The sequence below is a fragment of the Haladaptatus sp. DYF46 genome, from assembly GCF_021083305.1.
Classification (GTDB): Archaea; Halobacteriota; Halobacteria; order Halobacteriales; family Haladaptataceae; genus Haladaptatus.
This window is the reverse complement of the sequence record NZ_JAJFAY010000011.1, coordinates 1-57,671: the sequence shown is the minus strand read 5'-3', so window position 1 is coordinate 57,671 and position 57,671 is coordinate 1. Positions and strand designations below refer to the sequence as shown.

47 protein-coding genes, 2 pseudogenes and 1 CRISPR repeat array (1 of these 50 running past the window's edge) are annotated in these 57,671 nt (G+C 49.8%); of the genes and pseudogenes, 24 read left to right on the top strand and 25 right to left on the bottom strand.

The features are described from left to right. Positions 1–2,171, bottom strand: partial view of a CRISPR-associated endonuclease Cas3'' gene (locus tag LJF34_RS26860; protein WP_231189456.1) — the 5' portion only. 565 nt of this gene lie to the left of the window's left edge; the window shows 2,171 of its 2,736 coding nt (coding positions 1–2,171); its start codon is at positions 2,169–2,171; the stop codon falls past the left edge of the window. A gap of 752 nt (positions 2,172–2,923) precedes the next feature. On the opposite strand from LJF34_RS26860, the gene cas6 reads away from it, so the two are divergent. The 4 genes from cas6 to cas5b are packed head-to-tail and all read left to right on the top strand — an operon-like array spanning position 2,924 to position 7,836. Next, positions 2,924–3,703 (top strand): CRISPR-associated endoribonuclease Cas6, encoded by a 780-nt coding sequence (cas6, locus tag LJF34_RS26855; protein WP_231189454.1) that lies wholly within the window; start codon positions 2,924–2,926, stop codon positions 3,701–3,703. Beyond that, complete coding sequence (locus LJF34_RS26850) at positions 3,693–5,951, top strand: TM1802 family CRISPR-associated protein (RefSeq protein ID WP_231189453.1); 2,259 nt, start codon at positions 3,693–3,695, stop codon at positions 5,949–5,951. Before cas6 ends, LJF34_RS26850 begins: the two co-directional genes overlap by 11 nt. Positions 5,952–5,981: 30 nt before the next feature. Next, positions 5,982–7,019, top strand: a complete 1,038-nt coding sequence (gene cas7b / locus LJF34_RS26845; protein WP_231189450.1) for a type I-B CRISPR-associated protein Cas7/Csh2 — start codon at positions 5,982–5,984, stop codon at positions 7,017–7,019. Between the two features lie 28 nt (positions 7,020–7,047). Then, on the top strand, positions 7,048–7,836 hold the full coding sequence (gene cas5b / locus LJF34_RS26840) for a type I-B CRISPR-associated protein Cas5b (protein ID WP_231189441.1): 789 nt from the start codon (positions 7,048–7,050) through the stop codon (positions 7,834–7,836). Positions 7,837–8,142: 306 nt separating this feature from the next. Continuing rightward, a CRISPR array of direct repeats spans positions 8,143–9,296; the repeat unit is 30 nt; unit sequence GTTACAGACGAACCGTGGTAGGGTTGAAGC. Positions 9,297–10,263: 967 nt separating this feature from the next. On the opposite strand, the gene LJF34_RS26830 is transcribed toward cas5b, so the two are convergent. From LJF34_RS26830 to LJF34_RS26820, 3 genes are all read right to left on the bottom strand, one after another. Beyond that, positions 10,264–10,641 carry a hypothetical protein gene (locus LJF34_RS26830; protein ID WP_231189435.1) on the bottom strand — a complete coding sequence of 126 codons (378 nt, stop codon included), beginning with the start codon at positions 10,639–10,641 and terminating at the stop codon, positions 10,264–10,266. Then, positions 10,638–11,456 carry a ParA family protein gene (locus tag LJF34_RS26825; protein ID WP_231189433.1) on the bottom strand — a complete coding sequence of 273 codons (819 nt, stop codon included), beginning with the start codon at positions 11,454–11,456 and terminating at the stop codon, positions 10,638–10,640. Before LJF34_RS26825 ends, LJF34_RS26830 begins: the two co-directional genes overlap by 4 nt. A gap of 451 nt (positions 11,457–11,907) precedes the next feature. Next, a complete protein-coding gene (locus LJF34_RS26820) occupies positions 11,908–13,152 on the bottom strand; it encodes an orc1/cdc6 family replication initiation protein (protein ID WP_231189430.1) in 1,245 nt (414 codons plus the stop codon). Between the two features lie 1,382 nt (positions 13,153–14,534). Here LJF34_RS26820 and LJF34_RS26815 point away from each other — a divergent pair. The 3 genes and pseudogenes from LJF34_RS26815 (at position 14,535) to LJF34_RS26805 (ending at position 15,887) form a co-directional block, all read left to right on the top strand. Continuing rightward, positions 14,535–14,771, top strand: a complete 237-nt coding sequence (locus tag LJF34_RS26815) for a hypothetical protein (RefSeq protein ID WP_231189427.1) — start codon at positions 14,535–14,537, stop codon at positions 14,769–14,771. Between the two features lie 191 nt (positions 14,772–14,962). After that, positions 14,963–15,385, top strand: a pseudogene (locus LJF34_RS26810) (DDE-type integrase/transposase/recombinase); the annotation flags it as partial. 274 nt (positions 15,386–15,659) lie between these two features. Next, the gene (locus LJF34_RS26805) at positions 15,660–15,887 is read left to right on the top strand and encodes a hypothetical protein (protein WP_231189424.1); all 228 of its coding nucleotides are present in this window, start codon (positions 15,660–15,662) and stop codon (positions 15,885–15,887) included. Positions 15,888–16,044: 157 nt separating this feature from the next. Here LJF34_RS26805 and LJF34_RS26800 read toward each other — a convergent pair whose 3' ends face one another. Further along, positions 16,045–24,432 (bottom strand): DUF11 domain-containing protein, encoded by an 8,388-nt coding sequence (locus LJF34_RS26800; RefSeq protein ID WP_231189422.1) that lies wholly within the window; start codon positions 24,430–24,432, stop codon positions 16,045–16,047. A 502-nt stretch (positions 24,433–24,934) separates the two neighbouring features. On the opposite strand from LJF34_RS26800, the pseudogene LJF34_RS26795 reads away from it, so the two are divergent. After that, a pseudogene (locus LJF34_RS26795) lies at positions 24,935–25,611 on the top strand (IS6 family transposase); the annotation flags it as partial. Between the two features lie 838 nt (positions 25,612–26,449). Here the strand turns inward: LJF34_RS26795 and LJF34_RS26790 are convergent. Then, positions 26,450–27,670 (bottom strand): AAA family ATPase, encoded by a 1,221-nt coding sequence (locus tag LJF34_RS26790; RefSeq protein ID WP_231189420.1) that lies wholly within the window; start codon positions 27,668–27,670, stop codon positions 26,450–26,452. Positions 27,671–28,941: 1,271 nt separating this feature from the next. Continuing rightward, the gene (locus LJF34_RS26785) at positions 28,942–29,151 is read right to left on the bottom strand and encodes a HalOD1 output domain-containing protein (RefSeq protein WP_231189418.1); all 210 of its coding nucleotides are present in this window, start codon (positions 29,149–29,151) and stop codon (positions 28,942–28,944) included. Positions 29,152–29,364: 213 nt separating this feature from the next. On the opposite strand from LJF34_RS26785, the gene LJF34_RS26780 reads away from it, so the two are divergent. Further along, complete coding sequence (locus tag LJF34_RS26780) at positions 29,365–29,694, top strand: HalOD1 output domain-containing protein (protein WP_231189416.1); 330 nt, start codon at positions 29,365–29,367, stop codon at positions 29,692–29,694. Positions 29,695–29,995: 301 nt separating this feature from the next. On the opposite strand, the gene LJF34_RS26775 is transcribed toward LJF34_RS26780, so the two are convergent. Further along, positions 29,996–30,676: an IS6 family transposase gene (locus LJF34_RS26775; protein ID WP_231189414.1), complete on the bottom strand. Its 681-nt coding sequence runs from the start codon at positions 30,674–30,676 to the stop codon at positions 29,996–29,998. Positions 30,677–30,792: 116 nt separating this feature from the next. Here LJF34_RS26775 and LJF34_RS26770 point away from each other — a divergent pair, with 116 nt between their 5' ends. Continuing rightward, positions 30,793–31,824, top strand: a complete 1,032-nt coding sequence (locus tag LJF34_RS26770) for an amidohydrolase family protein (RefSeq protein WP_231189411.1) — start codon at positions 30,793–30,795, stop codon at positions 31,822–31,824. 62 nt (positions 31,825–31,886) lie between these two features. Here the strand turns inward: LJF34_RS26770 and LJF34_RS26765 are convergent, their stop codons facing one another. Then, a complete protein-coding gene (locus tag LJF34_RS26765) occupies positions 31,887–32,333 on the bottom strand; it encodes a MaoC/PaaZ C-terminal domain-containing protein (protein ID WP_231189397.1) in 447 nt (148 codons plus the stop codon). A gap of 412 nt (positions 32,334–32,745) precedes the next feature. On the opposite strand from LJF34_RS26765, the gene LJF34_RS26760 reads away from it, so the two are divergent. The 4 genes from LJF34_RS26760 (at position 32,746) to LJF34_RS26745 (ending at position 36,044) form a co-directional block, all read left to right on the top strand. Then, positions 32,746–33,720, top strand: a complete 975-nt coding sequence (locus LJF34_RS26760; protein WP_342765913.1) for an MBL fold metallo-hydrolase — start codon at positions 32,746–32,748, stop codon at positions 33,718–33,720. A gap of 169 nt (positions 33,721–33,889) precedes the next feature. Further along, a complete protein-coding gene (locus LJF34_RS26755; RefSeq protein ID WP_231189376.1) occupies positions 33,890–34,594 on the top strand; it encodes a lamin tail domain-containing protein in 705 nt (234 codons plus the stop codon). Positions 34,595–34,750: 156 nt separating this feature from the next. Then, positions 34,751–35,032 carry a hypothetical protein gene (locus LJF34_RS26750; RefSeq protein ID WP_231189622.1) on the top strand — a complete coding sequence of 94 codons (282 nt, stop codon included), beginning with the start codon at positions 34,751–34,753 and terminating at the stop codon, positions 35,030–35,032. A gap of 733 nt (positions 35,033–35,765) precedes the next feature. Then, positions 35,766–36,044: a winged helix-turn-helix domain-containing protein gene (locus tag LJF34_RS26745; RefSeq protein WP_231189374.1), complete on the top strand. Its 279-nt coding sequence runs from the start codon at positions 35,766–35,768 to the stop codon at positions 36,042–36,044. 127 nt (positions 36,045–36,171) lie between these two features. Here LJF34_RS26745 and LJF34_RS26740 read toward each other — a convergent pair whose 3' ends face one another. Then, complete coding sequence (locus tag LJF34_RS26740) at positions 36,172–36,531, bottom strand: MarR family transcriptional regulator (RefSeq protein ID WP_231189620.1); 360 nt, start codon at positions 36,529–36,531, stop codon at positions 36,172–36,174. A gap of 386 nt (positions 36,532–36,917) precedes the next feature. On the opposite strand from LJF34_RS26740, the gene LJF34_RS26735 reads away from it, so the two are divergent. Both LJF34_RS26735 and LJF34_RS26730 read left to right on the top strand, forming a co-directional pair. Beyond that, the gene (locus LJF34_RS26735) at positions 36,918–37,475 is read left to right on the top strand and encodes an NAD(P)/FAD-dependent oxidoreductase (RefSeq protein WP_231189372.1); all 558 of its coding nucleotides are present in this window, start codon (positions 36,918–36,920) and stop codon (positions 37,473–37,475) included. Between the two features lie 909 nt (positions 37,476–38,384). Next, positions 38,385–39,023, top strand: a complete 639-nt coding sequence (locus LJF34_RS26730) for a hypothetical protein (protein WP_231189370.1) — start codon at positions 38,385–38,387, stop codon at positions 39,021–39,023. Between the two features lie 104 nt (positions 39,024–39,127). On the opposite strand, the gene LJF34_RS26725 is transcribed toward LJF34_RS26730, so the two are convergent. Further along, positions 39,128–39,934 carry a DUF5821 family protein gene (locus LJF34_RS26725; protein WP_231189368.1) on the bottom strand — a complete coding sequence of 269 codons (807 nt, stop codon included), beginning with the start codon at positions 39,932–39,934 and terminating at the stop codon, positions 39,128–39,130. Between the two features lie 1,629 nt (positions 39,935–41,563). Further along, complete coding sequence (locus tag LJF34_RS26720) at positions 41,564–41,923, bottom strand: hypothetical protein (RefSeq protein WP_231189366.1); 360 nt, start codon at positions 41,921–41,923, stop codon at positions 41,564–41,566. A gap of 1,044 nt (positions 41,924–42,967) precedes the next feature. On the opposite strand from LJF34_RS26720, the gene LJF34_RS26715 reads away from it, so the two are divergent. Further along, positions 42,968–43,345 carry a hypothetical protein gene (locus tag LJF34_RS26715; protein ID WP_231189364.1) on the top strand — a complete coding sequence of 126 codons (378 nt, stop codon included), beginning with the start codon at positions 42,968–42,970 and terminating at the stop codon, positions 43,343–43,345. Between the two features lie 115 nt (positions 43,346–43,460). Here the strand turns inward: LJF34_RS26715 and LJF34_RS26710 are convergent, their stop codons facing one another. Next, the gene (locus LJF34_RS26710; RefSeq protein ID WP_231189361.1) at positions 43,461–43,790 is read right to left on the bottom strand and encodes a HalOD1 output domain-containing protein; all 330 of its coding nucleotides are present in this window, start codon (positions 43,788–43,790) and stop codon (positions 43,461–43,463) included. A gap of 501 nt (positions 43,791–44,291) precedes the next feature. Continuing rightward, a complete protein-coding gene (locus tag LJF34_RS26705) occupies positions 44,292–45,089 on the bottom strand; it encodes a glucosaminidase domain-containing protein (RefSeq protein WP_231189359.1) in 798 nt (265 codons plus the stop codon). A gap of 274 nt (positions 45,090–45,363) precedes the next feature. Between LJF34_RS26705 and LJF34_RS26700 the strand changes: the two genes are divergently transcribed. After that, positions 45,364–45,606: a helix-turn-helix domain-containing protein gene (locus tag LJF34_RS26700; RefSeq protein WP_231189618.1), complete on the top strand. Its 243-nt coding sequence runs from the start codon at positions 45,364–45,366 to the stop codon at positions 45,604–45,606. An 88-nt stretch (positions 45,607–45,694) separates the two neighbouring features. On the opposite strand, the gene LJF34_RS26695 is transcribed toward LJF34_RS26700, so the two are convergent. Next, positions 45,695–46,072, bottom strand: coding sequence for a hypothetical protein (locus LJF34_RS26695; protein ID WP_231189357.1), 378 nt, complete (start codon positions 46,070–46,072; stop codon positions 45,695–45,697). Between the two features lie 284 nt (positions 46,073–46,356). On the opposite strand from LJF34_RS26695, the gene LJF34_RS26690 reads away from it, so the two are divergent. Together LJF34_RS26690 and LJF34_RS26685 are read left to right on the top strand one after the other, a co-directional pair. Further along, positions 46,357–46,608 carry an AbrB/MazE/SpoVT family DNA-binding domain-containing protein gene (locus tag LJF34_RS26690; RefSeq protein WP_231189355.1) on the top strand — a complete coding sequence of 84 codons (252 nt, stop codon included), beginning with the start codon at positions 46,357–46,359 and terminating at the stop codon, positions 46,606–46,608. Then, positions 46,609–47,043, top strand: a complete 435-nt coding sequence (locus LJF34_RS26685; RefSeq protein ID WP_231189352.1) for a PIN domain-containing protein — start codon at positions 46,609–46,611, stop codon at positions 47,041–47,043. It begins immediately after the preceding gene. A gap of 286 nt (positions 47,044–47,329) precedes the next feature. Here the strand turns inward: LJF34_RS26685 and LJF34_RS26680 are convergent, their stop codons facing one another. The 5 genes from LJF34_RS26680 to LJF34_RS26660 are packed head-to-tail and all read right to left on the bottom strand — an operon-like array spanning position 47,330 to position 49,835. After that, complete coding sequence (locus LJF34_RS26680) at positions 47,330–48,196, bottom strand: hypothetical protein (protein ID WP_231189349.1); 867 nt, start codon at positions 48,194–48,196, stop codon at positions 47,330–47,332. After that, positions 48,189–48,581, bottom strand: a complete 393-nt coding sequence (locus tag LJF34_RS26675; protein ID WP_231189346.1) for a hypothetical protein — start codon at positions 48,579–48,581, stop codon at positions 48,189–48,191. Before LJF34_RS26675 ends, LJF34_RS26680 begins: the two co-directional genes overlap by 8 nt. Next, the gene (locus LJF34_RS26670) at positions 48,578–48,910 is read right to left on the bottom strand and encodes a hypothetical protein (RefSeq protein ID WP_231189345.1); all 333 of its coding nucleotides are present in this window, start codon (positions 48,908–48,910) and stop codon (positions 48,578–48,580) included. Before LJF34_RS26670 ends, LJF34_RS26675 begins: the two co-directional genes overlap by 4 nt. Beyond that, the gene (locus LJF34_RS26665; RefSeq protein ID WP_231189344.1) at positions 48,907–49,287 is read right to left on the bottom strand and encodes a hypothetical protein; all 381 of its coding nucleotides are present in this window, start codon (positions 49,285–49,287) and stop codon (positions 48,907–48,909) included. The genes LJF34_RS26670 and LJF34_RS26665 overlap by 4 nt, the downstream gene beginning before the upstream one ends. Before the next feature lie 56 nt (positions 49,288–49,343). Beyond that, complete coding sequence (locus tag LJF34_RS26660) at positions 49,344–49,835, bottom strand: hypothetical protein (protein ID WP_231189343.1); 492 nt, start codon at positions 49,833–49,835, stop codon at positions 49,344–49,346. A 240-nt stretch (positions 49,836–50,075) separates the two neighbouring features. Here LJF34_RS26660 and LJF34_RS26655 point away from each other — a divergent pair, with 240 nt between their 5' ends. After that, positions 50,076–50,306, top strand: a complete 231-nt coding sequence (locus LJF34_RS26655) for a hypothetical protein (protein WP_231189342.1) — start codon at positions 50,076–50,078, stop codon at positions 50,304–50,306. A 280-nt stretch (positions 50,307–50,586) separates the two neighbouring features. On the opposite strand, the gene LJF34_RS26650 is transcribed toward LJF34_RS26655, so the two are convergent. Then, the gene (locus tag LJF34_RS26650) at positions 50,587–51,393 is read right to left on the bottom strand and encodes an SDR family NAD(P)-dependent oxidoreductase (RefSeq protein ID WP_231189341.1); all 807 of its coding nucleotides are present in this window, start codon (positions 51,391–51,393) and stop codon (positions 50,587–50,589) included. A 361-nt stretch (positions 51,394–51,754) separates the two neighbouring features. Here LJF34_RS26650 and LJF34_RS26645 point away from each other — a divergent pair, with 361 nt between their 5' ends. Then, the gene (locus tag LJF34_RS26645) at positions 51,755–51,907 is read left to right on the top strand and encodes a hypothetical protein (RefSeq protein ID WP_231189340.1); all 153 of its coding nucleotides are present in this window, start codon (positions 51,755–51,757) and stop codon (positions 51,905–51,907) included. 775 nt (positions 51,908–52,682) lie between these two features. Further along, positions 52,683–53,951, top strand: coding sequence for a HalOD1 output domain-containing protein (locus LJF34_RS26640; RefSeq protein WP_231189339.1), 1,269 nt, complete (start codon positions 52,683–52,685; stop codon positions 53,949–53,951). A 56-nt stretch (positions 53,952–54,007) separates the two neighbouring features. Here the strand turns inward: LJF34_RS26640 and LJF34_RS26635 are convergent, their stop codons facing one another. The 3 genes from LJF34_RS26635 to LJF34_RS26625 form a co-directional block, all read right to left on the bottom strand. Then, the gene (locus LJF34_RS26635) at positions 54,008–54,853 is read right to left on the bottom strand and encodes a mechanosensitive ion channel family protein (RefSeq protein ID WP_231189338.1); all 846 of its coding nucleotides are present in this window, start codon (positions 54,851–54,853) and stop codon (positions 54,008–54,010) included. A gap of 81 nt (positions 54,854–54,934) precedes the next feature. Then, entirely contained in the window at positions 54,935–55,981 is a 1,047-nt protein-coding gene (locus tag LJF34_RS26630) for a YihY/virulence factor BrkB family protein (protein WP_231189335.1), read from the bottom strand. A 67-nt stretch (positions 55,982–56,048) separates the two neighbouring features. Next, positions 56,049–56,276 carry an amphi-Trp domain-containing protein gene (locus LJF34_RS26625; protein ID WP_231189334.1) on the bottom strand — a complete coding sequence of 76 codons (228 nt, stop codon included), beginning with the start codon at positions 56,274–56,276 and terminating at the stop codon, positions 56,049–56,051. Positions 56,277–57,271: 995 nt separating this feature from the next. Here LJF34_RS26625 and LJF34_RS26620 point away from each other — a divergent pair. Continuing rightward, positions 57,272–57,514, top strand: coding sequence for a hypothetical protein (locus LJF34_RS26620; protein WP_231189332.1), 243 nt, complete (start codon positions 57,272–57,274; stop codon positions 57,512–57,514). 38 nt (positions 57,515–57,552) lie between these two features. Here LJF34_RS26620 and LJF34_RS26615 read toward each other — a convergent pair. Next, a partial coding sequence (locus LJF34_RS26615; protein WP_231189617.1) for an integrase core domain-containing protein occupies positions 57,553–57,671 on the bottom strand: 119 nt, incomplete at its 5' end.

Genomic DNA, 57,671 nt, shown 5'->3' with positions numbered 1-57,671 from the left:
TCGTTAGCTTCACCAGCGAGACGCCAGAGAACGACCGTCCCATCATCACCATCATACGAACGATTACACCGTCCAGCAGCTTGGACAAGCGATGGAAGGGGAGCAAAGTCACGGTAGAGTCGGTTGAAACTCACGTCAACACCGGCTTCAACCAGTTGCGTTGAGGTTACTACTATCGATGTCTCGGTGAACGATGTCTCATGATCTGCATCGAGAAGGAGGCGAAGACACTCGATAAGAATTGCTCGGTCGACCGGGCGGAGGCGTGTCGTGAGCGTTGCCAGCATTCGATCAGCCGATCCAACTACTTCCCCAAGATAATCGAGATAGGCCATTGCCGCACGCTGTGTCATCGACATTTCGTCACTGTCTTCTTGATCACTCGCTGGCTCGTCACGCTCTACAGCCTGCTCGACACTAGTCGTCGCCGCATAGATTCGCTCAACCCAGTCTGTTTCACTGAAAAACTGGAGTAGGTGTTCACCCAAGTGTACCGTCGACCCGCCGACGTCGTTGAATTGTTTTGTGAGTCGTTGCCCAAGTGCCTGAGCACTCTGAACGGTATTGCAGATCGCAAGTGCGGTCTCACGCTCTTCTGCAGTCAGCACGTCCGTAGCGATTTGGTCGGTCGCACTGGCAGGTGATCGAGGAGTTGCACTAGCACCTTGCTCCAGGTACTCGATGAGTGAGTCGTCAAGCTGGTAGTCCACTCGGGGATGGGTTTCAAGAAATGATAGATACGGCGTCCGATCGGCAATGAGGGGGACAGGTGAAAGGTCGTTGCTGATTTGGGAGACGATCCGTGGTTGGGTTGCAGTCATGAAAATTACAGTCGCGTTGTAATCCTCCACCAGAATCGACGTGAGTCGGGTGATAAGATGCCACCACTCCATCGAGAGTGCTTGCGGCTCGTCGACGACGATAACACTATCTTGAATGGCGGGAAGTTTGATGGATTGAGTATTTGCCGGGCCTGCGATTGACTCGAATAATTGGACGAACGTCGTTAAGACGAGCGATGCAAGCCATGTCTCCCCATAGAGTACTTCATCCCCCGTACTCGGATGGTCCTTGAGTGCCACATCATCAATAGTCGTCCGAGTATCGGTGAGATGGTGATGTTTGGTATAGAACGATGACCCACTCTGGATATTGAAGACCGACTGAATCACATCATCCGTCTGGTCAATGACTGAAGTATAAGGGAGGGCATAGATAACCCGCCCATCTTTCGCTTCGGCTAGTGTAAGCGCAGCCTCAAGTCCCGCAAACGTCTTTCCGAACCCGGTTGGGAGAGTGAGCGTGAAAACTTGGTCATCCCCCTGATGGCCTTCTTGAATACGTTTTTGTGCCTCTTTCCGAGCGTCGTTTCGAAGTTCATTGAGAGTTTTTTGAACTGTCGCCTCGGGAGTCGGAAACGTGTTGATCTTCCCTTGAATCGCCTTCGGCGAGAGCGAAGCAGGCGATTCAGTGGGGATACCCATACCTGCGGCATTCATTTTGTCCGCACAGGTGAGAAGTGACCAGAGTTCGAGAACAAGAGCGTAGAAATCCTCGCTGGGGCCGCCCTTCCAGTTCAAGAGCTCAGAATACACGAACGGTCGTTCGATGTAGATGTTCGACCACGTAAGTGCACCGTCGGTAGCCGTCTCAATGAGCTTTGCTGCGTGCGGTGCAGTATGTGCATCGATATTTTCGAGCTGTTTTCGAACGCGGTCATATCGTTGGAACCGGTGGTCTCCATTCTCAATTACATGAGTGTATTTCTCCTGTTCCTCGGTGAAATTCTCGATCGATAGATGGTGTTTTGCAACAGCGTAAAAGGCCGCAATCCGAAGCTTTTGCGGGATATCTGGTTGCTCGGGGTCGTCGTGAAGACTCTTTAATGCATGTAATGTTACGAATGCACCCGAGAGACTGTGATATCGATCTTTCTTGGCTGGTTCTCGGGGATCGTCTTTATGAATGTATTGCTGGAAGAACTGCGTCAATTTCCCAAGATCATGGAGATACGCGATGGTACGAACTGTTTTCCTGAATGCCTCGTCCTTTCCCAGACCAGTCGTCGAGAGCAGTGTATCGACGTTCTTTACGACACCATTGGTGTGATTCCAGTGGGTTTGACCTGGTCGAGCGATGATCTCTCCTTTCGTAGTGTACGTTGAACCCATCGGATGTTGTATCTACACTCATTTTTCTGCATAGTTGTTCTTATCGGTAATCAGGACGAATCCTTTTAGAGAAGTAACTTCTACCTCTAGGATGCCATCCCTAGACTTATAATCTAGTCGCAATAAGAGCTAATCAGGTCGTATCCCCGTACACGCAACAGTCTGCCAGGACGGGCGTGTACGGAATAAAAGCCACTTTGACAGTGGTTGAGTAGCCGCAGTGTTAGCTACTGCTCCCATTGTCTTAGTGGTTTGGTCCGCGACCTCAGAGACATGTATGAAAGGAATAACTACAGATACCCAAATACAGAAGCAGGAGAGACGAAGAGAGCTACGAGAGAATGACCCCGAGGAACCACTCCTTGGTGTCACAAGTAGTCCTACTCACTCGTGGTCGCGCTTCGGACACTGTAAAGCAGCGTACTTCGAAGAGATAGCAGCCTACAATCTGCGAAAACAGTAGTCTCAATGCTCAACAAGGGTCGAATCGAGCGGGAATCAATCCTAAGACGGAACTTTTTGGTAGAGTGCCGACCGAGTAGAAAGTACCCTACTGAGCCGAAAACTTGTCCAGTAGAACTGACTTGGGTTGAAGTTACCTGTAGGAGGCCGATAGTAGGGCTTGTTTCAGTTGACCCTTCATTGGGTCATTTTATGGTTGATACCATGATGATAACTTATATAGTGGCAGTTAGAAGTACAATTCATGCCGGTGAAAATACGGATTCGAGAACAGGAGGTGATGTGCGATAATGCGCCTACTGGTCGACTTAGCTGCACAAGCTGAGGCCGCACCTGACCCAACCTATCACGACAAACTCCGTGGTCGGATATGGCGTGGGCTTCGAGGAACGAAATTTGACGATGAACACGATAACGGCGAGCCAATGGGGCTCTCGTACTCGAATATCTTCCCGTGGGGGCAAATGCAAGAAGGAGATACACGCCAACTTCTCTTGGCCTCTCCTCGTGAAGACCTGCTTGCGACGATTGCCGAAGATTTTCGCGACAATCGAGAGTTCAATATCGGGAATCGTCCGTTCGAGGTTCAGGACCTTCAAGTACTCAATGTAGACGTTGGCGAACCCACTACCGAGGGAACGCTCGAAACGGCGACCGGAGTTGTCGTTCGTCTCTTTGAAAAGCATCGCGAAAAATTTGACATCGATGGAGAGTACGGCAGTACACCAACGTATTGGCGTCCGAAACATTCGATGCAACCGTTTCGGCATGCAATCGCCGATAATCTACAGCACAAACACGACCTCTTTGTACCGGAGTATCTGCCGGGGCCAACGGATGTCGATGGCCAGCTGTTCACTGATTACGAGTTGCTCAAAACATACTCAATTCCAGTTACAGTGACCTCTGCTGTCGAAATAGAGATGGTGCTGAGCAAGTGGCGATTCGACTATCGCGTACGCGATGATGACCATCGTCGGCATCTTAATCTGGCACTCGATACCGGTATCGGTGGTCGCAACGGGCTCGGATTCGGCTTCCTCAATCGGAGGCTCGAAGATGAAAACTGACCAAGCTCTAACCGAAGACGCCGCCGATGGTGAAAACCAATCGCCGGAACGGCAGCTCCTTCGTCAGCTTCCGCAGCGATGTCCGGCAACGATGTACGATGTCGGCTATCAGTACGCCTTACTCGACTGGTATGAGTCAGTCACAGCCGCAGACGGAGATCTGCAGATCGATCCTGAACACATGATGGCGATGACACCGAACGCAAAGCGAGGGCTGTTCGGAGAACCGGATAGCCTGATCGCTGTCTCGGTCGATCTGCGTGACCCGGAGAATCCGCGTCTCGATGCAGATGACCCAGTGAGTATCGAGACGATGGGTGCTGATCTCCGCTATCGCATTGGCCACTCGTATCCGTCAAACAAGACGAGTAGCATGACCGATTATTCGATTACTACCCACAAAAACGCTGATGTCCACCACTTGGCGGGACTTCGTGACGATGCGTGGGGGACGAATAACATTCGTGATCGGTTTACTGGTTGGGCAGCCGGTGAAGCCGCCCAGCGTGTCCTCGAGGATGAAACGATCGAGGACCGCTGGGTTCTAGAGGCACTTGTCGAAATCGGTGAAAATGACGCGGAAATGGATCGGCTCAGCAAGGCGTTCATCGATGTAGCAGGTGGCGACGAGGAGAAAGAGTATGAAGCGCTCATCACGGTCCGTATTCGGCTTCCAGATGCGGATCATGAACGGTATCCTGGTGAAATACCAGTGCTGAACGAAGTGATGTTCGAACAGAAAGCCGAGCGACTGGCGAACATCAGCGTTGACGATGGGACTGGCGATGGTGTCGGGTTCATTAGTGACGCTAGCGGGACCGTTACAGGTGGCTCTCCGGGACTGTTTGGTGCCTATGGCAAAAAGCAGCGAGAGCACTTTCCAAACTTATCGCCATCCGGAACTGAGAGTTGGCGGAGTCGTCCACTGTCGATTGACACCGCATTGGCAATCGCAACGGCGGACAGCGTCCTTGACGATTTCTATCGCGCGATGGGTCAAAGCCGTCGCCTGTATGTATTACCATACTTGGCAAGCGCACCAGAACAACTCACCGAGGCAGACATCACGTGGTTCTTCGAGACTGTCTTTAGCCCCCTCCGAGAAGCAGAGGGACAAGACTTCGAAACGACTGTCGAAGGGCTCTATCAGAAGGCCGAAGAAGCAGCGGCCACTCCAACTGCTGATCGACCATTTGCAGGGGCCGATCAGACCCAAGAAACAGATGCGTGGGAAAGCGTCCGGTTCGCGACCGTGTTTGTCGTCACCGGAAACCCCGACCGCATTTTCTTTGAGACGCTAGATGCCGACCTCTATCGGCCACGGGAGCTGCAAACAGCACACAACCGTGTGACCGTGAACAGTCCGTTTGGAGACGGGGGCGTCTTTGACGCGGTTGCCTCGGCAGGTGGTTCGCTTCTTAATCCAGAGTCGATTCACCGTCAAATTCTCTTTGGGACTTATTTTGTTCGCACAACAGAGCCAACGCGAACCAGTCGGGAGGCCTCGGAGACTCCAAAAGCGGGCGATATTGACGACGTGCGTCTTCAACGTCTTCGGCGGTTTCTGACGGGTGAACAAATCTCGCCAGATCAGCTCATCAAGGAATATGTTCACAAGTTGGTCCAAGACCAGAATAAACGGTTCGACGAGAACAGCCAACAAGTGGCGTTTCCCATATTCAGCCTCCTCGAGCAGTACGCACAGCTGCGGGCACTCACTGATATCGGTGCACTTGAATCGATTACAACAACGACAGCGACCTCGCTCTTCACGACACATATGAGCACAGAACCCACGGCAGAAACAGACCCAGAACCGGAATCACGCACCGAGCAACTCAACCAGTTCATCGATCAGCACGATGTCCTGAAAAACAGTCCAGAGCGACAGGCAATTTTCCTCCTTGGAGGATTAGTCGGTCGCCTGAGCAGCTATCAGAAGAACAAGAACGTCTCCTCAACGCTGGTTCGTCGCTATCCGATTGACTACCTTACAAAGCAGAGCATCAAGGAGGTGACGAAGGAGGTGCTCCAGATGAACTCTGCGTATATCCAAGCGGATAATCGAACTATGCGCATGAATGGTCGGTACATCGACCGACTTCCAGAATTGATGCTCCAATCGGATCCCAAATCCTGGGCGTTCACCGAAAACGAGCTTCAGTGGCTCTATAGCCTGGGAATTGCCTACGGAATCGCGGACACCAGCGATTACGACGAGGAAAGCGACGACGAGACCGAAGAATAGCACGCTTACAACATCATTCAAATCAGACCAATGTCAGACACACCCACCACCGTTGCGAACCGCTCAGAAATCATCTTCCTGTACGATGCAGAGGACTGCAACCCGAACGGCAATCCCCTTTCGGCCAACAACAAACCCCGCGTCGACGAAACGACCGGTGAAGCGGTTGTCACCGACGTTCGACTGAAACGGTATCTCCGAGATCAACTTGATGACGACGAGTTTGGAATCTATATTCGAAACCCGTCGAAGGCCCCGTACGAGAACGTTCCGACACGAGATGGCCTATTCAAGAACGTCACTGACCTCAATGAAGACGATGTCGAAGAGATGGAAGGCGGAGATGCGGCGACTGCGTTCCTAAATAATGCAACCGACGTTCGCTATTTCGGCGCGACGTGTTCGTTTTCCCAGGACTTCCAAGAACTTCTTGGCGATGGATTCCCCGGACAGTTCATTGGACCCGTTCAGTTCGAGCACGCTCGGAGTCTCCACACCGTCGCCACAAAGACCGAATCGAAGCAACTCTCCACAGTCGTAGCCTCCGAAGAAGGGGATCAGCAGGGAACGTTCGCGACGGATAACCGTCTTGAATATGCGTTCATTCGTTTCCACGGCGTTGTAAATGAGGTGGCGGCAAAGGATACCCATCTTTCCGAGGATGATGTTGCGCGATTGGATTCGCTCAGTTGGCGTGCATTGAAGAACCAGACACTCACTCGATCCAAGGCGGGCCACCAACCTCGACTCTACATTCGCGTCGAGTACAAGACAGACGAGTACCACAATGGCCGACTTGACGACGGCATCTCACTCGATTCGGAACTCTCGAAAGCGGATACAGAACTCCGGAACATCACAGACACGGTGCTGAACGTCGATGCCTTCCTTGATGAGGTGGAACACGAAGCCGAGCACATCGAGACGATTCATCTAAAGGCTGATCGCCACCTCCAAATCGCACTTGATGGCACAGCCAAAGGCCCGGATGCATTCATCAACGAACTCACCACAACCGTCGGCGAGGACAAGGTCAACGAGATCGACGTCTACGGCACCGATGAGTGAGTTCGAACCGATTTAGAGGACCGAATATATGACACACACATCGCTGAATCCAGTCGGTCGCCGTTGTCTCTCCTTTACTGCGAGTGCCCGCTGGGCACATTTCCGGCGTATCGACACGACAACTGATAAGCAAACGTATCGGGTCGTCCCCCGGACAACCGTCGCTGGTCTGATTGGAGCGATACTGGGCAAACCGCGTGACTCGTATTATGATCTGTTTGCCCCAGATTGCTCTGCAATTGCTATCCAACCGCTCACACCGGTTGAGACGATGCAGATCCCAATGTTGACGCTCCCGACAAAAGGAGGCGATATCAAGCAGGCCGCCAACGTGAGCGGGAAAACAGTGATCGATCCAGCCGTCATTGAGGAGACTCGTAATCGCCGCACATTCGAATATCTGCTTGACCCTGCCTACCGATTCGACGTGATTCTCGACGATGAGGATGCGTATGACGAACTCAAAACAGCACTTGAAACGGGGACAAGTGTGTACACGCCATCGCTAGGGAAAACAGAATGTCTTGCTGAAATCCAGTGTGGCGATCCTGATTCCGAGTCGATGGATGCCGAATTCGAAGTCAAAGAAGCATCAGATGTCAACGCAATCGATTCGATTGTCCCTGAGTCGAAACTCACCCCGATGCCGAATACGTCGTATTCGATGGAGCGAACTCCTGCCTATATGGAACAGGATGGAAACCATCGACGGACGACTGGGTTTGTCTCGTATGGGTACGCATCTACTGCCGAGCCGATTCCTGTCCAAGGAGTTTCTGCTACTGTAGTTGATGGGCGTACCGTCTGCTTTATTTAAGTGATCAGTTAGAGAGAAGACCTCCAACTCCGGATTTCTGTCTTCGAAGACAACATGATCGAAGGGTCTCGAATCAGTTCGAAGCAAGACGCGTAGCGCATTTGAACCCGACGAGTAGTGATCGTTTACCGAATGAGTTCTGAAAAATACATTGATCGAGAGCTCAGTGGTGATGGCTCCATGATGACGCTCGCTTTGTTTAACTCAACCATCGACCCCCTGGGGGGTTGTGGGCTATTGCGGGTCGACGGAAACGATCAAGTGTGAACAGGCAGAAGAACCAGTGAGTGTCCATTATTGGGCATGGTTACAGACGAACCGTGGTAGGGTTGAAGCAGATATTTTGAGAATGTCCCGACCATCGTTGATGGCGTTACAGACGAACCGTGGTAGGGTTGAAGCCCTCTTGCCCGACTTCGACGAGCATCCCGACTCTAGTTACAGACGAACCGTGGTAGGGTTGAAGCTTGATCTCCGGAAGGAGCAGGTGCTCAAGTTCGACACCGTTACAGACGAACCGTGGTAGGGTTGAAGCGTGTTTATCGATACCGGCGACGAATACGACCAACGGTTACAGACGAACCGTGATAGGGTTGAAGCGTCGCTAAGGTGACTCCTTTCGTCCGAACCCACGTGTTACAGACGAACCGTGGTAGGGTTGAAGCCCCAGGTTCTTGAACGCCGTCACGAGCTCGAAGGACGTTACAGACGAACCGTGGTAGGGTTGAAGCTACCGTCCCGGAGGGTGGCAGGATGGCGATGAGCGAGTTACAGACGAACCGTGGTAGGGTTGAAGCATTGACAAGAATGACCTTGTCGAAGAGAACATCGGTTACAGACGAACCGTGGTAGGGTTGAAGCGGCGGCTATGTCCTTGAGGTGCTTCCAGCAGCATTAGTTACAGACGAACCGTAGTAGGGTTGAAGCTGGATGAAACGACTCGGGTTTAGTCAGACGAAAGGCGGTTACAGACGAACCGTAGTAGGGTTGAAGCACCGACGGGCGAATGAACTCCGGCCGGGTCTACGCTGTTACAGACGAACCGTAGTAGGGTTGAAGCTTCGATAACGACACCATTCCGAGATTCGTCATCAAGGTGTTACAGACGAACCGTAGTAGGGTTGAAGCCATGTTAGTCGTCCTCCTCGTAGTCGATGTTGACGCGTTACAGACGAACCGTAGTAGGGTTGAAGCGGGAACCCTGTGGCCCGGAACATGACCATCCGCGCAGTTACAGACGAACCGTAGTAGGGTTGAAGCACCCCCTGATGGAGTTGTGACCCCGTCATCGTCAGTTGTTACAGACGAACCGTAGTAGGGTTGAAGCATCGTGGACGGCATCTGCTCGTGCTCCTCGGTGACCGTTACAGACGAACCGTTGTCGGGTTGAAGCTCGTTCATCGTTGATGGGAAGTACACATACGAGAAGGGTTACAGACGAACCGTAGTAGGGTTGAAGCTGTCACATAGCGAAATCCGAAGAGACTTACGGCAGGGGTGACCTCCTCGTGGTCTTGTTCTCGAGAATAGCAAACGCATAGCAGCTCAGTTTGATATTCTCCGGAAAGAAAGAAAGAACGGTATTGCGACCAGCAGAAACCGCTGATAATGACTCGCGAGCAGTAACGACTCTCACCCTGGTCGATTTACTAGCTGGCTGCGCTCATCCCAATCATCAGTATTATACTCCGTTTCTTGTGCCCACGACGGACGAATACCTGTCCACTGTTTCGTATCTTCTGGTTGTGGTGTGAACGACCAGGTGGAACTCCGGGATTTCTCGCTTTCAGATACCATTTTCCAACCCAAAATTTTCCGATGGATACGGGGATGGAATCAGCAGGATTCGAGGGTCTCGCGGCGACTCTCGTAGATTCTTATTATGAGATACGCACAGATTGATTCGGGGCTCCCGGGTGTGTTCCACTTCCGCTTACAATCTTAAGTGGAAGTGGATGGCACACCACCCATTCCAGTGTAATACGTACGACAATCGCTCTACCCCTCGAAAACAACACTCTCGATTGCTATGAATCATATGCCGCGATACAAAATTCGGCTCTGTCGTTGCAAAAACGAGCAGGTTCCGAATAGAGTATCCGCTTATGGACAGCGGCTACAATCACGACGGTAAAATCCCTAAAGAGAGACTGTGATTGCGCGTCGACCCATCGAACGACTTTGAAGAGTTGAACCTGTGCTCACTACACGCACTTATCTGCAAGAAATTGGTTTTCTTCTCGATAATGACCTATAATGAGAAGTGGGATTGGCCACCACAGCGCCCTCGCAAAGCACAAAACGGCCTGTGACACTGAATCGCTGATTCTCTAACGAAAACCACGATCCGCATGGAATCACTCTGCTTTGGAGGTGAAAACGAGGAGAGGAATATTCAGGAACGGTGGTTGCTCTTGTGTGACAGCGTTATTTGTCTCCGATACTGGAAAGACGAGTTTGGATTTCGTCGGCATCGGCGTCTGAAAGTGCTTCCAAACCGAACTGCACGAGGAGAGGATAGAAATGACGGTTCTTTTTGAACTTGTCTTGACCAGCTTTCCGAACCTTCAATTGGGATTCTAGGTACGTGTCCTCAAGTTCGTCGAGAATACCGTCTGGAATATAGATCGTCCGGCCGTTCCACTCATTCTTGATATTCGTCTTCGTTTGTCTCGTTGAACTCGTTTCCTCGGTACTATTCGATGAACTCGTTTCAGTCGTTTCGTTCATCTCGTTCGTTTTTTCCTCGTCATTGCCCTCGTAGTTCCCCTCGATACCAGAAGCATCTCCCCAACCGTCACTCATGCTTTCACCTTCAGGGATGCGGTTTTCTCAAACGTTTCGTCAAATAAGTCGGCGACCTCATTGAACAGTTCGCGGGCGTCTTCAACGCGCTTGTTCTCCTTCTCGAAACCGAAGATTGAGTTACCTTCGCCGATTGACTGTGAGAGATCTGTACGCTTCGGAATCTCGAATACAGGCAGTGAGTACGCCGATTTTATCTCGTCAATAGTTCTTCGGTGTTCACCATTCTGCTCAACGCGGTTGCACATGATTGCGAGGCGGGTGATATCTCCATAGGCTGGTTCAAGTGAACGAAGCTGTTTCGCAAAAATCTGGAGGCTATTGGCGTTTAGTTTCTCAGGGATCACCGGAATCACTACGTTTCCAGTCGCAACAAGTGCATTATCGGTGAGCACATTGAGAGACGGAGGAGTGTCTACGATAACATAGTCGTAATCATTGTCGAGTTTGTCAAGGGTCATTCCAAGCCGTTCTCGACTTTTAGGGGCTTCAAGCAGAGTCTGAATGTTCTTATTGTTCGCGAGCTTCTCGCTGGCTGGGAGGATATCGAATTCGTTGTGTTCAATGATGATGTCTTTCACCGACTCCATCTGGTCAAAATCAAGAACATCGAATAGCGTTGTCCGATCCGTATCGTAGTACAGATCGTTGTAGCCGAGTGAGCACGTGAGGCCTCCATGATAGTCGATATCGACAAGAAGTACGTCATGGCCGCGCGCGGAGAGTGCGCCAGCGGTGTGGATGACGTCCGTTGTTTTTCCTGCGCCTCCTTTTTGATTCGCTACGGTAATTCGTGAAGTGTTCGTGTCGCTCATGTAGTTCGTTCCTTTCAGTGAGGTCATTTTCTTCGTTTCGTTCGTTACGGTTGGTTCGTTCGGTGCGAGTGTTTCGTTCGATGAATGGAACACCGTGATGTTAAAACCCGCTGTTCGTTATGCTCATTGAACCAAACAATCTCATTTGTATCAATGAGTTCGTTACACTCGTTTCGTTCGTTTCCCAGGAGGAAGATGATTCCTGACCGAGAGAGATATTCTCTGAAGTCATTCCCTTCGACGCATTCGTTTGATTCGTTTCGTTCGTTTTGCTCATTCCGTCCGTTCCAGTCATTTTGTTCGTTTTACTTGTGATATGAAGACATCATTGCGATATAGTGATCTTATTTTCGGTGATACTCCGGCGATCCACAGAACAGACCATCGAAAAGAGTCATCAGGATGCAGATCCAGTGCCGGATGGGATACTTGCGACCTGAGCAGTACTTGTTCACTCAGAAAGCACGATACTATCTGATTCTTTAATGTGTGTCCGTACACTCTGGTGAATACCAACTCGTTCAATTAGCTCGCTCATCGCATTGAGAATGGTGGTAAGATCGTGATCTAACTCATGATCACGATATTGGCCACCTGAGAGACCATCATTTCGTTGAGAAGAAATTATGATACTGAGTTTTGCAAGATCAGCCAAGAAATCGCGGACACGACGGCTTGTGCGTGCGTCAAATGCAGCAAAGGTACAGAGTTCTTTATATCGATCGAATACAGCTTGTGATCGAGCAGGCGTTTCTTGCTCTGCTTCTAATGTCGTGAGTGCATAGAGGACGAGTTGCTGATGATCAGCAAGATCAGCAATCCCATCCATCAGTTCTTCACGCTCGAGTTCATCCCGCGCTTGGTTAACGTGGTTTTCAGTAACCATATCTGCGTTATTTGCTCGAGCGAGATCACCAGCTCCTCGAAGCAAGTCGAGTGCCTTGCGTGCGTCGCCAGCGTCTTGAGCACCGTATGCTGCACAGAGCGGAAGCACCTCCGATGAAAGTGCATTATCATGGAATGCGACATCAGCGCGTTGCTCTAAGACACTACGAAGTTCGGTAGCATCGTATGGTGGGAACGAAATCGATTTTTCACAGAGCGACGATCGGACTTTCGCCGATAAATTTTCTCGGAACGCGAGATCGTTGCTGATTCCAATGATCCCGACCTTTGCGTCCGCAATGTTTCCATTGCTTCGTGCACGCGGAATCTGATAGAGGATGCTATCGCTTTCACCGATGTTATCAACTTCGTCGAGAACGAGGAGGACAGTCCCACCGAGATCATCGAGTTCGCGCCATAGAAACTCATAGATTTCATATTGTGGATGACCGGTTTTGCTGATCTGGTCTTCCGGTGCTCGAATCCGGTTCACGAGGTTGACTGCAACTTGATAGCTACTGTTCAGGCCTTCACAATTGAGTGAGATAATCGAGAGGTCCAGATCAAAACGATGGGCATCGTCTGCTAGTTGGTTTAGCAGATAGTTTGTGACCGCAGTTTTTCCAACTCCAGTTTTTCCATAGAGAAAAATGTTGCTCGGTCGTTCCCCATTTATAACAGGCTGGAGTGCCGTATGGTACTGTTTGATTTCATCATCTCGTCCGACAATTGTCTGTGGCGTATAATCTTCCGATAAACTATCGCGGTTTCTGTACAACGAATCATCGGGTTGAAAACTGATTTCATTCATTAGTGTGGGTGAGTAGCATGATTTCCAATGCTATAGTGGAGGTGGGGTTTCCAGTGCTTTTGGCTAGTCCATCGTTTCCAGTGCTTCGATAATAGATGTTTCCCTCGCGTCAGACACCACCATTTCCAGTGCTTCACTACACCACCGTTTCCAGTGCTTCGAGACGAGAGAGGACAGTAGAGAGTGGTATTTCCAGTGCTACCATCCGATTTTGACCGGTACAGATCTTGTGAGGCGGGGATAGATTTTCGTGAAAGTCGTTCTTTGAACTCGAAGACCACAGAGAGAGTGGTGTTTCCAGTGCTTCCCCTCCACCAACTGGAACACGATACACTAGACTATACTCAGAGGAAGATTTAATACGGATAGTATCAAATTACTCCGTAATCCGCTACTACTTATTAGTTACAATAATGAATCGAGAGATATTAACTAGTTGACGGCCTAAACGGATAGTAGGGCCTAGCCCAAATTCGAGAGCACTGGAAATAGTGCTCTCTCTCTCCCCCCCTCCCCTATTCGCTGCATCGAGTCTGTAGTAGGTCGATCATGAAATCGACTCTTGATTAGTGTCATATTCCAACCTGAGAGCCATCTGATCTGTTCTCGTTTCGTTGTGGCGCCGTGACGAGAGTTGTATTTGCGATACTCGCGTCCAATCGATTTCATAACTAATTTTACCTTTGGCACTTCCTTGGATCGTCTACTAGCCACTTCCTCCTGTCTGATCGATATTGCTATTCATATGGGCCGACCAGAGTCAACCGCCGTGGTATAGCCTTATAACCAACCGTTTATGGTGTTGCCTCTTATTCACTTCACGAGTAAATGTCTCGAAGGTGTTTACTCAAGTTTAATTCAACAATTAATCCTTTTATCTTCTACATAACTGTCCGGATCGTGATTAAGTCACTTGTATTATGGAGACTAGCGCGATCTATTGAAACTGAATTCCAACACTCTATGGAACTTATTGTCCGACTATGGACCAATATCTGTTAGTATGCTATGCTAACTCACGACTCAGTTGCCCTTGATACTTGGAGAACGAGGCTATCGCCGGAGCGTCTATCTTGTTGGGCATCGTTGGTTAGTATATCATACTAACTCAAGCCCATTCTTCGTGCGGCGTTGCCAGTGAGAACCGTACGGACGTAACTTTGATCGCGTGTATTCAGTTTCACTTCCACTCTGGTTGGTTGACCTCTTTATGCCTAGCCTTCGAAGAGGGATCTGCAGTCAGCGTAATCCAGTCAACAGCGGTGGCCTCAATCCAACCCATCCTTCCACGCCGATTGTTCCCTTGCATCCGATCACCAACGAGGCGAGTGTCATTTTGTCCCAAGGCTTTACATCGGTAGTCCATGTCTTTGAGCATATCGATGATTTCGAATCGGCAATCACCACTCACACCACTTGCGCAAGACGCACTCGATGCACTCGTAAACGCATTGCCGAGTGACGGAGAACTCACATACGAGCAAGCGTACGCAACCCTCAAAGATCGTGAGGAGCTTGAGCAGCCAGCGGCCGAAGATATCATCGAACGACTCTACATGCGGGGCCACATCTACGAAGTCGAAGGAAAGATCCGGCTGACTGATCACCGACCTGAATAGCGAGCATTGGCTCGGTGATAAAGCCACATTCGGCACTCGAATCTGACGATTCCAAACTCACTCCATTCTCTGTTCGACTACCTCGATAATCTTCGCTGCCGTCAAGCGAATCGGACACGCTGTCAGATCGCGATCGTTCACGAGAGCAGAGCTCTCATGTACCAATCAGAACGCGACGCGTTCTGGTAACGGCATCGCCGACGTGGGTCGCGGTGGATGAACCCGCTATCAAAATTAACGGCATATAGTCTTGGGTGTACGCTTCAATAGACATCAAAACAAAGCTGCTGCTCGGTATCGAAGTATTTGATGAGCATGGTACTGATCCAGCGGTTGCGTTTCTGTCTGATTTGCCCGGAGAAACAGGATCTTCAGACACTGTATTTATCGTCGATGACTACGGCTTTCGGATTTCTCTCTTTCGTATCGGATTGAGCGGTTAGCTTGATTATACGGAGCGAAACCTCGTCGAAAAGTGATTTCACACGCTCAAACAGCGGATCGACCGCTTCCATACATCGTGGGTGGACAATCGGCCCAGCGTCCGGAGATAGCTTGAACAATTTATGCATTACAATAATCATCAGAGACCGCACCAATCGCTCGACAACTGAACGCCTGTCGAAGAGGAGTTAAACTAGACAATGTCATACAACTAATTTATGGTATGCTTCAATAAATGAGATTCCGGGATCTCCTATTCCTTGTTCCAAATTGGTTTCCATATGACTCTAAAACCAACGAAGGCAGCATTAAACAGCAAAACCTGAAAAAAGATAACTAACTATTAAATATTATTCATTTATTTTTGTCATTCGCCAACGGACAGATGAGTATGTGTTCAATTCCAAGGATTTAGGTCAATAGTACACGTACAGTATTATATCAATGAGTTTTCACCGAAGGAAGCCTCTCACACCACTTGGCAAAAAAGCACTCACTGCGTTAATGAGTGAGATGCCAGAGGAAGAGGAGCTAACATATAGACGCGCCTATGATATTCTAGCGAGAAAAGAGGACTTAGACCAACCTGGTGCCGAGGATATTATCGAACGCCTATATATGCATGGTCATCTGTATGAAGTTGAGGGAAAGATCCGACTGACCGATTACTAAGCGGTCGTTTCTCTAAATGATATTAAGTAATTATAATAAGTCGATAGTACTTTAGCTATTAGACATCAGCGGGTATAAATACAATCTCCTGAGGAACTAATCCATGAAATTGAAAATTGTGAACAATTAGGGAAGAAACCCGTGCCGAGATGGTCGCCTACGAGGCAGTCGTCGTATTGGTGGCGTCAAACGGCGTATTGGCGGTTTTGTTTGTCACGGTCGCTGCTTCAGTCGTCGGTGCCGTTGTCGTGTTCACCGTTGTCTTTGGTTTGGTCGTCTGAATTGATGTTTCAGTCGGTGCCTCCGTAGTTTCTGTTACTGTTTCAGTCTCCGTGGTGGTTGACGTCGTGGTCGTAGGCGAGGGTTTGGTTGTCGGTGCCGTTGTCGTATTCACTGTTGTCGTTGGTTCAGTCGTTTCTGTCGCTGTGTCTGTCGTGGTCGGGGTTTCAGTCTCCCTCGTGGTTGGTGTCTTTGTCGTCGTTACCGTTTCAGTTGTCGTTTCGGTTGGTTCTTCAGTCGATGTCTTGGTTGTGGTGGTCGTCTTCGTATTTGGTTCAGTCGTCGTTCGTGTCGCCGTCGTCGTAGTCGACGAGTTGTCGCTCGACGTCTCAGTCATCTCAGGTGTCGTCGTGGTAGTCGTGTCGTCCGTCGTATCTTGACTTGTACTGCTGGATGCCGGCGCTGATTCAGCAGAGAATGACGCTGCGTTGACCGTTGCTGAACTACTTCCCGCATTATCGCCAACTATTTTGTAGGTGCCCGTGCCGTATGTACCCTGGATGACTCCTGGATTGTCACTCTCACCGAAGTAATCGCTGTTATCGCTTATGACAGCGCTTCGTCTTTCGTTCGGACCAAGGAATGGATAACTACCGGTCCGTTCTCCACTGGAGACGTCATTCAGCTGGTAATCGAACGGAGTCGTTGTGCCCGGAGGTAAATTCCGGTCATGAAGCTCTCCGGCGCCAGTGGTCCTATCGTACTGCTTGATGGCGACTACGTACTGATCACCATCTTCAATCGTTCCGAACCCATTGTAGTTGATCGTGAAGGAGTCCTGGTCTCCACTTGTCGAAGTGATGGTATCGGTGTAATCCTCGTCGACGATGAATCTATTTCCGTCGTTGCCTCTGTCGATGCCAGCGACGAGGACGTTGTTCTGATCGAATTCGACACCACTGACATTCTCACCGAATGTGAACGTTTGGCTCCCCGGCAGGAACGGGGTGTTTGCAGATCCGAAGTCGATATTAAGACCCCGATAGATCGGCTGGGCCCCACTGGCTACGCTATCTTGATCGTCCTCAGTAGCGTCGTTGTTTCCGGGTGTCGAATCCACATCCGTCTGGTCGACGGCCGTAACTTCGGCGATGTTTCGATCACCATAGGCATCGGTTGATTGGACCGTGTACGTCAGTGTCGACGTCTCACCCGGTGCGAGACTGTCGATATTGAACTCGCTGTTCGCTTCGTCGAAGCTGCCTTGAGTCGTCCCCGAAGAGACGATCGTGAGATTGGCTTCGTCGTAGCGGTCTTCCACCACGATACCTGTCGCGGTGTTCGAACCGTTGTTCGTCACGTCGACTGTGAACGTCTGGTTGTATCCAACACCGGTCAGGTCATCATCGACTGTTTTGTCCACTTCAAGGTCAACCAGTTGCTCTTGGGCTGCAATTGTTGCGCTGTCCTGATCGTCCTCCTCGGACACGTCGTTGGCCGGTGTGGAATCAGGATCATACAGTTCGCTGGAGTCGACCTGTGCAACGTTCGTGATGTTCCCAGCGCTCTCGACCGTCGCAACGATCGTCAACGTCGCACTGTCGCCGGTTGCCAACTCGCCAACCGTCCAGATACCGTTCGCATCATCATAGCTGCCCTGCGTTGCGTCCGCACTCACGAATGTCACGCCGTCAGGGAGCGCATCTTCAACACTCACACCAGAGGTGGCGTTCGGACCGTCATTGGTGAGTGTTACGTCGAAGGCGACGTTATCACCGACGTTCGGACTCGACTCGTTGACCGTTTTGGTCAACTCGAGATCCGCGATCTTGGGATCGAGGATAACCGTCTCGTTCGGTGGGGGCGTCTGATCTGGCGGAATCGCCGGGACGCTCACCGTGTTTTCCGTGTCCTCGACACTCTCGATCGTTGCAGTGAGGACGAGTGTTGCCGTCTCACCATCTCCGAGCGTGCCCACGTCATAGACACTTGTGGACGCGTTATACTCGCCCTGCGTTGTCTCCGCACTCACGAACGTGAAGCCGCTGCCGAGGTCTTCGTTGGCCGTGACGTTGGTGGCGGCGTCCGGGCCGTTGTTCGTCACGTTAATTGTGAACTCAACATCGTCGCCAACTGTAACATTCGTGTTGTTGACGGTTTTCGTCACCGCAAGGTCGGCTTGCTGGCTATTGAGGTTAGCTGTATCTTGATCATCCTCACTCGACACGTTGTTGTCCGGCGTGGAATCGGGATCGTAGAGGCTACTGGACGTGACCTCGGCGACGTTCGTCACATTGTCTGCGCTCTCGGCCGTCGCGACAAGCGTGAGTGTCTCTTCATCGCCAACGGCGAGGTCACCAACCGTCCAGACACCGCTCGCATCGTCATAGCTGCCCTGCGTTGCGTCCGCACTCACGAAGCTCACACCGTCTGGCAGTGCATCTTCGACATTCACATTTGAGGTGGCGTTCGGACCATTATTGGTGAGTGTTACGTCGAAGGCAACAGTGTCACCGACGTTCGGACTCGACTCGTTGACCGTTTTGGTCAGTTCGAGATCCGCGATCTTGGGATCGAGGATAACCGTCTCGTTCGGTGGGGGCGTCTGATTTGGCGGAATCGGCGGGACACTCACCGTATTTTCCGTGTCCTCATCGCTCACAATCGTCGCCGTCAACGTGAGCGTCGCCGTCTCATTGGCCGCCAGTGTCCCGACATCATAGACGCTCGTGGACGCGTTATACTCGCCTTGCGTCGTCTCCGCACTCACGAACGCGAGGCCGCTGCCGAGGTCTTCGTTGGCCGTGACGTTCGTCGCGGTGTCCGGCCCGTTGTTGGTTACCTCAATCGTGAAGTCGACCGTATCGCCAACTGTGACGTTCGTGTTGTTGACGGTTTTCGTCACCGCGAGATCGGCTTGCTGGCCGTTGATCGTCACTTGATCTTGATCGTCTTCACTGGACTCGTTGTTGTCCGGTGTCGAGTCCGGATCGTAGAGGCTACTGGACGTGACCTGCGCGACGTTCGTCACATTATCCGCGCTCTCGACCGTCGCGATGAGTGTCAACGTCGAACTGTCACCGGTTGCCAGCTCGCCAACCGACCAGACACCGTTCACATCATCATAACTGCCCTGCGTTGCGTCCGCACTCACGAAGCTCACACCGTCTGGCAGTGCATCCTCGACATTCACATTCGAGGTGGCGTTCGGCCCATTGTTGGTAACCGTCACGTTGAATGCGACATTGTCACCGACGTTCGGACTCGACTCGTTGACGGTTTTCGTAAGCTCTAAGTCCGCGATCCTGGGAACGAGGATAACCGTCTCGTTCGGTGGGGGCGTCTGATCTGGCGGAATCGCCGGGACGCTCACCGTGTTTTCCGTGTCCTCGACACTCACGATCGTCGCGGTGAGGACGAGTGTTGCCGTCTCACCGTTCTCGAGCGTGCCCACATTATAGACGCTCGTGGACGCGTTGTACTCGCCTTGTGTGGTCTCTGCACTCACGAATGTGAGGCCGCTCCCAAGCTGTTCGTTAGCCGTGACGTTTGTTGCGGCGTCTGGGCCGTTGTTCGTCACGTTGATCGTGAAGTTGACCGTGTCACCAACCGTTACGTTCTGCTCGTCGACCGTTTTGGTCACCGCGAGATCGGCCTGCTGGCCATTGAGGCTCGCATTGTCTTGATCATCTTCACTCGATACGTTGTTGTCCGGCGTGGAATCGGGATCGTAGAGGCTACTGGACGTGACCTCGGCGACGTTCGTCACATTGTCCGCGCTCTCGACCGTCGCAACGAGCGTGAGTGTCTCTTCATCGCCAGTAGCGAGGTCGCCAACCGTCCAGACACCGCTCGTATCGTCATAGCTGCCCTGCGTTGCGTCCGAACTCTCGAACGTCACGCCGTCGGGGAGCGTATCTTCAACACTCACACCAGAGGTGGCGTTCGGACCGTCATTGGTGAGTGTCACGTCGAAGGCGACTGTGTCACCGACGTTCGGACTCGATTCATTGACCGTTTTGGTCAACTCGAGATCCGCGATCTTGGGAACGAGGATAACCGTCTCGTTCGGTGGCGTCTCATCTGGCGGATCACCCGTGGCACTCACCGTGTTTTCCGTGTCCTCGGCACTTACAATCGTCGCGGTGAGGACGAGCGTTGCCGTCTCACCGTTCTCGAGCGTGCCCACGTTATAGACGCTTGTGGACGCGTTGTATTCGCCTTGTGTCGTCTCCGCACTCACGAATTCGAAGCCGCTGCCAAGCTGTTCATTGGCCGTGACGTTTGTTGCGGCGTCCGGGCCGTTGTTCGTCACGTTGATCGTGAAGTTGACCGTGTCACCAACCGTTACGTTCTGCTCATCGACCGTTTTGGTCACTGCGAGATCGGCTTGCTGGCCGTTCAGCATTACCCGATCCTGGTCGTCCTCGTTGGGCTGGTCGTTGTTCGGTGTCGAGTCCGGATCGTAGAGGCTACTGGACGTCACTTGGGCGTCGTTTGTCACATTCTCTGCGCTCTCGACCGTCGCAACGAGCGTAAGTGTCTCTTCATCGTCGACATCCAGCTCACCAACTGTCCAGACACCGTTCGCATCATCATAACTGCCCTGCGTTGCGTCCGCACTCACGAAGCTCACACCGTCAGGGAGTTCATCACTGACACTCACATTTGAGGTGGCGTTCGGGCCGTTGTTTGTAACGGTCACATTGAATGCAATATTATCCCCCACATCAGGCACAGATTCATTGATGGTTTTGGTGAGACTCAAGTCCGCGATCCTGGGAACGAGGATAACCGTCTCGTTCGGTGGGGGCGTCTGATCTGGCGGAATCGCCGGGACGCTCACCGTGTTTTCCGTGTCCTCAGCGCTCACGATTGTCGCGGTGAGGACGAGTGTTGCCGTCTCACCGTTCTCGAGCGTACCAACATCATAAACGCTTGTGGACGCATTGTATTCGCCTTGTGTGGTGTCTGCGCTCACGAACGCGAGGCCGCTGCCGAGGTCTTCGTTAGCCGTGACGTTTGTGGCGGCATCCGGGCCGTTGTTCGTCACGTTGATCGTGAAGTTGACCGTGTCACCAACCGTTACGTTCTGCTCATCGACCGTTTTGGTCACCGCGAGATCGGCTTGCTGGCCGTTGATCGTCACTTGATCTTGGTCGTCCTCACTGGATTCGTTGTTGTTCGGTGTCGAGTCCGGATCGTACAGTTCACTGGACGTGACCTGCGCGACGTTCGTCACATTCTCTGCGCTCTCGACCGCCGCAACGAGCGTGAGTGTCTCTTGGTCGCCAGTTGCAAGCTCACCAACCGTCCAGACACCGCTCACATCATCATAGCTGCCCTGCGTTGCGTCCGAACTCTCGAACGTCACGCCATCGGGGAGTTCGTCGCTAACACTCACACCAGAGGTGGCGTTCGGACCGTCATTGGTGATTGTCACGTCGAATGCGACGTTATCACCAACGTTCGGACTCGACTCGTTGACTGTTTTGGTCAGTTCGAGATCCGCGATCTTGGGATCGAGGATGACCGTCTCGTTCGGTGGAGGCGTCTGATCTGGCGGAATCGCCGGGACGCTCACCGTGTTTTCCGTGTCCTCGACACTCTCGATCGTTGCAGTGAGGACGAGCGTTGCCGTCTCACCGTTCTCGAGCGTACCGACTTCGTAGGTACTTGTTGCCTCGTTGTACTCACCTTGCGTCGTTTCTGCATTCACAAACGCGAGGCCGCTCCCGAGGTGTTCGTTGGCCGTGACGTTCGTCGCGGTGTCCGGCCCGTTATTTGTCACGTTGATCGTGAAGTTGACCGTATCACCAACCGTTACGTTCTGCTCGTCGACCGTTTTGCTGACGCTTAGATCAGCAACATCGGGGTCTGGCGTCGACGAGTTATTGTTGTTCGAATCGTTCGGATCCGGTGTGTCACTCGTCACTTCGGCAACGTTCGTGATATTGTTGAAACTCTCAATTGTTGCCGTGAGTGTGAGTGTCGCCCTCTCACCGTTCTCGAGCGTACCAACAGTGTAGATGCTGGTGGTTTCGTTGTAGTTGCCCTGCGTCGCCGAGGCACTCTGGAACTCAAGCCCGCTGTCGAGTGATTCAATCACCGCGACGTTCGTTGCCGCATCCGGGCCATTATTCGTCACGTCAATCGTGAACGTGACGTCGTCACCAATGGTCGCGTTCTGGTCCTCAACCGTCTTATTCACCGCGAGATCGGCGGCCTGCCCATCGATCGTAACGTTATCCTGATCATCCTCATTAGGATCATCGTTGTTCGGGGTCGAATCAGGATCACTGGTGTTGCTATTCGTGACTTCTGCCACGTTCGTGACGTCGGCGGAACTATCGATCGTTGCAACGAGCGTCAGACGCACTGTTTCGTCATTTGCCAAGTCACCAACCGACCAAACACCGCTGTTGGCAACGTAGCTGCCCTGGCTTGGGCTCGCACGTACGAAGGAGAGTCCGTCCGGGAGCTTGTCAGTGACTTCGACGCCCGACGTTGCGTTCGGCCCGTAGTTGGTGAGTGTCACATTGAAGGCAACGTTCTCACCAACATCCGGAGCGGATTCGTTGACCGTCTTTGAGAGCGAGAGGTCGGCTGCTGTCGGCGATGGTGTGACCGAATCGTTGTTGTTCGGATCATACGGGTCCGGCGTGTCACTCGTTACACGTGCAACGTTTGTTGTGTCCTCGACACTCTCGACGGTCGCGATCAGTGTGAGTGTCGCCGTCTCACCGTTCTCGAGTGTGCCAACATCATAGCTGCCAGTGTCGGCATCGTACTCGCCTTGGCTGGTCGAAGCATCGACGAACGAAAGACCACTGCCAAGCATCTCAGTGATTGCAACATTCTCGGCTGTGCTCGGCCCATTGTTCGTGACGTTGATCGTGAACGTGACCTCGTCACCCAGGGTTACCTCCGACTTGTCGACCGTTTTGGTCAGATCGAGGTCTGCCGAGGTGGGCTCTGGTGTGACCGAATCTTCGTTATTCGGATCGTTTGGATCCGGTGTGTCGCTTCGCACCGTCACACTGTTTGTTGTGTCCTCAACACTCTCGATCGAAGCAACGATCGTGAGCGTGGCCGTCTCACCGCTTTCGAGGGTGCCGACATCGTAAACGTTGAGACCGGTATCATACGATCCCTGGCTCGTTGTCGCGCTTTCGAAAGAGAGTCCGCTGTCGAGCGTTTCGACGACAGTAACGTTCTGTGCGGCATCTGGGCCATTGTTGGTCACCGTAACGGTGAATTTAACATCGTCACCGACAGTCACCTCTGAAGCGTTGATGGTTTTCGTGACACCGAGATCAGCGCTCTGACCATTGAGCGTGGTACAATCCTGATCGTCTTCACCGGAGACATGGTTTCCGGGTGTGGAGTCCGGATCCGAAACGTCACTTGAGGTGACTTCGACGAAGTTTTTGACCGTGTTTGTGGTGTCAACCGTCGTCACGATCGTAAGTGCCTCTTCTTGACCGTCGGCCAGCTTGCCGACCGACCAAATACCACTCTTCGCGTTGTAGTTTCCTTGACTTGCGTCCGCACGCACGAAGGTGAGACCATCTGGCAACTTGTCCGTGACCTGTACGTTCGTGGTTGCATTCGGTCCGCTATTGGTGAGCGTGATGGTGAACGCAACCGTATCGCCCATGGCGGGCGAAGACTCATTGACGTTTTTGGTGAGACTCAGATCGGCAGACGGAGCTGGCGGTGTCGATGGTTCGTCGGGTTCTGTCGATGGTTCGTCGGGTTCTGTCGTTGGTGTCTCGTCAGGGAGAGTCGTGGTTGTCGTTTCGCCTGGTTCTGTTGTGGACGAAGAGTCAGTAGTAGTTGTCGTCGTGGTGTGCGACGTCTCGGTCGGTGTCTCATCTGGTGAGTCAGATGTCGTCGTGGTGTGCGACGTCTCGGTCGGTGTCTCATCTGGTGAGTCAGATGTCGTCGTGGTAGATGAGGAATCGTCATCACCCGGTGTACTGGTGGTTGAGGTATCTGACCCATCCTCGGATTGTCCCGAAGTGGAAGTAGTTGAGACCTTGCACACCTGCGTGCTTGTAGATGCAGAATCGTCTCTCCCACCACAGTCAGAAGCAGTCCCAGACCCACAATCAGACCCAGACTTCTGTGTGCTGGCTGTTGTTGATGTGCTCTCCTCGGAAGCCGGCTGTGTGCAGGTGGAAGAATTAGTTATTGAGTTAGCAGAGGCAGGTGCTGAATCATTAGACGGGGATGAATCAGGTCCTCCCATTGAGCATCCTGCAAAAACACTCATTATTACGAGTGCTGTCAGAAGTATTGCAATTTTGGCACTACTTGGCATACTTTATTCTCAACGTGGGAGGGGTTAATTGTTATGAATAGACGAAATTTTTACAATTTAAACTATTGGTCTCTGATTCCAATGGTCAGCTAGATTATTATCGGTGGGGGAAGTTAATTGATTGGAAAATTTTGTTTGTAACTACCGGGATGCAATATGAGTGGTTGCAAGAGGAACCGAGAAAGATGGGAAGCGAGAGACGATCAAAAGTCAGACCAATGATTGTATTGTTATCCCTCCCTAATTGAGGGTAACCCCAACCCTTTCTGTCGATGGTTATAGTATACGAGCGTGAGTTCCAGCCTAGACAAACTTGTATCGACAGTGAATGAGAGTATCGGACTTTCCTGTATCAAGATACTTATTGCACGGTCAGTCCACTAACCGAGCTGCTGGACCACTATGTCTTTAACCTGGCTTACGAAATTGTTTAGTAAGCCATCGTCATTCAATAAATGGCACTGTCTAGATAAGGACGAGCAGGTCGAAGAGTTAGTGATTGATGCTACTCTCAAACCTGCTCAGAGAGAGTTTAGATACGGCTACGCTTGAATGTTGGGAGCGTGAGCGGACGGCAACGCCCGTCAGGGCGTTCGCCGTCCGACTCCACGCGACCGGTTGTTCGCTCAGGGAAACAAAAGCAATTCTTGCGCTCCTCGGCGTGAAACGGTCGCATCAAGCGATTTTCAATGGGTTCATCGGGTATCTGACAGCGTCTCCGACCCGCCGTCGGCAGCGCCGACGCGGATCGCGGTCGACGAAACCGCTGTCAAGATTAACGGCGAGTGGTCTTGGGTGTACGCTGCAATAGACACTGAAACAAAACTGCTGCTCGATGTCAAAGTGTTTGATCGGCATGGGACCGATCAAGCGGCTGCGTTTCTAGCTGATTTAGCCGAGAAACACGATCTCTCGGACGCGGTGTTTCTCGTTGATGGCTATGGATATCGGACTGCCCTCTTCCGAATTGGATTGAGCGGTCGGCTCGACTACACCGAGCGAAACCTGATCGAAAAGTGGTTTCACACGCTCAAACAGCGGATCGACCGCTTCCATACGTCATGGGTGGGCAGTCGGCCGAGCGTTCAGCAGTGGCTTGAGCAGTTTGTGCATTACTATAACCGTCAGAGACCGCATCAATCGCTTGAAAACCGAACACCTGCCGAGGAGGAGCTTAACTACTTGACTTCGCACGTTTATATAGTGGAATTCATCCCTGCTGGCAGCGTGGAGACTAAGCAACCGCGGTGCGTATACTTGATCGGGCGTTCAAGGACGCGGTAGTGGTCCACATAGCTCGCATGGAAGGTGCGCGTCCTGCCACCAGGCAGGAACCACCAGACGTGGGAGTTTGGCCCTGGCGCGTCCGAAAACGCCCTTTTCGTGAGTTACATACGGTCGGCGTAGCTATATACTTCTCTAAAAGCCAGCCCATCAGTTACAAAGTGACATTTCTCCAACGTGCGAAGTCAAGTAACTAGACAGTGCCGCCGAATTATGAATGTTGGTAACGTGAGACGTCGGCGAACACCCTAACAGCCATCTCGTTAAAGTCGCCATCCGCCTCCACACAACTGGGTAGTCACTCAGGAAGATACAAGCAATTTTCAGTGGGTGCATCGGCTGGCTGACAGCGTCACTGACTCGCCGTCGGCGACGCCGACGCGGTCGCGGTGGGCGAACCCGCTATCAAGATTGAGAGCGAATGGTCTTGGGTGTTCATTGTAAAAATTCTGAAATAAACTGCTGCTCGATATCAATGTGTTTATTCGGCACGACACTGATCAAGTGGCTGTGTTTCTCGTCGATAGCCTTGGCTATCGGATTGTCCTTTTTCAAATTGGACTGAGCGATCGGCTCGATTACACAGAGCGAAACCTGATTGAGAAACAGTTTCACACAAACAGCGCATCGACCGCTTCCATATTTTGGTGAGCAATCGGCTCAGCGTCCAACAATATGTTAGAAGATATATTCATTCATCACAGATATCTACGTGAATCTGATAGACTGGTAATCACCATGACAAATCATCAGAAACAGCAATTTTACCCCTTTCAATATCATCCCTTAGAGCTTCGAGTATGTACTCCTCATCGAAAACTAATTCATAATCGCGCCAAGAACCTTCGTGGTGGTGATGGAGTTCTGTGCGGAGGAGGCCTTCATCCACAAATGTTTGCAGGTACCGGCTGACTGTCCGATTACTAACTACCTCAACTGATTTAGATCTCTTTGCAACGTTATTATAGCAACTGATGATCTTTGCGGTTCGAGGTTTGGATATATTATCAACGTCAGCGAGGTCTACAAGCGAATAAAGTACTTGGCGTTGCTTCAACGCCAAGTTTGCAACGATACTATCGACATGTTCTTTCTCCCAGAGTTTTCGTGCTTTATCTATTTCTTCCTCGGTGACGTGGTTGGCCCCATTTTGACTCGCTATATCACCTGCATACTTAACGAGATCTAGGGCAAATCGCGCATCACCACCCTGTTGGCTTGCGAGGGCAGCACAAAGTGCGAGAGCTGATTCTTCTACTGCTTCTTCTGCAAATGCGTCCTTGACTCGTGAATCGAGAATTTTTCGGAGGTCATCTGTGTCATACGCTGCAAATTTGATTGTCCGCTTTCCTAGGGTAGATTTAACATTTGGGGAGAGCATATTTTTAAATGACGCATCTGTTGTTGTTGCGATAAGGCCTATCTTCTTGTCTGTGAGTGCATCATTAGATGACGTTCGAGAAAGGAGGTAGAGGAGTTGATCAATATCCTCGATGCCATCTCTGAGTTCATCAATTGCTACAACAACCGCACCGTTCAGATTTTCCACTCCCTGAGCGACAGCATCAAGAAGGGCAGAATATGAATGTCCTTGCTTAAATTCCGTATCGTTATGTAGCTTATTAGCCAATTCCCGAGCCAATTGATATCCTGTATTGTGCTGTGATCCGTTAACAATCAGGTATGAAAACTCTCTTTGATCTAATTGATTAATCTCATGACCGAGAACATTTAATACAATACGAACAGCAGCAGTTTTTCCTGATCCATTTGGTCCCCGAAGAATCACGTTATCTGGTGCGTTACCGTGTATAATCGGTTGAAGGGCAGCCGCGAGCTGCTGTAACTCATCATCACGAGTATTTCCCGCTAGTTCTTCTGGAACATAATCATCTTGCAAAGTGTCCCGATCCCGGAATACTTGCGCATCAATATCGGTATTAAACAACTTCATTTCTTATTGTACTTTTAACGTAAAAATCGTCCCTATTTATTTGTTCATGGACCATTCCCATTTGACTCCAATTCATTCTCATCTTATAAATTTACCGTGTGGGCTGTCAAGTGGTACCGGACTGACGAGTGTGACAATTGGCTGGAGTGTTGTGTCAAGTGAATCATCCGCAGGCCATAAAAACGTTAGTTTTGAGGTTGTTAAAGCAATATCCCCCCGGAATAGCTCGAAAGGCTGCCATCAACACCCACGTGTCGAGTGGAGCAGATGGGTGCTCACCAGTGTCGAGTGAGACAAGTGGCATAGGAGGACTGTCAAGTGAGATGGTCGATTAATGGGTCAAACCGCCCACCGGTGTCCACATGATCGTCTAATTAGACACACACACACCGAATGTCGAGTGGCAACCGTTTAGAGAAGAAGGTAAACGGTCAGTTATTATAATTTCACATATGTGGGTGAAGAATAAAATTGGTGGTATCTCTAATCTAGTTGTTATTGGTTTTCTTGACGTATATAACTTTGCTTAATTTAATGCTCTTTTCGTTTACTTCTCACCTCTCCATTGGTGTTTCACTCGACATTCGGTGTGTGTGTGTCCTACTGACTACAAAATCGCCTTACTTCTCGCGATTCTCTCGAACTTTCACTAGCCGACTCGACAGGCTGGCCACTCTACTCGACCCACTCGACAACTCGGTGTATACTGTTATTAACTCCAGGAACATAATCTCGTGCTCTCTAAACCATTGCTCTACCACTCGCCAATTAAATCCCAGATGACACACTGGTCGATGAGTTTTTTATAGTTGGAGAAAAACAGGGTGATGATGGAAAACTCGACAGCGGTTACAGTTTGCACTGATCCGCGTGGTCGGGCACTAATTACAAAGCCTGCTCGTCGAGCACTCAGAATTGATGGGTTGTTAAGTCTGGTTGAATTTGATCTTCGACTACTTTGTATCGTTGACGACGATTCTGTACAATATCCCGATAACCTTTCTCGTTATACTATCACTACCTATGTTGATGACCAAGGTCGTTTTAGCATACCTGCAGAAGTACGCCGAGATTTTGGTATTGATGGTCAGCGTGCTATACTCGAGGTTCGACTCACTGTTCAGGATCGCGACCCTCTTTAACATAACTCCTCATTTAAAATACTTGGAATATTATTCTTAATTAATCATATATTTGATACCATAGCTCTCCTCCCGATCTCAACTGAAACAATATCCTCATCCTTGAGTTTGAGCAGTAGATCTGATAAACTATGCTAACTCGTCTATAGTGATGGTGCGATCAGAACGGATTGTGACTTGGTAGCCAATATATTCAAATTTCACAGTAGGTGACGAATGTCGATATAGATCTTCAAGCGCATCAGGGTCGATAACCTGATAGAGTGACGTTGTTGGTTCCTTTCCTTGAGCTTCAGTTATGATTCGTGTAATCGTTTCCACGATCGGCTCATTGCTCATAGCAGAAGTACCGTTGACGATGCGCATATATGGTGATTTCTTATAATTGGTGGCTAATACCACCAATCAACATAATGTGGTTTCTGTAGAAGGTATATAAACGCCATTAATATAAATCATGTTTTCATATATGTTTGTATTGTCATCGTGGTTATAAATAGCCCATTTTCTGCACAAAACTTATTGTCACCCAATCCGGAGTTTAGAATTAGAATGAAAGGGAAAAACCCGTCAGCTAATAGCTCACCCGATTCAAAAACTCAAATAATTCAAAAATCGTTCGAGTGGTCCTCTATCTCTCCAAGTAAAGCAATTGTTAAAACAATCTCTCATGCCAAAAATTGCCGAACAGATGATATTCAACCATTATATCGTTCTATTGACCCAGATGCATTAGATAAAGTTATGGCTTCGACGAGTGTGTTGCGAAAAGATACCACTCGAACAATTATGTTTGACCATGAAGGTTATACAGTCACTGTTCATAGTAGCGGTGATCTTTATGTTTGTCCTGTGACTCTTGAAGGATCCGAACAAGGTTAATTATCTGACATTTTACTAATCTTAGCCGGTCTTTTCACTCTCTTAATCCATAATCCCAAATAATCATTAGAGTGTCGGATTGGATACGGTATATCGATCGCCTCAGCATCGAGCGGTTTTTACTCAACGAACTAGTTTTCGATTGTATACGCGAGAAATCTCTGTCTCCTCCTACAAGTAGACCGTATCTTGAGAACTAGTTAAAGGACTACCATACAACTATCCTAAAGCAGTCACCGCTAGCATTCTTCACTAGTCTAATCTCGTCATACGCTAAATATTCTCTTTAATATGGCACTGTCTAGTTTAGCTCCTCCTCGACAGGCGTTCGATTGTTGAGCGATTGATGCGGTCGCTGATGGTTATAGTAGTGCACAAACTGTTCAAGCCACCGCTGGACGCTCGGCCGACTGCCCACCCACGAGGTATGGAAGCGGTCGATCCGCTGTTTGAGCGTGTGAAACCACTTTTCGATCAGGTTTCGTTCGGTGTAGTCAAGCCGACCGCGCAACCCAATTCGGAAGAGGGCAGTCCGATAGCCGTAGCCATCAACGAGAAACACAGTGTCAGAGAGATCATGTTTCTCGACCAATCCAGACAGAAACCCAGCCGCTTGATCGGTCCCATGCCGATCAAATACTTTGACATCAAGCAGTAACTTTGTTTCTGTGTCTATTGCAGCGTACACCCAAGACCACTCGCCGTTAATTTTGACAGCGGTTTCGTCCACCGCGACCCGCGTCGGCGCTGCCGACGGCGGGTCGGAGACGCTGTCAGATATCCGATGGACCCATTGAAAGATTGCTTGGTGCGACCGTTTTACGCCAAAGAGCGCAAGAATTGCTTTTGTTTCTCTGAGTGAACAACCGGTCGCGTGGAGACGGACGGCGAACGCCCTAACGGGCGTCGCCGTCCGTTCACGCTCCCAACATTCAAGATTCGCGGTCTCTAACGTCTCGCTGAGCAGTTCTTGGTTGAGCAAAGCACTAAATCAACGAACTGCTCGCTTCTCAAACTGGCTTAACTAGACAGTGCCTTTAATATAGTTATGTACCTTATATAGTAAGACATATATAGTATTCTATTTCAATAATATATATGGTAGAAAAGATAGATGCATATGCACATATCGTTCCCGAGCCGTATTACGAACAGTTAGAAAGTCATACTGGTGGCGACTATCTCATTTCTGAATTTATAAATAATATTGATCTATTGACAGATGTTGAAACGCGATTAACGCTTATGGACAAACATGGTATCGATAGGCAAATCTTAGTACCCGCTTCACCAGCGGTCGAGACAGTCGCAGATTCGTTTAGTGCCGCTGAGTTAGCTCGTAGTGCAAACGACGGGGTCGCAGAAGTCGTAAATGATCATCCGGATCGGTTTGATGGGATTGCGATGATTCCGATGAATAATCCCAGCGAGATGGTAACGGAACTTGAACGTGCTATTCTCGATCTCGGCCTTTCAGGCGTTCTCTTATACACGTCAGTAGATAACCGAAGTGGAGATGATGCACATATCGAAGCAGCTGGAAAGCCTATCGACACTCCTCTGTTCGAAATACTCTACGAAACTGCAGAAGACCTTAATGCTCCAATCTGGTTGCATCCAGAGCGACCAAAATCAAAGCCGGATTACGTGGGCGAACTTGAATCAAAATATCTCATCTGGCAGATGTTTGGTTGGCCCTTCGAGACCACAAAGACAATGGCCCGATTGGTGTTCAGCGGAGTACTTGAACGATATCCAGATCTGGAGTTTATCGTTCACCATGCAGGAGGTATGACGCCGCTCTTCGACGGACGAATAGAGCACATCTACCAGTTATTCGAGGAATTTACGGAAATTGAGTATGGAGAATCTTTGTCGAAGCCTTATTTGGATTACTTCAAAATGTTCAACGTAGATACCGCGACGATGGGGTCGACGTCGGCTCTAATGGCTACATACGAGTTTTATGGACCAGAAAACATGGTCTTTGGGACGGATATGCCGTTTGATATTGAAGGTGGTGAGATCACTACGTCGGTGACTGATAATGCGGTCTTGCAAATGGATATTCCCAAAAAAGAAAAAGAACAAATCTTTTCTAAGAACATCAATCGATTACTTGCTAATTAGGTAAAACTCGATCAGCAAGAATAGCTTGTTTATCGGTTGATCATCCGTGAGAACTGTGGGGATTACAACTCATCCTTTCGTTTAAAAATTGTCTGGAATACAAACGACATTACTTCAGTATCGTCTTGGTTAGAAGTAGTTATTTCAATTTTTACTATGTCCCGGTCATCATTTATCGGGTTAGTTTCGACAACTTCCGTCTCTACAGAAAGTGTATCTCCTGCACGAACAGGGTGGTGCCATCGAAGATTATCCATACCGAGTGCACCCATAACATGTGAATCACGGAACAGGTGTTCAATGAGCATTCGTTGGGTGACTGACGACATATAGAGCCCACTAGCAACTAGTCCATCAAATATTGATTCCTTATCAGTTTCTTCGCCAGTGTGGAACGGGTGGGGGTCATACTCTTTTGCGAACTCGATCATTTCCTCTTCTTCCACTGTATGACTTCCGAATTCCCGCGTGTCACCAACTACCATGTCTTCTGAATATATTCCAGACATACTCTATCTAAATTATACATGCTTATAATATTTTTCATTCTAGAGTATATATTGTGATATTCGCACACGAGTTTATCACTATCCTTCATGAATGCTCAATGATCCGCTCATCGGGATTGTGCAGGTATTTCCAGGCATTCTCTACAATCTCTTGAGTTCTAGTGAACGAAAGAGACACGGTTCTTTAATGTTGCGTACGATTATGATTCCAAAATCCAAGATTCAGCATCTTACCTTCTCTTTGAGTAGTTCTCGGTCGAGTTCTGTGCTGGATTGACAAGTCTCTTTGTTTTCCACCCGCCGTGGATAATAGTATTATATTCGATAGTCGAAGCTAATAAGGTGAAATTCCCAATACTTGATCCGTTCTCGTATCAACGCATTTATATCAATAGCGCACCTTATAAATATTGTGAATATCGATACTATAGAATTAAGCAACACCCAGTTCGAAGGAAAAAACAACGCCTATCTACTCCAAGGAAACGAGATTGCACTCATTGATACCGGCGTTTCAACATCTCGATCAGAGGAAGCCCTACGAACAAGTCTTGCTGATCACGGTCTGAGTGTGGCTGATTTGGATCATATTCTATTAACCCATCACCACGAAGATCATATTGGCCTTGCAGGTTCTTTCCAACGTGAGAGTGGAGCAACAGTCCACGCACATTCCGCCGATGCCCCTCTTATTGAACGAGAATCAGAAGCAGTTGATCGCTTCAATGAGCAGCAGCGTACATTTTTTGACCGTTCTGGAATGCCAGCAGGTGCACGCCAAGAGCTGCTCGAATTTTTAACACAACTTACGGACCTTCGTGGTGATCCCGCTGATCTAATCTCTCACGACGATGGTGATATTATTCCTATCGGCGATCAACAGCTAACTGTCTTTCAGACTCCTGGGCACACTCTCGGTCACATTGGGTATGTACTGGAAGATGAAAATGAGAAAGAATTGTTTGCCGGTGATTCTCTCCTACCACGCTATACACCAAACGTCGGTGGAGCAGACGTACGCGTGTCAAATCCACTTGAATTGTATCTTGCAACGCTCCGTCGCATTCGAGATGCAGACTTTGATCGGGCGTATCCTGGTCACAGACATATCATCACCGATCCAAAAGCGCGTGCTCAGGAGATCATCAATCATCACCGTGAGCGAAGTGAACGAATTATCGAGGTTCTCACTGATTCTGCCCCAGCAGACGCATGGACGGTCAGCGCAGAACTATTTGGCGATTTGAGTGGCGTCCATATCCTTCATGGACCCGGCGAGGCACATGCACATCTTCATCATCTCACTCAGAATGGGATCCTGACTGAAGAAGACGGGACGTATATTATAGAATCGAATACGGAATATCAACTCAATGAGCTTTTTTGACAAAAACTCTATGATCAACGACGGTGGAGCGACCGATAGTAGCTAAATAGCTATCATTGACTAAGCATATTCTCATAAACTCTCACTAGTTATTGAGCTGATTTAGTTGTTCTCATTCGTAATCTCCTCCCAGGAAGTATTTACCATGAGTTAACAACTCGGCTATTGCATGGCGATTAGTCGACGGAAAATGTTAGGCGGACTTGGCGTATTGGCACTCAGTGGGTTTGGGACGACCACCGTCATTGGAGACAGTCACCGAAAGAATATCGAAGTACAAGAGGTGAATCCCGAGGGCGAATACGTAGTCTTCGTCAACAACGGAGATACTGATTATGATCTCTCGAACTACGTCGTTGCGTTTGAGTATATGAACCCCGAGAAGGATCAGCGGGACGCACTCCCTGAAAGGACAGTGCTCAAAGCGAACAGTACGCTGAAAGTGGCGACAGGCGCAAAAGAAGTTGAGGGTGCAGACGTCACGTTTGATAACGAAAACCACCGACTGAATGATGACGGTTCAGACGTCGTTGCACTCCTTACTCCCGACCCCGTGGAAGATCCTGCGATCTGCACCGGGCAAGCTAACACCGGCGACCAGACGACCACAACTGAAGAGGAAGTATCTACCCCTGAAGACGAAACGACCACGACAGACGGAGACGAGACAACCACTACTGAAGAGGAGGATACTACGACAGAATCCGACTCGGACGAGTCCACGTCGGATGAAACAACCGACGACAGCGAGTCGAGCGATAACTCTTCGGACGATACCCAATCGGATGAAAGCGAAAGCTCGGGAAGCGATGGCTCTGAAGAGTCCAATTCCGACAACTCGTCTAGCGAAGAGGATTCCCAAGACGACTGTTAAGACAGGCAGTCGACCATCCTTATTCCCTTCCCAACAGATCGCGGTGACAGTTTCCCACAACAGCACTGGCCACAATGAATCTCAGCGTGCTTGTTGGATGGTTCCATCACAGGAGAAACCAGAACCGCCATGCCAACTCCCATCAGCATTGTACTTATGTCACAAACAGTCAACGAACTTCGCAACGACATTCGACAGGCTGTCGGGAGACACGAACGGATTGAATCGACAGCGTTCACGAAAGAAGCTCTTGCAGCACTCTGTGCGGCTGTCAACTACGATATCGACACGAACAATCTCCCATCTAAACCTCAGATGCGGGCTGGAATCCTCTGGAAAATTGGCGAACTGAACGACGATAACCCAGACGAAACGTCAAACGCGTTCCGGAAGGCAGAGCTCGAAGCGATTGCAGCTGCGCTGCAAGACGACGAGTGACCTCGGACTTCTTCATCCACCAACAGCGGTATAGGCACTTCAACCACCAATGAGGTTACATCGAATTCGTATTTACCGCCGTGGTGTCTTTTTGCATTCTCTTGGAGGGAAATTCCGGCCCGAGAGGTTACCCCGGCAGCATGACTGTGGGATCATGGCCCGTGTGGACGGAATTCGTGATGTTGTGGGTCGGATGGTAAGCGAGTAGTCGATCTAAACTGCGTTTACAGCTACCCTGTCGAGGGAGGTTGCGCTCCTGACGTTACTTCGACAGGGGTAGTGGCCGAGTTTCCTCGAGCAACCCAACCAATGGACGTACCAGAAAAAGACATTCTGACTAGTCTCTCAAAACCAAACTCTAACCGTGATCCATTACGGTGCCAACCGATGAAACGGCATAGATCGATCAACGTGGGCACCCAAACAACTCCGCGTTCTCTCCTCACAAAGGGTTTCATTGATTGCTTCTGGCACAACGCCATTGCTTAGCGCTTTCCCACTTAGTGACTCACTTATTCTGACCGCCGTAATCGCCCAATGAGCGAGGGTTGCCAAGCTAGGTCAACGACGGTGGGCTTAAGACCTGCTCGTGTAGACGTCCATGGGTTCGAATCCCATCCCTCACATTCCTCTTCACACCACTGCAACGATATCGGTAGAAAATCAGCTTCATCCCGACAGACGTCTCTGCCATATCAACAGTGTCTTGAGGTCTAATTACATCTGGTAACTAATGCAACAATCTGCCTCTACTCCAGACGACACAGACGATCCAAAAACAAGACCACCGGCAGACGTGCTGTCCGAGCTCCCACCAAGTGCGAAATTGGTTGCAAAAGTATTCGAATACAACGACGATTCGCTCACACCGGCTGAACTCGCTGATGAAACCCTGCTCCCGGCTCGGACGGTTCGCTATGCACTCACACGACTCGAAGACAATGATCTCATAAATGTCGGGTTCTCCTTTGCTGATGTACGAAAACGCTGTTACTCACTGACATACGAATAGCTGACAGTGCTGGTTGTCTAAAAGGATTGGTGACTTCTGCTAGCCGTGTGTTCAATTGAGGTCCGAGAACTCATCGATCCGGCTAACTACTAAATCTTACTCCCACCACCGAAACTCGATCATGAAATCACCGCGTTTCTTGTGAAAGCTGCAGAACCCATTGTGTAAATGCGTCTGAGTCAATTGGATCGGATTCGTCTTCACTGCTGAACAGCGGAGAGAGCATGTCGCCCGCCATGAGCAGTGAAAAGTCGAGTTCTTTTTTCATCGGGAGAAGGAGAAACGTTCGCTGGCCGTTGTACGTTGTTTCCTCTCGTCGAATTTTCTCTTTTTCCTCTAGGCTAGTTGCTATCCGACTCCCTGTTCGGCTACTCACCTCCAGTTCTTTCCACAGATCGCTTTGGTAGATGCCGTTCTGATTGGTAATCAGTTCCAGGGCACGATTTTCCCGAATACTAAGCGATCCGTCTGACTGTTTGTTTGGGATATTATCCGCGTTATCACGCTCTTTTTGTGCTAGTGAAGAAACATTGTTGTTCGTTGGCTCCAGTTTGTATGTTAGGTGTCCATCTTTCGTGATTTGTTCCCGTGTGAGGAGATTTTTCTCTGCAAGTGATGTCACAAGTCGACTCCCTTTGCGACTTGTTACATCGAGTGCTTTCCAGAGGTCACTCTGGAGAAGGCTGTCTTGCGAATTGATTAGCTCGTATGCCTGTTTTTCGTCCGACGAGAGATTTTCAACCGCGCCCATTTTCACCTCTCATTATATGATCAGTAAATAAATCATTTCTGTTTCGTCATGCTACCCTCTTGAAACCACAGTCGTATCTTTATTGGGAGTAGATTTATGCGAAATCAACCGTACTATTACCTATGTCGGATGTAACAATCGTCGGTGGCGGTCCCGCTGGACTCAGCACAGCATTGTTTACGGCAAAAAATGGTCTCGATACCGCTGTCTTCGATACTGATGAAACATGGATGCACAAAGCACACCTCTTCAACTACTTAGGAATCGAGAGTATTGATGGTACCGAGTACATGGAGAAGGCTCGTGAGCAAGTCAACGAGTACGGTGTCACCCAACATTTTGAAACAGCGGTCACAAACATCGAACAGGACGATGATGGGTTCCAGATTACGACTGATGACGGCGAGCATCACGCAACATACGTTGTTTTAGCAACTGGTGCCGATCGCGATAGTGCCGAGCAACTTGGTTGTAAATTCACCGATTCAGGAACTGTTTCAGTCAACTTGAGCATGGAAACGAGTATCGAAAACGTCTATGCTACCGGTGCAATGGTTCGTGACCAAGAGTGGCAAGCAGTCATCTCTGCCGGTGATGGTGGTGCGGCGGCCCTCGACATCTTGAGTAAAGAGAAGGGAGAACACTTCCACGACTTCGATACGCCCGCCGATGCTGGATAACTGATCAGCAACTGAGATCACTTCGTATCTCATTTTCTCCCCATGATTGTGAATCGACGAGATAGCATAGAACAGTGCCTAGACCGGTAGATACTCGACAATTTTGGTACTAAGCCAATTGCTGTCACTAACACGAATAATGATATGTCTATCACTCACTACTTCATACTCTCCACGGACGACGGAACTGGCAAAGACAATGTATATTTACTGTTCGGAGTTTCGTGGGGTTTGCCCTCGACGTCCCCACGAGTTGTCGGGATAATAACTCGGACAGAGGCATCCCGACAGCGATAATTTCTCACCGAGGGTATTATTATTTTGTATATCAGCAAAAATATGTGCAGCATAATCGTAAGCGGAATTTTCCTATCCAATGCGGTCGCGAACAAAGACTGATGATTTATTCTTTCGTGGAGGTTTAAATCTTTGTCAACCCCCGAGTCAAACGCTTGTCAAGGTTATCCTCAACACTTTCAACGCATATACGCACTGGTTTAGTCACATACGATGGTACTAGCGGACTTCGACTATCTTGTCGACTCTCTAATTAATATTATCTCCCAATCCATGATATCTATTGTCGGATTTGTCGCGTGCAACGACTTACTTTCGACACGCGTGGGAACCGTCAGGACATCACACCCACCATGTCCCACGCTTTTACTACCACTAACGCAAGGTTATCTTGTAGCTGTATTCAAGTCTTGTCCTTTGTCTACAAGCATATAACGTATTGAGAGCAATAGTTTATATGTTTTTGAAAGAACACTACCGATGATCACAGTTTCCATGAGCATGGTGACAATATCTGAGATAAACTAAATAATGATCGTAGAAAAACAACCAAACGAATTAGTAAATACGCAAATTGAAGTATTTGAAATAGAGTGATAATAGTATCGAGTTATGAGCACGAGTTCGAAGACGGAAGAACCAGCTAACAGTATCTCACCTCCCAATGAGGAGAACGAGACTCGCCAGCTTTCAAAAGATACAATCTACCACTTGTTACAAGTCCAACGCCGACGCTTTGCCCTCCACTATCTTCAGGAGACAACAGAGCCGGTCGTAATGAGTGATCTCGCTGAGCAAGTCGCTGCTTGGGAACATGGAACGACGATTGGTAATCTTCAATCAAAAGAACGTCAGCGGGCATATATCAGTCTCTATCAATCTCATCTTCCCAAACTCGACGAAAAAGGTGTAATTGAGTACGATCAAGCACGAGGAATCGTTAAGCGAACTGGTCTTACTACTCACTTGGATCCCTATCTCACAACCTGCCAAACTCGTCAAGAAGAAATGTCTGAGGGAGGAACGAATGAGGATTCTGAGCCAGATACGGCTCCAATCCGACGGTGGCTTTGGTGCTATTATAGCGGGGTGGTGGTCAGTTGTAGCCTTCTCTTGCTGACTGTTTTTGGTGTTCCAGCTGAAGTGGGATTATCTGGCCAACTGGTGTTAACTGCAATTATTCTCCTCTTTGCAGTGATCACAGTTGGATATCATATAAGCCAATATCGGCAAAGCAAAGATGAGACATAAGACTAGTTGTGATAGACTAAACTAACACTTCATGGGAAACAATGATACTCTGGTTGCTGCCCACGGAAGATTCTACTGCTATTTTAGCCACTTACCCCACAGGTCTATGTAGTCATCTGTTCTGCAAGACTATCAACATCCTCTAACTCATCCGGGATTAACAGCAACCGAAGTCGTGGCCGACCAACGTCGATTGGTACTTTCTCAGTCTCAATAAGCCCGCGATCCTCGAGCTGTGTTTTCGTCCGTGAGAAGGTCGCTTTACTGGCAAGACCAACATCCTCCCCCCACCTACTAATATCATACAGTAGGACCTCGTTGTTAGCCCCTACTAACAAGGCAACGGCTACTTCATCCAGATCATTGTCTTCACCAGGTATCGTATCGACCGACTCAACAACCATCATAAAGTCTTCTTCGAGTTCATCTCCGAACTCTTCTCCGAGCGTTTCTTGGACACGCGAGAGTGATGGTGTTCGCAGGATGAATGGTTCCCCACCCTCCCAATCTTCCACAAATGTCGACCGGATGTTCTCAACTAGCTCATCGTCTGTCGAGCGCAATCCCGCTAATTCAGCATCCAATGTGACGACCGTTAGGACTTCATCATCACTGACAAGCAACGAACTTCGTGCAATATCAGTTGTCGTTCGAAGTTCGAGTGTGTTTTGCTCGACTAAATTTGCCACCTGGCTCGCGAGGATAAAATCGTCTACTGACGTTTTTAGTACATCTGGTGTAGCAAGCACTTGAAGATCAGGCAGCTCGTCATCCAAGGACGATGCGGCCAGTATTAATGTCTCGAAGACATTTGGTGCGGGATTAACGATGAGCACCGAGCCTGCGTCTTCAAAAAATGAGCCGATTATGTTGGTGAATTCTTGATCCAAGACAGTAGCACCTGTGGACATGCATACTTACACGAGGAGTTCTCGTATTGTTCTACTCAACTTACTACTCGAAGGATTCCCCTAAAGATAGAAGGATGAAACTCGGTGATTTGGTCGAAAGATTATTTTAATCATGGAGTTATACAAAGCTACCATAGATACACGTACAGCAGGAACGATAACTCAATCGAGAAAACTGACGATGTATAACTACCGACCATACATTAGGATTGATAAATTTCACGGGGAGAAGTAATGACTGGCAGAGTGTCAACTGGAAAATAACATTATTTGACGCAATTCAGTTTGGATCGGGCGGTTACGTAACTACTTGAGCCTTGGCAGACTGAGTTCGTAATATACTACACCCACTAATGCACTACTTACAGCTAGTGCCATCATGGAGGAACGGCCAGCAAGCTGTATTGCGGCGAATACAGTTTGACCTAATACAACTGCGCCTAATATGGCGGTCTCCTCCTGCGTTATCGTTTGAGCCACTGATTGACCACTTTATTCCATGTTATGATTTCATGCCCATAATCATAAACAACTAGGGTGCCTTGAATGATTGTCACTGTGAGCTCCACCATTCTGCTCGTGTTATTCAGGCTCTTTGAGAGGAAGTTTAGCGCCTGCACTTTGCTAATAACCATACTGCTCGGCCACGATATCTCTCCGGTCGTCATCATTTGTATCTTCGTACTCCTTAATCGGAGCCATCATGGAGGATTTCAATCAATATGCCATACAGCGTGCAATATTCGTTTGCTAGAAATGACGAACTGTCATCGCCAAAGCCCAGTAAATGAGTGACTGAGTTCTTTGCTTAGTTACTATTCTATTGATTTTCGTTGTTTTCGATCCTTCAATTCCTATCCGTCCGTTTTTTGCGGTATAGACGTTAACATTCTATTAGTACTTTCTACTAACGCTGGTATCTCTCTTTCTCCTTGGCACATGTCGGTATTCTTAGGCTTTCTACAGTGAGCCAAATTATTGCAGTTCCATCCAAATTGAAGAACTGACTTCTCTAGTCAGCCAATTAGATCAATAGTAATGCTCTTCCACGAATCGTTTCCCGGTAGATCCTCAGAAAGCGAGTTATATCCTCTACGTACGGTTCTATTCGACACAAGCGATATGACTATCAAGTATGATTACAAATCTCCCTTTGCTGGATACTATTCGCCGTGGTATTCTGATAGTATCCAGCGAACGTGGGTAACTCTCCACAAAACGACACCTTGTTACTCCACGTTTTCGGAATATGCATGGATCGATTTCTCGTTGAATTCCAATAAATGGTTGAAACTCAACCATGGGACATACGGTATCCTCAATTGCCACGTTCGAACGCTGATTGCAGTGTGGGGAGAATTCAAACGAAAAGATCTCCTCGGGATTGCCACCCATGGCGGCAATAGGATCATCGCTGGTTAGCACAGCCAGCGGTGCACTTGTTCAACCGCAGTGAAGACCGATTTGCCCACGAGAACGGTTGGTAACCGCGAACCGTAATATACCAACTGCAGTCGGGATTCCCGCGTCTTTAGGCGTGGGAGGATGTCAGTTGGAACTACTACGTAATCAAAGTACCAAAATGTCCTCTCTTTCATATCCAAGTCAGCAAAAGAACGGTGCAGCGAGTCATGAACTAGCGGTCACATGCTGAAGAATATGACTGAGCGTGTCCATTCGATTGCGATCATAATGGGTAAGGTCGTAGCGATTGCTATTGTTGCGCTCGCTGAATATCCCAATGATCTTAAATTCCACGAGTAACGCTAGCAAATTCCCCACCATTTGCGGTGTCATACCGGAATCGGGAATATTTTCACTCAATTGCTTGGTAGAGGGATAGTTCCGCGAGCAGACATCGAGTGCTTCGCGGACACTCTCGTGGTAGGCTTTCAGGAGTCCATACTTTTCGGGCGACGTTTCCTGCAGGCTCTGTGCTTGCCGCTGAAGCGAGTCAGTCATCCGCTTTGCATCACTATCTTCTACCATATTATAGTGTAAATCGTAGATCTACTTAATCAGAGAGAAACGGATAAAAACTAATGGATAGTTTATAATGATTGACATGAAGCATCAGGAGATACTCGACAATTATGTTTTCGTGGCACTCAGAGAAAGATTGGTATGTAGCGTTGATTTCGGACGCATAGAATTTGGCGGCTGAACCGGGGGAGTCTTGAACAGCTCTACTTTCTGTCCTTGCCGATGGAACGATTGCATGAGTGGTGTCCCACTCTAACCGTGTTCGGTGGATGAGACGAAATACAATCCGACAATCGGTGCAATCACGATCTCGTCGCCATGGGACGCCTATGACTTGCATATATAGGACCAACCCAGTTCGAAGTGGCCCACGAACTCACTCGCGTCAGTACTAGGAGCTCGTGAAAGCAGACCTAGGTAAATATTCGCCATTGGACGGATCTGCTCAAGAGGCACTGTCTAGATAAGGAAAACCAAGCGACAGCGGTACGATTGACGGAGTTTTACGCACTGCTCAAAGTTACTGATTCTTGGGATTGAGATCGGCTACACCGTGAGAAGACTGAATTTGATTGCTTCACCGAAAAAGTAGTCATGCTAACACGAGGTGATTCGTCAGCCACTCACGTTAGAGACCTTGAAACGCCACTCTATTACAGAATCGCTTAACTAGACAGTGCCGCTCAAGACAACCTGACAATGCAAACGCTTTCGATCTCTTTCAGCTACTCGTTCAGCTATTTTCATCAGTACTGGAGATGACGTATGGTAGCATGATAATATAACCTCTATGTGTTCACTTTTTCTTTGACTGGCGATTGTTTATACTGTGGACCAGCAAATAGTCAGAATCTGCTCCGTGAAATAGCCCATTCCTGACTTGATTTTATAACTTAGAAAGCCGAAAATTGTAAATGGTTTCCAATCCATATCTATGTGAAGTGATAACCTAGAACCACTTTGGATCGTCTTTCAATTTCGTCCATGTTGTTCCGGAGTGTCATGTTATAGAAGTCACCCGCGTCCACTGAACACAACCAATATCAATCCATGAGTGCGCCACTGCATACCGACGACCCATTGACCCCCAACCTCACCTTGAGTGCCGCCAGTAAAATACTCAAAAAATCCATACGACGGGCAATTATCCGGTATTTCACTGCCGAAAAAACTGCAACAGCTCAACTCGCTGAATTGGTTACTTATGTCTACAAAGGAGTTGATGACATCACCGGCACTGAACAGGCACGGATCGCACTTGTCCATACACATCTGCCGATACTCGCTGATCATGAGATCATTGACTATGATGAGCGTAGTAAGACCGTACGGTACCGGAATAGTAAACGCCTCAAACAACTCCTCGAAATTAGTGACACCCACGAATCGCCAAATGAAACAACCCACGCCTATGGTAGCAACGAATAATTAGCGAGAGACGTCGAGGAATTTTCCTGGTACGTATCATAGACGGTAGCATAACAACGATCACCGAGTAGTGACGATGCAAGGGAAGAGTCGTTTACTCTGTATTTACGTCTGCTTAGTCATCGATTTCTGGGTCAGGCTGCTGAACTGTAATCTGTCCACTGCTATCGACTCTGACGTGATATGCCTCGTAATTGAACAGGACATGTCCGTTCGTATTGCGCGGGATTCCACTATCTTTCGGCCCGAAGAGCGCATCAAGTGCTTCTAAATCAATAACCTCCGAGAGGGGTACAAGCTCGGTGGGACCAGCGTTGATCAGTGTTGCAATGACTCTAATCACGGCTTCACTGACGGTGTCCGCTGTCGGATCGAACTCTGTCTGGTAGATTATAGTTTCTCTTTGTTCGTCTTCATCGTCGGATGGTGGTGTGCGACCAGTCATGATCTGGCGAGAAGATTTGACTCTAGAATGCATCCACGCAGCAGGTGAACCAGCCAGATTACATTTGGTAGGTTTGTTTCCGCTGCTTGGAAACCGATACACAATGTGTCCTTACCCCTCTACCGTAAATATTGGTACAGTCTACATATAAAATTGTGGATGGCAACAAGGTATTTAACCGATGGATTGTTTTCACTTCATACTCCTTTCGGAGATCACTGCACGCCTCCGAAAACTATCGAAAAAACTATACGTTTCGATCGAGCCAGTGAATGTCCCACCACATGTAACCGCCCTTCTCGATGGGCCCGTTCATGATCTCGCCGACTTCGCTGTCGTCGTTTCGACCTGCTCACCGTCTCTAAACGCGCTGGCCGATCCACTCAGTACTGCAGGAATACTGATGCCTGCCGTTGCGGTGCCAATTGATTTGATCGCGGATCATCGGCTGAATTTTCGGGCCGTTGTGATGGTTCGTTTTAGAAGTGTTAAGCAAACGATCTATGCTGAATCGAGGTACCGTTCGACCGACCAGCCCCACACGTTTCGGTCGAGCCAATGGACACCCCACCATGTGTAACCACCCTTCTCGGTAGGGCCATTCATGATTTCGCCAACCTCTCCGGGGGAGATGGTTGCAACGATGGGTTGGCTGGTTCCTGGTTGTTCACGTGTATTCAGGTTGGTTGTCGGTGTAACCTGCTCACCGTCGGCAAATCCACCATCACCGCCTCCACCCCCTCCGGACGGGAGTTCTGCGGCGATGTCGTTCATGATACTCGCGATCTTCTCCGCCCACCGATCGTCCGTCGCATAGTGGACGTTCATTCCCCTGAGCGTCGATCCTTCGTAGTAAGTCCCATCCGGGGAGAGGTACTCTTGATCGACGTACGCCATCACTTCATGGACGCACTGTTCGAATGACGCGTATCCGTCTGCACATTCTGCGGGACAAATGTCGCGTGCGTCGAAGCCGTAGATGTTGTTTTTCTCTTGTGCAATGTTGCTTCGTCCCCACGCAGATTCGAGGGCAGCGTGGGCTGCCATGTACACCGCATTGATGTTCCGCGTGTTCTGAACATCAATCCAGGTGTCACCTAGACCGACGAGCGGACTGCCTGGTGATATCGAGTTGACTGCTGAATCGAGTTGGCTACCGGAGATTCCAACGGTCTGTCGGAGGTCGCTGTCGATTGTATAGGACGCTGCCGTGGTCGTCCCGGTGAGCGCCACACCGCTGATCGTGGTGAGCCCAGCGATACTCGCACCTTTCAAGAACCGCCGACGGTTAGGGTTCATGATCCATTCTGATATCAATAGTTGAAATTAATTAAGCTTCTGGCTAGGTTAAATATAGTAAGATAGAGCTATATGTAGAAATAGATCCAATCCTAATAATTATTTCTACATAGAATTGGCATATACTTTTATGGCTTGTTGGTATAGGTGGCTAGAGTAAGACGGGAACGAATGTTTCACTATTTTCCCTGTCGATTCGACGGACTATTGTCATAGTAGTTTGAGCACTCAGACAGTGACTCGTTGCGAAACCTCATCGCGAGACAGCCCCTCTTTGTCGTGTCCGTCTGCTCTTGAGAAGCTCTCGGACCTCACACCGAGTGCTAAACTGGTTGCAAAGGTACTTCAGCACAACGGTCTGCTGACTCAACCTGAACTTGCAGAAGAAACGTTCCTTCCACAACGAACCATCCGCTCGGCGTTAACCCAACTGCAAGAGCAAGATCTCGTTGACTCACGACCGTCTGTGATTGATGCACGCCAACAGTGCTATCGACTGACTTTTGAGTGGAAGTGAGATCCCAATTCTCGGTCTTCTCTTCTGTCGCAATAATAGAACCAGGTATTTCCGATACAATTCTCGCCGATAGTACGACTCGTCTCTTCTATTGCCACAATGCCCGTTGATTATATCGTTGTAATAGAGAGGGGGTTCTGCAAACCCTTGTGATCACAACGCTATACTCAGCGTCCTCCGTTTCTTCCCGCGCTGGCTTCGTGTACTCGCATCCATCCGCCAAGTCTGGATGTGCGAACGTGGTTTCGATGTGGTGACCACCGACACCCATCGCATCGTCGATCGACAATGTCCGTGGTTCCTTGTAGGTCACGCCGGGAACGCTCTCGGCCATTTCCTCTATCATCCGATAGACGTCGTTCTTATACGCACAGCCATAGTACGTTGCCACCTCTCGATAGCCCAACCGTGCAACCAATACGTCGTTCGTCTTGGAGACGTTCTTCGCATGCTCGAGGACGTCCAAGTATTTGTCCTAGACTTGCTGACTCTCGGCACGCCTCTCACGGAAATTCACGAGTAGGGTATTCTGTTCTGAGCGTTGGACCGTCTCGAAGAGCTAACGACCTGCATTGGCCGCTTCCGCGGCGAAATTCGGTGAGTCGTCGTCAACACTCTCTTCAATCTCATAATCTCGCACGAGATTGATCAGTCGCGAGACTGACGCTCGCACAAGACTGTTTTTTCTCTTCAGCGACGGTAGTGTGACTACACACTACATTTATATTCGGCACTCCCCTCATGATCTGTATGAGCAGTGAGAACGTGGATTCCGAAAGCAAAGTCTCGGGGAATCAAGCGAATATTCCCGCACGAATCCGTCGTGAACTCGATATCGATGATGGTGATAAACTTCGCTGGCAGCTCCAGGATGACGGTACGGTCCACATTCATGTCGTCCAGCGTCGAAGTGGTACATTTAGTGACTTCGGCGGCTACGACGGCGACGACGAGACTGACGTAACGACTGACCACGACGCATGGGGCGTCGACGTCAACTAAATGCCACGTGCACTCATCGATACGACTGTCCTCTTCGCTGCTGCCTATCGTCGGGACGGCGCACACGACACTGCCCTCCCGATCGTACAGGGTGTGGACACAGCATCACTTCCGGAGGCAGTTGTCCTTGATTACGTGCTTGCGGAGACATTGAACGGACTAACGACGCACGCTGGGCACGACGCTACAACGGACTTTCTCGACCGGCTAGAGGAGAACACGCGTTTTCACATCGAGTTCTTGACCACCGACGCCTTCGCCACCGCGAAAGCACTCTTCCGGCAGTATGAAAAATTCTCGTTCGTCGATGCCTGCATCGTTGCCTACATGCAGACTGAAGGACTCGGCTACCTCTATGCATTCGATGATGATTTCGATGCAGCACACGATGTCTACCGACTCGATACTGCAACAGATCCGTATCAGCCCGAGTAACAGAGTGGACTTTTTGCACAATACGATAATTGAGCACGGACATGAATAGTTCACGTTGGATCTCGGATTCAATCACCTGCTTCCGACCACAGATGCGGTGGCCGGTACCTGCTCTCCCCCTCCCGCTGGCTTTGAGCCGATAGACGCCGATACAACTGCCGTACTCACGAGTAGCCGTACGGCGTCAGTCCCAAACTGTGTCAATTCGGGACGTCCAATTCCGCGGTTGTCTGGGGGCTCGTGTTAGAGTTGTGTCCCTCTCGGGCGTGTTTTGGTCCCGACCACGCTACTCTCCGGCAACCCCGTCTGTGGTCGGACTGTTGTCCGTGTCGTTGTTCGTGACCTCACCGGGAAGTTCCACATCGGTTTTCAGGACAAGACGTGTTTCTTGGTAGCTCAGTCCGTCTTTGGACCGTTGGCGTTTGACTTTCCCAAGACGTCCGTTCGAGAGTTCATGCATCGCGTCTATCGTCCGTCGAGCAAGTTCTTGCGAGTATTTCTTGCTCACACCGGCCTCTTTCAGGCGAATCCAATCAGCTAGCTCTGACGCATCAAGGTAGGCTCGGATCTCTCCACTGCCCTTGGACCAGAGTGAGTAACGACCAGCATCATCACGTTCGCGCCACGCCTTGCTTGCGAGTTCGTCGGGTTTGCGGTTGGTCACGGATGCAAGCATCTCGTCGTCATACCGAGCAAATCGCTGAATCGGGAGGAGATCCGCCGTCGAATGGGCGACGGCACCACCACGACCGAGCGCGTCTTCCTCACCGGGGAGTCGGAAGTAGGTGTTGCCGTCATCTTTCGTGATGCGTTCGAGTTTGTTACCATCGACAGTGATCTGCTCTTTGTCGATATTGTCGGCGAGCAAGTGGGCACCTTTCTCGAACTCGCGGGCTTGCAACTCATCGATGCGTTTGCCACAGGATTGTGTTTTGCGGGCCAGTGCCTTTCTGTGGGCTTTCGCTTTGGCTGCCTTGTCTTCTCTGGCATCGACTCGTTGTTCGAGCTCGTTGATTCGATCGTCTTTCGCGGCCACTTCTGCTTCGAGCTCGTCGATGCGGTCGGTGAGTGTCTGGACGTGGTCGACGAGGTCATTGACTGAAGCGTTGTCATCGAGAACACTGGACGCTCTGGACGTGGTGGTGTCACTCATTTGCAGGCACCTCCACTGGGACCGCAGTGTCCTCTGCTGGCGTCGAAAGACGCGGGAGGTGAGCGATGGTAGTGAGCGTGCCAATACAACGGGTAGTCGTGTCAGTGGTAGTGTGGGTGTACTCGAAAACAGTCATGGCGGAATTGGGCTGACTGACGCAGTGGAAGGTGGCTTGCTGCAGGTCGTCCTGTGCAGTCGTGGTGATCGGTGGAGCCGTCAGGACCAGATGTGGTCCGCAGCGCGTCGGTGAGTTCGTTGCTTTGACGGTGCAAATCGTCTGTGGCAACTCTGTGGTTGTAATGCGAACGCAGTCATTCGGTGCGAGGTGTGTAATGAGCGTGTCGGCATCGTGTGGATTCAACGGCGTCGGGGCATACCCACTCACGTCTGCTCGCCTCCTGTCGGGTTGACGATACACTCGACAGTAGCATAGGTACGTAGCCAGGCGTACTTCCCGGAAGGGGTGCGTCCGTACTGATCGAGTTCTATCTCGGTGTGCTCGTACTCGTCGTAGTAACTGTACTGCAAGCGGTACAGATCGTTCGTTGGCGTGGCGATGTACAGAATGTGCTCACCGGGCTCAGGACCACGACAGGAGAGTTCGGGGTCTGAATGTTCACACTGATAGACAACGCCTGTGAGCGTCCGTTTCTGCGTGTGGATCTGAATCGGGTCCGTGCACTCTAGTTCGAGGACCATCTGCTGGTCGCTCATTGGTCGGCCTCCTGGGTCTGGCGCAGGCGTTGGCAGCGCTGGCACGGAGCATGCTGGTCGTTCTGAGCCTCTTCCCGAGTGCAATAGGCGAGTAGTGTGTCGGTGGTGAGCGCACAGAGGAGGTGGTTGTCTACATCGAGTTCGTGATAGGCAACGGTAGAGGCGGTATGCTGGTCAATGATGGCAACTGTTTCATCAGCAGGGTATTGGTCAGCGGCAATGCGTTGGTTGCGTTCAGCGTCAGTGAGACTGCTTGTGAGATCGGGTTTGCAAGAATGAGAGTCGGTGATCTGGACCGCGTAGGTGCCGCAGTCCGGACAGCGTTCGAATGTGTTTTCGATCTCCTCGGGAGTGATCGAGGTGGACGCGCGGGTCATCGTCCATCACCGCCGATGGCTGTCGCTCTCTGGAGAGGGCGTTCTGTGGGTGCCATTTAGGCGTGCACCTCAGTTGTGGTGTGAGTGGTGTCGTCGATGTCGTAGCACCGCTTGAGGATACGCTGGTAGTATGCGCGGGTTTCTATGTGGGTTTCTTCTGGTGGTGTCGAAGGGAGGTTTGGATTGCCCGTTTTGGTGGTGGCGACCGAGCGATAGGTGTCGGTGTCCTCGGGAATCTGGAAGCCCTCCTCGCCGTAGTCGATCGGGAGACGGCGTTCGAAGAATCGCTGGCAGTCGGGCGTGGTGTAGATGCAGTACAGGAAGGGCGCTTGGCTGGTGGTCTTGGTTCGGGTTTGAAAGCCCACGCGGAGTTCGACGAGGTATGCGCGGGTGATTGGCTCGTCGGTAGTGGGCGTGGGTTGGTCTGGGTCCTGGGTGGCGGTATCGGGAGTGGGTTCGAGGCGCTTGAGGGGGTGGAAGGTTTTTGTGCCGAATTGGGCCTCGAGGGAGAGCAGTCCGCCGTTGGGTTTCTCGTCGAAGGATGCCATTAGTCCTGTCCTCCAAAGAAAGGTGGTTGGTAGTCGATGCGCTTTTCTACGGAACGGGTATTGCTAGTCATGCTTCTTTCACCAGAAGCACGGTCACGTGCTGCAACACGTGGCCTTTCTGCGAGGCGCCGTGCTTCTTACTTGCTTGTATGTACCCATATGACTTAAAAATTGGCCTATACAACCAACCTTGTCTAAATGGGCCAATATTTATGAGTTTACATAACCAACACCGTCATAATGCCACTAACGAATCAATCCGGCATGTCGACTGGCCGTGGTATCTTGACCAAGTATGAACGTGAATGTCTAGCTGGAGAGCATGAAAAACAGAGGGAGTACGAAACACGCTCGCGAGTTCGCTCGCGGCTTGACGGACCACTCAGCGAAGATATAGAACACCTCAAAGAGTATGATCCGGGTTTGTTGGAAGAACTTCGTGAAGTCGTCTGCGAAGTCAGTGATGAATGAGATACGACATATAATTTCTCTCATTAATGTATTTATCATTATCGAGTATAACGTAAATAGAATAGTTCATCTGTAGCAGGTGGCGGCGAGTCCTCCAATATGACCATCAAACTGCTTCAACCCGACAACGGTTCGTCTGTAACCTGTTGTTTCATCGCTGCCATCTCCATATATCTATGCACGACTGACACAGTCTTCCGAGCTGTAGCACAATTACCCCTTGCTGTGCTAGTCGGTAACTCCGTAAGACAGACAAGAAAGTTGTCAATTACGAAGGTGCTTAGAGGACATCCTGCGTGATCCCGCCGTCGACTTTGATTGCCTCGCCGGTGATATTACGGTTCTGAGCGAAAAAGACCGCAAGACGACCCATATCTTCGGGTTTCTGGTCTCGGTGTAACGGAATGGAACGCTGGATCGTATCTTCGTACGCTTCATCGCTAGCGGGTGTAAGTACGTCACGCCACATTGGTGTGTCAACGATACCAGGACAAATCGCATTGACTGTTATATCGTCTTCTGCGAGTTCGAGTGCAAGTGTCTTCGTGAGCGCCATGATCGCGTGTTTCGATGCAGAATAATGGGCAATCCCTTCAGCTCCAATCTCACCCGCAATCGACGCCGTATTGATGATTGTTCCTCCGTCTTTGAGATGTGGGATCGCCGCGCGGGCACAGAGGAATGGACCTTTTGCGTTAACGTCCATGACCGTGTCCCAGTCGTTCTCGTCCATCTCCTCCACGGGAGAATATGTAATAATGCCCGCGTTGCTCGCAAGAATATCAAGAGAACCGAGTTCATTAACGGTCGTTTCGACCATGCTTTTGACCTGCTCTGCGTCTGTGACGTCACACTCGACGAGCAGCGTCTCTGCGCCTAAAGACTCGAGATCATCAGCGAGCTCACGTGCGTGCTCGCGGTTATCTGGCATCGTATCGTTCTCGGCTGCTTCCTCCGAGACTCCGAGATCAGCAATAGTGATATCACAGCCAGCTTTCGCCAATTCACGTGTGATACCACCGCCGATGTCACCCGCTGCGCCGGTAACGATAGCAACCGATCCATTGAGGTCGTGTTCTTCAACCATACCTCTTCATCGATCAGAACATAGGTCAACGTTTGGGCTATAGACGTTCTCTCTGTACAATCTGTTCCGAAGACTCTCGATTTTAATATTATATCAACAGCCGAGACAACCTTTTCAAACCCGTAGAAACCAATGGCACGGTGTATCTGCAGCCCTTGAAGCTGACAAAACAACACACCAACGCGCACAGGCCGAACAGTTTCCCTTCGACGTCGATGCCTCTGGACTCGTACAAGTCACCAACGAGAGCCACGAGAACCCCGCAGCCCATCAGTACACAGTCTCCATCGACGGCGTGACCGAAGACCTAATGGCCTGCACGTGCCCGCACCATGTCCACCGCAACGCATTCTGCAAACACATGGCTGCCGTCGAAAATGCGACTGACGACGGGACACTCGACGCTTTCCCATCGGAGGACGACAACGAACCCGAAGACTGCGACTGTGAGGGCCTCGGTGGCTTCCCGTGCTGGCCGTGCGTTCGTGCGGGTCGCAAGGAACTGCCGAACTAACCACCGCTTCAGCGTTTTTTTATTCATGTCTCACTAAATGATGGTCTCAGATATCACCGACCAGCGAATGCTCACAGAAAGCGCGGATCACGGCTAACAGATACGACGTAATTCAGACGACGAAGACAGTACTACTTGAAATAGTCAAGTACAGTTAGTGCGTGACTAAGGTCATCCACTACGCGTTACAAATCTTGGGAGACCAACGCCAACAACAAGCAGTACGAAAAACGAGATCATGAAGGCCGTATCTTGAGCGATGCCATTTGATTTCAGTAAGAATTCGACTGCATATGCTGCGGGGAGGGCTACGACGATAAAGGCAATCGTTATCCAATTTTCACGGCTTACCATCGATATTTCTGAATAAACATTCTATTCTGAAATAATTTACGTGTAGTAACGATTACGCTGTTGAACTGTTTCTTGCCGATTCTACTCAAAGCAATTGCGGAGTAATAAGGTTGTAACAAAACTGTCTGGCAGTATCATGAGTTCGTGGAAGTGGACCACAGCGCAACGTTTACGCGGTAGATGGATAAGCTCGATACGTCGCAGTACTGCGAGCGGTGCAGTGGACAACTTCCGCACTTCCAGCGCTTGAAGGACGTCAAACAGCCTGAGAAGACAGTTGTGAGGACTGCGGCGGGTCGCTCTGCGTTGAGGAAGAATTCGACAAAAGCAATATTGACTAGAGTCACCACAAGGTGCCAAGAGACCACACCTCATACCGACAAGCTTTCAATTCTGCAACGCGATATACTCCTCGATTACTATGGTCAGCGAGCAGCACACGATTCGCGAAATATTCCAGTCAGAGCACTGCCAACACTTCAGGCCAACTGAAGACGACAGCGAAACCCTCAGTATTCGTCTTAGTGAAGCTATGGGAACTGTTCTGGATACAGACTCACGCACACTTGATCCTCTCTACAACGTGGTCAACCCCGAAGCGCTTGACGAAATATTCACTCTTGATTCCGCTCACCAACTTTCAACCGAAGTCATCTTCTCGTGGCATGATCATGCGATCCGAGTTCGACAACCCGGTGAAATTCACATTACCAACGAACCGCTCGTCCCTGAGCTTGATGCGAATCTTCCATTGGCTACTGAATTCGCTGGTGCTCCATTCGGCTCAACAGATGCAATCACATACGAGTATGCGCCAACCAATGATCTCGGAACAGAAGTCGTCCTCGCTGTTGCGAATGCGATCGGGGTTAACTCTCAAGCGGTGACGGAACGACTCGCTGACCGAATCAATCCAGATGCACTAAACGAACTTTTCCAGCCTTTGGCTGATGGTACACCACGAACCAATGGCTATGTTTCATTCGGATTTGAAGGGTACTTCATCACCGTTTCGGGAAATGGAGTGATTACAATCCGGTCCGAACTTGCCCAACTCAAGGAGAACGGAGGGAATATTCTAGTCGCCGGGGACGTTCCGAGTGACGTTTTCAATGCTGAACGTTCCTATCTCATGAACGAGCCCGATTCGACCTGCTATGATCTATTTGCTCTACTCGACCGCTCTCCAACAGTGCTTCAACGCCACGCGACACCAGCTCAGCCACTGCCCGGCACCGTTGAAATCATTGATTATCAAGCAACAGTCCGATCAACGGCTGCGGCAACAAGCAGTCAACAAGAAAACGCCCAGATCACATCCATCGGTGGAACTTTGGCTGATCTTCAAACTGCTCTCATTCACTCAGTAGCAATGCAGGAAGAATACGGAAGGGACAATCGGTTAATCGATGTTCAGCTCTACGTCGATACGCTTCAGCCAGTGATGGAAGCAGCATCGACTGACATTGCAACATTTCTACACCCCATCTGTCGTGCTGTCCGTGGTGTTGAGGGACTCGGCTATTACACGCTTCCACAGGATCGGGATTCACTCCCAATGGATAAAATCGGATCAGTATTCGACGCAACGATTGAGCTTCGTGTGAGTGAACGGGGTCCTGAGCAGCGGTGGATCCTCCCAAAGACGGGATATACGACAGAGTGGTTCCCAATAATCGAGAGTAGGTAGCGAAGGAAGAATAAAATAAACTCTTTGTTAGAAAAGCGACGTCGGGTTGTACCCAGTTACTCCGAGACCTCGATCGATCCTTCGAGCGTTCGGACCGGATACGGCATATCGATTGCCTCGGCGTCAAGCCGCTCTTTCACTGCTTGCACTAGCTCTGATCGGATCCGCGTAAAGTTCCCTCGTCCAGGCTTACCGATCCAAAAGCGAGTTTGCAATCCAACATACGAGTCAGCGAGTTCGGTCACCCGAATATCGGGTGCTGGATCTGCGAGAATTTCATCGTGCTGTCGTGCCTCGTCGAGAATCACGTCCTTTGCATGGTCGATGTCGTCATTGTAGCCGATTCCGAAGACAAATTTCTGTCGAAGTTTATCATAGGCGACTGGATTCTTCACCGCATCATTCGCTAAGTCACCGTTCGGAACGGTAATTCGCTCGTTATCGAACGTCCGCACTCGTGTCACACGCAAATCGATGTCCTCAACTTGCCCCTCACCACCACTCCATTCAATCCAATCACCAACCGTGAACGGTCGGTCTTTGAGAATGAAAATCCCAGCAACAAAGTTACCAAGGAGTTCCTGTGCGGCGAACCCAATCGCGAGGACAATCGCACCGGCGAACACACCGAACGCGGCGATAACACCGCCAAAGCCAGCAACCGTGAATGCGAGGGCAATGGCAAGTATCCAGACGAGAACGCCAGCCACATTCTCGGCCAGACTTCGAACAGCTGGGTCATGGCCTTGCTCCTTCAGCACTCGTGTGAGCAGTGGGATGAGGACACTCCGCCCAATTAGATAGACAACGACGAGTGTTACAAGGAACAGTGCGGCGGGAATCACGTAATTGCTGACGATGGACGAGGTCGTGAGCGTGTTATTCGCTTGCAATGGAACCATCGAACTGCTGTCCAGTCCAAAATTTAGTACCATAATTCACATAGAAAATCGAAGAGGAGTTTAATGAGCGTTTTGCCCACATTATTTTGCTTTTTCATTGCTGTTTTCGGTCCATCGCATTCGAACTTCGTATTGTGTACCATCGTCCGTTTTCGATTTCTCCTCAATCAGCTCGACTGTGACAGGTCGCTTTGTAATCGAGTTCAAGAACGATTCGTCGGTTGGCACTTCTATCGCTTCCATTCGCTCATATCGCCCGAATATCTGTTCGCGAACGAGGCGAACATACCGAGCAGCATCATCGCGGGTGAGTGATCGTTGTCGTGCTTCTGTCTGTTCATCTGCTGTTTCCGTTCGGTGTGAAAGGACGGCATTCAGCACTGCCCCAATGAGTAGTACCAACCCACTGAAATAGAGCCATGTGACTAAAAGAAGTACTGCGCCAAGCACACCCGAGGCACTTGAGCCAACCACCTGTACATAAATCTGAAACAAGCCCTGCAGTGCTGTCCATCCTACTGCCGCAAATACTGTCCCAGGCAAAACCTCACGTGGTGTAGTTTCGACGCCAGGAAAGAGATAATACATCGGGAAAAATGCGATAATGAGTGCTACGATCAATACGATCGGGTTGAGCAACTCGATAAATGGAACTGCAGGAAAGAGGGCAAGCAGTGTGCCTGCAACAATCGTTGCAATCACCGCAAATCCGATCGCGAACAGGACGATGAGCCCATCACGTACTTGATCGAGAATGGAGTCATCGGTTTCAGCTGCATAGATCTCGGAGAACGCCGTATCCAGTCCGCGGAAAAGCTTCAACGCACCCCATGTGAGCGTCAGAATCCCCACGATCGACGCGCTCGCTCGTCCCTGTTCACTTTCAAGGGTTGTTTCGGCGAGATTACCGACCTCGGGAGAAAGAGAGCGAGCGAAACTGATCACTTGCGTTTGGAGATTGCTGCTTCCAATCGCTGCAAATGCTAAAAACGCAAGGAGGAGCAAGGGTAGAAGAGAGATGAATGCATGGTATGCGATACTCCCTGCGAGAAACGTTACCTGCTTTTCTTGTATTTCGGTTCGAACCGACTGAGCGACTGTGATACCGTTCTGAACTGATGGAGACATAATCGATAAACGGGGGTTGGTCTCAAGGTTCTACCGACGATACACAATTGTTCCCCTATTCGGGTTTTCAGTCCAGTTTAATGGTCACTGATTCGCGACTTCCACGAAGTACCGATGATGATTTTTGAGTGCCGATTTCATACCCAACAGAGTCTGCTGGTGAGAGTGGCACCGTTTTATTGCCGACATCGATGTTAGCGTCTCCACCTTCTCGAAGCTCACGTGCAATCGCTTGCAATCGATCGGCGACTTCTTCTCGCGAGATTTTCTCCTCGTGCAGTATCTTTTTGGACATCAAGAGTAGCCATCTCAAATAGTTCGGATAGCTGTTTTGGGCAAGAAGTTTGGGTTGCAAAATGAGTACCGCGTTTGATCCAATCTTAGGATAGATCAAGAACGATTACTCTCACAAAGGAGGTCCACTACGCTACACACTCGGAACGTCAAAGAAGTCAAATCCAGTGGTCGATCAGTCGTCACCTGGTGTGCCGATTCCACGCTTTGGGAGGCATCAACGACTGACAGTCCACCTGTTAATTGCCGATGAGGATATGGAATCGTGATCCCTTCTGCATCAAAGCGCCGTTTGACAGCTGTGATAAACTCCGATCGAACTTCCGAGAAGTCAGCACAGCTCGGATCTTCGATCCAGATTCGAGCCTGTAAGCCGACATGGGAATCTGCGAGCTCTGTGGCCCGAACCTCCGAGGCTGGATCAGCAAAATTTGTTCGTGGCGGTCTGCCTCGGCGATAATGCTGGTTGTCGCTTCCGCGATGTTGTCATCATATCCAATTCCAAAGGAGACAGCTTCGCGAAGTTCATCATGTGCTACGACGTTTGTGACAGCAGAGTCCGCAAGCTCCGAATTTGGGACTGTGATACGCTTGTTGTTGAACGTCCGAACACGAGTAAACGGAGATCAATTTTCTCGACTGTCTAAAACAAGGACGTAATGGTGACAAACCATGGGGGATTACTACGAAAGGAAGGCTTGTAGACGAAACTGAATTTAGTAGAAATAGTGTCTACTACCGCTTGGAAGTCCTAAAAGAAAGTAATCACCTTGAACTCATCCACGAGCTGACTCGAGAATTTGCTTTCATTAGTGATCTATGTAACAATGAACCGCTTGAGTAGACAGATCGCTTTACGAGGTCTCATTAATTGAATTTTTATAAAAACACCGAGTTGTAGAACGCGAGAAACGAATCCGCGAAATTGCACACATCTATCGTGAGGTCCGTGTGCAAAAATATGCGCCTTCGAATACCGATTTACGAGAATGATGGATGGTGTTCCTCCTCGAGGCGACCGGTGAGAAAACAAAGAGCAAGGCGCTCGACCGCGCCGCCGAGTTTTATCTCCAGATGCGAGGTGACACTGCGGCAGTCCCAAGTGGTGCGTTCATCGAGTTGATGGAGAAAGTTGAACAGCAAGGGAGTGTGACGGCGGAAGAGATCGCGGAGATACTACACACGGATGAGTTGCCTGTCGAAGTCCAAATGAGCTGGTCTGTAGAAATAATTGACTAATCATCGGGAATTCGAAAACACGTTCACGAGGGCACTGTCTAGTTTAGCTCCTCCTCGACAGGTGTTCGATTGTCGATCGATTGGTGCGGTCTCTGGCGGTTATAGTAATGCACAAATTGTTCAAGCCACTGCTGGACGCTCGGTCGACTGCCCACCC

Excerpts from the sequence above, each read along its gene's own strand:
- cas6 (WP_231189454.1), top strand. The coding sequence starts at position 2,924 with ATGCGCCTACTGGTCGACTTAGCTGCACAAGCTGAGGCCGCACCTGAC.
- LJF34_RS26850 (WP_231189453.1), top strand. The coding sequence starts at position 3,693 with ATGAAAACTGACCAAGCTCTAACCGAAGACGCCGCCGATGGTGAAAAC.
- cas7b (WP_231189450.1), top strand. The coding sequence starts at position 5,982 with ATGTCAGACACACCCACCACCGTTGCGAACCGCTCAGAAATCATCTTC.
- cas5b (WP_231189441.1), top strand. The coding sequence starts at position 7,048 with ATGACACACACATCGCTGAATCCAGTCGGTCGCCGTTGTCTCTCCTTT.
- LJF34_RS26830 (WP_231189435.1), bottom strand. The coding sequence starts at position 10,641 with ATGAGTGACGGTTGGGGAGATGCTTCTGGTATCGAGGGGAACTACGAG.
- LJF34_RS26825 (WP_231189433.1), bottom strand. The coding sequence starts at position 11,456 with ATGAGCGACACGAACACTTCACGAATTACCGTAGCGAATCAAAAAGGA.
- LJF34_RS26820 (WP_231189430.1), bottom strand. The coding sequence starts at position 13,152 with ATGAATGAAATCAGTTTTCAACCCGATGATTCGTTGTACAGAAACCGC.
- LJF34_RS26815 (WP_231189427.1), top strand. The coding sequence starts at position 14,535 with ATGATTTCGAATCGGCAATCACCACTCACACCACTTGCGCAAGACGCA.
- LJF34_RS26805 (WP_231189424.1), top strand. The coding sequence starts at position 15,660 with ATGAGTTTTCACCGAAGGAAGCCTCTCACACCACTTGGCAAAAAAGCA.
- LJF34_RS26800 (WP_231189422.1), bottom strand. The coding sequence starts at position 24,432 with ATGCCAAGTAGTGCCAAAATTGCAATACTTCTGACAGCACTCGTAATA.
- LJF34_RS26790 (WP_231189420.1), bottom strand. The coding sequence starts at position 27,670 with ATGAAGTTGTTTAATACCGATATTGATGCGCAAGTATTCCGGGATCGG.
- LJF34_RS26785 (WP_231189418.1), bottom strand. The coding sequence starts at position 29,151 with ATGAGCAATGAGCCGATCGTGGAAACGATTACACGAATCATAACTGAA.
- LJF34_RS26780 (WP_231189416.1), top strand. The coding sequence starts at position 29,365 with ATGAAAGGGAAAAACCCGTCAGCTAATAGCTCACCCGATTCAAAAACT.
- LJF34_RS26770 (WP_231189411.1), top strand. The coding sequence starts at position 30,793 with ATGGTAGAAAAGATAGATGCATATGCACATATCGTTCCCGAGCCGTAT.
- LJF34_RS26765 (WP_231189397.1), bottom strand. The coding sequence starts at position 32,333 with ATGTCTGGAATATATTCAGAAGACATGGTAGTTGGTGACACGCGGGAA.
- LJF34_RS26755 (WP_231189376.1), top strand. The coding sequence starts at position 33,890 with ATGGCGATTAGTCGACGGAAAATGTTAGGCGGACTTGGCGTATTGGCA.
- LJF34_RS26750 (WP_231189622.1), top strand. The coding sequence starts at position 34,751 with ATGTCACAAACAGTCAACGAACTTCGCAACGACATTCGACAGGCTGTC.
- LJF34_RS26745 (WP_231189374.1), top strand. The coding sequence starts at position 35,766 with ATGCAACAATCTGCCTCTACTCCAGACGACACAGACGATCCAAAAACA.
- LJF34_RS26735 (WP_231189372.1), top strand. The coding sequence starts at position 36,918 with ATGTCGGATGTAACAATCGTCGGTGGCGGTCCCGCTGGACTCAGCACA.
- LJF34_RS26730 (WP_231189370.1), top strand. The coding sequence starts at position 38,385 with ATGAGCACGAGTTCGAAGACGGAAGAACCAGCTAACAGTATCTCACCT.
- LJF34_RS26725 (WP_231189368.1), bottom strand. The coding sequence starts at position 39,934 with ATGTCCACAGGTGCTACTGTCTTGGATCAAGAATTCACCAACATAATC.
- LJF34_RS26720 (WP_231189366.1), bottom strand. The coding sequence starts at position 41,923 with ATGGTAGAAGATAGTGATGCAAAGCGGATGACTGACTCGCTTCAGCGG.
- LJF34_RS26715 (WP_231189364.1), top strand. The coding sequence starts at position 42,968 with ATGAGTGCGCCACTGCATACCGACGACCCATTGACCCCCAACCTCACC.
- LJF34_RS26710 (WP_231189361.1), bottom strand. The coding sequence starts at position 43,790 with ATGACTGGTCGCACACCACCATCCGACGATGAAGACGAACAAAGAGAA.
- LJF34_RS26705 (WP_231189359.1), bottom strand. The coding sequence starts at position 45,089 with ATGAACCCTAACCGTCGGCGGTTCTTGAAAGGTGCGAGTATCGCTGGG.
- LJF34_RS26690 (WP_231189355.1), top strand. The coding sequence starts at position 46,357 with ATGAGCAGTGAGAACGTGGATTCCGAAAGCAAAGTCTCGGGGAATCAA.
- LJF34_RS26685 (WP_231189352.1), top strand. The coding sequence starts at position 46,609 with ATGCCACGTGCACTCATCGATACGACTGTCCTCTTCGCTGCTGCCTAT.
- LJF34_RS26680 (WP_231189349.1), bottom strand. The coding sequence starts at position 48,196 with ATGAGTGACACCACCACGTCCAGAGCGTCCAGTGTTCTCGATGACAAC.
- LJF34_RS26670 (WP_231189345.1), bottom strand. The coding sequence starts at position 48,910 with ATGAGCGACCAGCAGATGGTCCTCGAACTAGAGTGCACGGACCCGATT.
- LJF34_RS26665 (WP_231189344.1), bottom strand. The coding sequence starts at position 49,287 with ATGACCCGCGCGTCCACCTCGATCACTCCCGAGGAGATCGAAAACACA.
- LJF34_RS26660 (WP_231189343.1), bottom strand. The coding sequence starts at position 49,835 with ATGGCATCCTTCGACGAGAAACCCAACGGCGGACTGCTCTCCCTCGAG.
- LJF34_RS26655 (WP_231189342.1), top strand. The coding sequence starts at position 50,076 with ATGCCACTAACGAATCAATCCGGCATGTCGACTGGCCGTGGTATCTTG.
- LJF34_RS26650 (WP_231189341.1), bottom strand. The coding sequence starts at position 51,393 with ATGGTTGAAGAACACGACCTCAATGGATCGGTTGCTATCGTTACCGGC.
- LJF34_RS26645 (WP_231189340.1), top strand. The coding sequence starts at position 51,755 with ATGGCTGCCGTCGAAAATGCGACTGACGACGGGACACTCGACGCTTTC.
- LJF34_RS26640 (WP_231189339.1), top strand. The coding sequence starts at position 52,683 with ATGGTCAGCGAGCAGCACACGATTCGCGAAATATTCCAGTCAGAGCAC.
- LJF34_RS26635 (WP_231189338.1), bottom strand. The coding sequence starts at position 54,853 with ATGGTTCCATTGCAAGCGAATAACACGCTCACGACCTCGTCCATCGTC.
- LJF34_RS26630 (WP_231189335.1), bottom strand. The coding sequence starts at position 55,981 with ATGTCTCCATCAGTTCAGAACGGTATCACAGTCGCTCAGTCGGTTCGA.
- LJF34_RS26625 (WP_231189334.1), bottom strand. The coding sequence starts at position 56,276 with ATGTCCAAAAAGATACTGCACGAGGAGAAAATCTCGCGAGAAGAAGTC.
- LJF34_RS26620 (WP_231189332.1), top strand. The coding sequence starts at position 57,272 with ATGGTGTTCCTCCTCGAGGCGACCGGTGAGAAAACAAAGAGCAAGGCG.